The organism is Bradyrhizobium guangxiense, from assembly GCF_004114915.1.
Classification (GTDB): domain Bacteria; phylum Pseudomonadota; class Alphaproteobacteria; order Rhizobiales; family Xanthobacteraceae; genus Bradyrhizobium; species Bradyrhizobium guangxiense.
This window is the reverse complement of record NZ_CP022219.1, coordinates 5179799-5233790: the sequence shown is the minus strand read 5'-3', so window position 1 is coordinate 5233790 and position 53992 is coordinate 5179799. Positions and strand designations below refer to the sequence as shown.

The window sequence follows — 53992 nt, the reverse complement described above, 5'->3', positions numbered from 1 at the left end:
CGGCGCGGTGCTGATGCGGCTCCTCGATGCGGTGCTGTGCTTTCCGACCATCTTCCTGCTGCTGGCGCTGGCCGCGCTCACCGAGCCCGGTCTCCTCACCACCACCGTGCTGATCGCGGCAACGGCCTGGATGTGGGTCGCCCGCGTCGTCGAGGCCCAGGTGCGCTCGCTGCGGGAACGCGAGTTTGCAGTTGCCGCGCTCGCCTTCGGCTCGTCGAATCTGCGGATCATGTTCCGCGAGCTGGTGCCAAATGCGATCGCGCCGATCGTGGTGGCGGCGACCCTGAACGTCGCCAAGGCGATCCTGCTCGAATCCTATCTCAGCTATCTCGGCTACGGCGTCCAGCCGCCCGCCGCGAGCTTGGGCAACATGCTCAACAACGCACAGATCTATCTCACCAGCGCGCCGTGGCTCGCGATCGCGCCGGGCCTCGCCATCACGCTCGCGGTGACCAGCTTCAACTTTCTCGGCGACGGCCTGCGCGATGCGCTCGATCCGCGCATGAACATCCCATGACGAGCAAGAACTCGACCGAACTGAATGCCAGGAGTGTCCCATGCCCCCGCCGCTGAACCGAATCAATAGCGATGAACGCCTGCCGGCGCAGGCGGACGTCGTCGTCATCGGCGGTGGCGTGATCGGCGTGTCCGCGGCCTATCATCTCGCGAAGAAGGGCCTGTCCGTCGCGCTGGTCGAGAAGGGCCATGTCGGCGGCGAGCAGTGGAGCCGCAATTGGGGCTGGTGCCGCCAGCAGGGCCGCGCGCGTGAGGAGATCCCGCTCGCCCGCGAGGCGCTACGGTTGTGGGAGGACATGCAGAACGACGCCGGCGTCGATGCCGGCTTCCGTCGCACCGGCGTGCTGTTCCTGACCAAGAGCAAGGACGAGCTTGCCAGCTGGGAGCGCTGGGCCGCGGTCGCACGCGAGATGCAGGTTCACTCCACCGTCCTGACGCCGGCTGAGGTCGCCGAGCGGATGCCCGGCAATACCGACACATGGGTCGGCGGTCTGCACACGCCGAGCGACGGCCGCGCCGAGCCGTCGATGGCCGTGCCGGCGCTGGCGACGGCCGCGCGCAAACATGGCGTCACCATCCATCAGGGCTGTGCGGCGCGCGGGCTGGAGACGACGGGCGGCCGCGTCAGCGCCGTCGTCACCGAGAAGGGCATCATCCGCACCCAAGCCGTGCTGCTGTCCGGCGGCGCGTGGTCGTCGCTGTTCTGCCGCCGCCACGGCATCGAGCTGCCGATCGGACTCGTCAACGCCACCGCATGCCGGACCACGCCGGGACCGGAGATCACCTCGGGTGCGCTCGGCACCGACTTCTATTGCATCCGTCGCCGCCTCGACGGCGGCTTCACGCTGGCGCTGCGCAACCGCGGCACGGTCGAGCTGTCGCCCGACCTGTTCCGCTACGCGCGTACCTTCTGGCCGACCTATCTGCATCGCAAGAACGGGCTGAAGCTCTCGTTCGGCAAGTCGTTCTTCGAGCAGATCGCGCGCGGCACCAGCTGGAGCTTCGACAAGCCGTCGCCGTTCGAGGCCGAGCGCGTGCGTGATCCCGCGCCCGACATGTCGCTGGTCAATGCCGCGCTGGCCTCCTTGATCAAGGCGAATCCGGAATTGAAGGATATCGAGATCGCGGAAGCCTGGGGCGGCACCATCGATTGCACGCCGGATACCATTCCGGTGATCTCGCCGGTCGATGCGCTGCCGGGCTTCTTCCTCGCGACCGGCTTCTCCGGCCACGGCTTTGGCATCGGCCCCGCCGCCGGCAAGCTCGCCGCCGACATCGTGACCGGCGCGACGCCGCTGGTCGATCCCGCCGCCTACAGCCACAAGCGCATGATCGACGGCCGGCGCCTGGCGCCGGTCAGCCCGTTCTGAGGGCCGCATGACGGTTCTCTACAAGGCCAACATGGTGCGTGGCGCCGAGTGGGCGACATTCTTCGCCGAGCGCGCGCCTGATGTGCCGTTCCGGCTCTGGCCGGATATCGGCGAACCCGCCGATATCCGCTATCTCGTGGCCTGGGTGCCGCCGGAGGATATTGCGACGACGTTCCCCAATCTCGAGCTGGTCTTCTCGGTGGGCGCAGGCGTCGACCAGTTCGATACCACGAAAGTGCCGGCGCACATCCCTCTGGTACGGATGCTGGAGCCCGGCATTGCCGAGACCATGGTGGAATATGTCACCATGGCCGTGCTGGCCCTGCATCGCGACCTCCTGCACTTGATCAATCAGCAGAAGGAGCAGGTCTGGCGCGAGATCAGGATCACGCCGGCCAAGCGGCGGCGTGTCGGCGTGATGGGGCTGGGCCAGCTCGGCCAGGCCGTGCTCGATCGCCTCAAGGCATTCGGCTTTCCGCTGCTCGGCTGGAATCGCTCGCCGCGCGAGATCGACGGTGTGACCTGTTACGCCGGCGCCGACGCCTTGCCGGAGTTTCTCGCGCAGGCCGACATCCTCGTCTGCCTGCTGCCGCTGACCGATGAGACCCGCGGCATCCTCAACGCCGATCTGTTCGCGCGCCTGCCGCGCGGTGCGGGGCTCGTCAATGTCGGTCGTGGCCCGCATCTGGTCGAGGCTGATTTCCTCGCAGCCCTCGCCAATGGCGCGCTGTCCGGTGCGGTGCTCGACGTCACCGATCCCGAACCGCTGCCTTCTGGCCATCCGTTCTGGAGCCACCCGCGAATCCTGCTGACGCCGCACAATGCCAGCATGACCACGCCGGACACGGCCGTCGACTTCGTGCTCGACGTCATCGCACGCCACCGCCGCGGCGAGGAGTTGCCGGGGCTGGTTGATCGCACGCGCGGCTATTAGGGCAATCGCATGAGCATGGACGTGAGCAGGGCTGACCAGATCATCGCACAAGCACCGTCCTCCGTGCTGTCGGTCTCCGGCCTCACCACCTCCTTCATGCTCGAGCGGCGATGGATTCCCGTCGTGCGCAACGTGTCCTTCGACGTCGCAGCCCGCGAGACCGTGGCGATCGTCGGCGAGTCCGGTTCGGGCAAGAGCGTGACCGCGCTGTCGATCATGCGGCTCATCCCGAAGGAGATCGGCCGCATCGAGGGGCGAGTCACGCTTGCCGGTCGCGATCTGCTGGCGCTGCCGGAAGCAGGCATGAAGGATATCCGCGGCAATGACGTCGCCATGATCTTCCAGGAGCCGATGACGAGCCTCAATCCGGTGCTCACCGTCGGCTTCCAGATCGCGGAGGCGCTGATCCAGCATCGCGGCCTGTCGCGCGCGGCCGCGGAGGCCGAGACCATCCGTCTGCTCGACCGCGTCCGCATCCCGGCGGCGACATCGCGCATCCACGAGCATCCGCACCGCTTCTCCGGCGGCATGCGCCAGCGCGTGATGATCGCGATGGCGCTGGCCTGCAAGCCGAAGCTGTTGATCGCGGACGAGCCGACGACCGCGCTCGACGTCACCATCCAGGCGCAGATCCTCGAGCTCTTGAAGGAGCTGCAGCGGGAGGAGGGGATGTCGATCCTCTTCATCACCCACGACATGGGCGTGGTCGCCGAGATCGCGGACCGCACCGTGGTGATGTATGGCGGGCAGGCGGTGGAGCTCGACGCGACCTCGCGCATCTTCGCGGCACCGTCGCATCCCTATACGCGCGCGCTGCTCGCGGCCGTGCCGCGTCTTGGCTCGATGGATGGACGCGCGCGGCCGATGCGCTTTCCGATCGTCGACAAGGTGACGGGGACCTCGGACGACCCGGTGGAGACGCCCGACACGGTCTCGACGGCCGAGCGCCCGCTGCTCGAAGTCTCCGGCCTCACCACGCGCTTTCCGATCCGCTCGGGCTTGTTCGGCAAGGTCTCGGGCCGCGTCCATGCCGTCGAGAACGTCTCCTTCACCTTGCGCGCCGGCGAGACGCTGGCGCTGGTCGGCGAATCCGGCTGCGGCAAGTCGACCACGGGCCGCTCCATCCTCAAGCTGACCGAGCCGGACAGCGGCACGGTGCTGATCGACGGCCAGGATGTGCTGGCCATGAACGGCCGAGCGTTGCGCGACTTCCGCAAGCACATGCAGATCATCTTTCAGGATCCGTTTGCGAGCCTCAATCCGCGCATGTCGGTGGGAGCGGCGATCGCGGCGCCCCTGCTTGCCAACGGGCTCGCGTCGGCGTCGCAGGCGCGCGACATGGTCGCGGACCTGCTCGTGCGCGTCGGCCTTGTCGCCGACATGGCCGCGCGCTTCCCGCACGAGTTCTCCGGCGGCCAGCGCCAGCGCATCTGCATCGCCCGCGCGCTCGCGCTCGGGCCAAAGCTGATCGTTGCGGACGAGGCGGTCTCAGCGCTCGACGTCTCGGTCAAGGCGCAGGTCGTGAACCTGATGCTCGACCTGCAGGCCAGCATGGGGCTGGCCTATCTCTTCATCTCCCATGACATCGCGGTGGTCGAGCGCATGAGCCACCGCGTCGCCGTGATGTATCTCGGCGAGATCGTCGAGATCGGCCCGCGCGCATCCGTGTTCGGCAATCCGCAGCATCCCTATACGAAGAGGTTGATGGCCGCCGTGCCGGTGCCGGATCCGTCACGCCGCGGCACCAGGCGCGAAGCCGCCAACGACGAGGTCAGAAGTCCGGTGCGCGCGCCGGATTATCAGCCGCCGATGCGACACTATCGCGACGTCTCGCCTGGCCACGTCGTCCAGATCTGGGGCGAGGAGTGGTCGGGCTGAGGTTGCCGTTCGCCTCACGAATTGACGTGCACGAAATCCCGTAAGAGCGGATAGATCTCGTTGTTCCAGCGCCGGCCTGAGAACACGCCGTAATGGCCGACGCCGGCCTGCATGTGGTGGACGCGGCGATAGGCGCGCACGCCGGTGCAGAGGTCTTGGGCGGCGAGCGTCTGGCCGATCGAGCAGATGTCGTCCTTCTCGCCCTCGACCGTCATCAGCCCCATGCGGCTGACGGCCTTGGTGTTCACGGTGCGGCCGCGATGCATCAGCTTGCCCTGCGGCAGCAAATGCTCCTGGAATACGTCGCGCACGGTCTCGATGTAGAACTCGGCGGGCAGGTCCATCACGGCGAAATATTCGTCGTAGAAGGTCTTGATGGTGGCGGCCTTCTCCTTCTCGCCCTTGGCGATGTGGTTGGCGAGGTCCATGTGCTGCTTGATGTGGCGCTCGAGATTCATCGAGACGAAGGCGGTGAGCTGCACGAAGCCGGGATAGACCTTGCGCAGCGCGCCGCGGCACTGCACCGGCACGTAGTTGATCAAATTGCGCTCGAACCATTCGATCGGCTTGCTCTTGGCGAAGTCATTGACCTTGGTCGGCTGGATGCGCGTGTCGATCGGGCCCGCCATCAGCGTCAGTGTGGCCGGGCGCGAGGGATGGTTGTCCTCGCACATGATCGCGGCGGCTGCGAGCGCCGACACCGACGGCTGGCAGATCGCGACCATGTGGGGGCGCGGGCCGAGCTGCGCGAGGAAGTCGATGAGATGCTCGGTGTAGTCGTCGAGGCCGAAGCGGCCCTCGCTGCGCGGAATGTCGCGCGGATTATGCCAGTCGGTGATGTAGACGTCGTGGTCCTGCAGCAGCGTCTTCACGGTGCCGCGCAGGAGCGTCGCGAAATGGCCGGACATCGGCGCCACCAGCAGCATGCGCGGCTGCTCGCCCACGCCGTCCTTCCTGAAGTGCAGCAGCGAGCCGAACGGCGTCGCGTAGGCGATCTCCTCGGTGACGGCCACTTCGCGGTTTCCCACCGTCACGCTGTCGATGCCGTAGGCCGGCCGGTGATAGGTGAGGGTGGAGCGCGAGATCAGCTCCAGCGCGGCCGACAGCCGGCCGACCACCTGATCCGACGTGCCCTGCGGCACCAGATTGAGGAATTTGAGCGCGGACGAGGCTCCCGCGCGCCACGGCGCCGTCAGGTCCATGTGGTTCTGAAACGCCTGATAATACATCGACATCATACTGGAATGCCCACCCGTTCCGCGGTGCTATGCAATTACGACGCCAAACGGCGGCCGGACGGCCCCGCAAAATTGGCACGTCGCTTGCTGCTCATGTCACGGCAAGCACGGAGTACGGCGCGCATTCGCGAGCCGGCGGAGAGGCGGGATCAGGGAAGGGCCATATGGCGAAGGCGACACTCACCATCAGCAGCAAGAACTATTCGTCCTGGTCTCTGCGCGGCTGGCTGCTGGCGAAATTCGCCGGGCTCGATTTCGAGGAGATCGTCACCGCGCCGGACGATCCGTCGGCGCGCGCGGAGATCCTCTTGCTGTCGTCGTCGATCCTGGTGCCGTGCTTGCGGCACGAGGGCGCGGTGGTCTGGGACACGCTGGCGATCGCCGAATATCTCAACGAGGTGATGCCGGCCGCCGGCCTGCTGCCTGATGACCGCGTGCAGCGCGCCCATTGCCGCTCGATTTGCGGCGAAATCCATTCCGGCTTCACCACGCTGCGCGCTTCGTTGCCGGTGAATCTGAAGGGCCACTTCCCCGGCTTCAAGATCTGGTCGCGGGCGCAGGCCGACATCGACCGCGTCTGGTTCATCTGGCGCGACTGTCTCGAGAAGTCGGGCGGTCCGTTCCTGTTCGGTACGCAGCGCACCATGGCGGATGCGATGTACGCACCCGTGGTGACGCGCTTTGCGACCTATGACGTCAAGCTGGAGCCGCTGCTGAAGGCCTATGCCGACACCATCATGGCGATGCCCGAGATGCAGGAATGGATCGCCGCGGCTCGGGAGGAGCCGGCCGAGATCGAAGAGCTCGAGGTCGAATATTAGGCAGCCATTGTGCGGCCGTGCCTGTTTCGGTGGCGGCAACCGCTCAGCGCCAGCCTGCTAGCTATGCCCTTGTCCTGATTAACCTTTGGCGCGCGGGACGGGTCGATGCCGTCCGCCACGCCGCACAGATATTGTACGCGCCCACACAGCGGCGTCGACATCTAGCCGTGAACAGGTGCGTACACGGCCATTCCTCTGATTCGGACGTGATTCGTTCGGGCCGCGTTCCGAAGGTTAAGACGGAGCGCGGCCCCGTTGCATTTTGGAACAGAGGCTGCTGGTCAGGCCGCGCCCGAGTGCTTCACGCGCGGCAGGCGCCAGCCGATCACGGTGGCTTCGACCGCGATTCCTGCCTCGTGGTTTCGCCAGCGTCCTTCGACATAGCGGCAGGCGAACGGCAACTGATACGTTCCGCTGTGGTCCTCGCACAGCACCTCGACCGGCAGGCCCGGCGGTGGTTCTCCGGCGCCATCGAATTCCGCCAAACGTCTATCGCGCGTTGCCATTCCAAAAATCTCCCCTAAACAAAGCCGCGGAAGGAGCGCCCACTTCCTCCGCGCGCGGATCATCATTCCCCGTCCGAGGGAACAGACGCAAGCTCAACGCGAGAATGCGGTGCGAGTGTGGTAGCGTCAGGCGGCTGCGCGCAAACAGCGCACATTGCCGTGATCGACCGGACGAGGAACCGTTTATGCTGCTTCGAAATGCCGGCATCTGTTTCGCGATATTGCTGCTCGCAACGCTGGCGCATGCGCCGGTGCACGCGCAGGACGTGCCCGGCATCGAGATCTGCACGGTCGAGAAGACCATGGAGCGGCGCACTTCGTGCCTGCAGAGCAATGTCGACTTCCTGCAGAAGACCATCATCAAGCTCGGCCTCGATCACCAGCAGAAGCTGGATGCGGCGGGGCGTCAGATCGACGCGTTGAAGGCGAACCTCGCCGGCTTGCAGAAGACGATCGGTGATCTCCAGGCCGCGCAGACCAAGCTCGTCGAGGATCTGAAGAAGAAGCAGGACGCGCCGCCGCCGAAGGACACCGCGAAATAACCGCGCCGGTCACGTCACGCGATATCGCTCCATCACGCCACGATCAGGCTCGTAGCCGAGCCCGGGTCCTGAGGGCACCGCGACGTGGCCGGTGGCATCGCTATCGGCGCGGCCGCCCCAGAGGCAGGCCTCGCGCTTGAGATGGAACATCTCGGCCAGCCCGTCGTCGCGCGTCGCCAAGAGATGCAGCGTCGCGAGCAGACCGGGCCCGAAATAGGGCGAGTGCGGAACGATCTTGACGCCGAGCCGATCGGCGAGTGCGGCGACCTTCAGGAATTCCGTGATGCCGCCGACCTTGGTGACCGACGGCTGGGCGTGGCTCACTGCGCCCGCCGCCATCATCTGGCGGAATTGATATTCCGTGCAGGCATTCTCGCCGGCGGCGACGCCGAGCCCGCCCTTGCTGCGGACCTCGGCGAGCGCGGCAAAGTCTTCCGGCGGCCAGACCGGCTCCTCCAGGAACATCGGCCGCGCGTCCCGGCACGTCGTTGCGAATGCGATCGCCTGCTCGGCCGTCAGCGGGCAGTTCATGTCGACCATCAGCGGAATGCTGGGGCCGATCGCCTCCCGCGCGGCGAATACCCCAGGCGTCGTGGTCTCGTGCAGCTTGATCGCGCCGTAGCCGAGCGCGAGCGCTTTCCTGCATTCGGCCGCTATGCTGTCGGGCGCGCCGATCCGCAACAGGCTCGCGTAAGCCGGAATCGCCGTGCGCCTGGTCGCGCCGAGCAGGCGATGCACGGGCACGCCCTCGATCTTGGCGGCAAGGTCCCAGAGCGCGATATCGAGCCCCGAGATCGCGAACATGGTGATGCCGTAGCGGCCGAACAGATGCAGATTGCGTTGGATCTGCTCCATGACAGCGGGAATGCCGGCCGCATCGGGCACCTTCAGCCCACGGGCCTGCGGCGCGATCATCTCCTCGACGGCGCTGCGCGTGGTGCGCGGGCAGACATAGGCGAAGGCATCCCCCCAGCCGGTCAGCCCGGCATCGGTTAAGACCTCGACCAGCACCATGTCGAGAGCCGTGATTGCCGACGCGCCCTGGCGGAAGCTCGCGACACCGGCATCATAGGGAATGCGGATATGGTGCGCCCGCACATCTGTAATTTCCATGACGCGGTTCCTCCGTGCTTTCTCGCGAGCGGTTCTCGCGGAGTGTAGCTGCGAATGCCGGGGCGTCGCCAGAGGCTGTTCGAGCACTGTCTCATTGCGGCTGACGAAGGAATGCAGCGCAACGCTGGCATACCATCCGTTTGCTTGGCAAGCGGAGGCGACTTTGTCATAACCGCAGGCAAATCTTGCGTGTGGGGCCCGTGCCGGACATCCCGTGCAAGCCATAACAAGCAGCCGGGAGAGTCTCCACATGTCCAACGTCCGCGTTCTCGCCACCGACCTCGAATTTCCCGAAGGGCCGGTCGTGATGCCGGACGGCTCGGTGCTGCTGGTGGAGATCCGCGGCCAGCGCTTGACGCGCGTCTACCCGGATGGCCGCAAGGAGATCGTGGCGAAAATTCCGGGCGGGCCGAACGGCGCCGCGCTCGGGCCCGACGGCAAGATCTACATCTGCAACAATGGCGGCTTCTCCTGGATCCCGACCCGCAACATGATCATGCCGGGCCCGCAGCCGGACGATTATCTCGGCGGCTCGATCCAGCGCGTCGATCTGCAATCCGGCAAGGTCGAGACCGTCGTGACCAAATGCGGCGCGCACGATCTGCGCGGACCGAACGATCTGGTGTTCGACAAGCAGGGTGGTCTCTGGTTCTCCGATCTCGGCAAGCGCCGCGCGCGCGAGATGGACGTCGGCGGCATGTATTATCTCAAGCCCGGCATGACCGAGCTGGTCGAGATCGTGCACGGCATCTTGCCGGCGAACGGCATCGGCCTGTCGCCGGATGAGAATACCGTATACATCGCGGAGACGCCGACGGGCCGGCTCTGGGCCTACGAGCTCTCCGCGCCAGGCACGCTCAAGCCGCGCGACGTGATCTATCGCGGCGAGCGCGGCAAGCCGATCTGCGGCCTCGGTGGCTACCAGATGTTCGACTCGCTCGCGGTGGAGGCTGGCGGCAATGTCTGCGTCGCCACCCTCGTCTCCGGCTGCATCTCGGTGATCGCGCCCGACGGCGCGCTGGTCGAGCAGGTCCCGACCGGCGATCGCGTCACCACCAACATCGCCTTCGGCGGTCCCGAGCTGAAGACCGCCTATATCACGCTGTCGGGCAAGGGCGAGCTGGTCGCGATGGACTGGCCGCGCGGCGGTTTGCCGTTGAACTTTTTGAACAAGTGACTGTATCTGTGTCGATACGTCCGTCGTCATTCCAGGATGCGTGCGCCAGCACGCTGGCCCGGAATCCATTAGGCCCCAGAGTTGGTCGTTGAATGGATTCCCGGGCTCGCGACTTCGTCGCGCCCCGGAATGACGGCAGTCATTATGGAGTGAGAAATGCCCTGGCCCGATCCCATCACCCTGCGTGGACAGCACGCCCGTCTCGAGCCGCTGTCGCACCAGCATCGCGAGGCGCTGGTCGAGGCTGTCAAGGACGGCGAGCTTTCGAAGCTCTGGTACACCGCGATTCCGCTGCCGGAGAACATGGGCAAGGAGATCGACCGCCGTCTCGGCCTGCAGGCCGCGGGCTCGATGTTGCCGTTCACCGTGTTCGATGCCGGCGGCCGGATTGTCGGCATGACGACCTACATGAACATCGATGCCGCCAACCGCCGCGTCGAGATCGGCTCCACCTGGTACGGCAAGAGCGCGCAGCGCGGCCCCCTCAACACCCAGTGCAAGCTGCTGTTGCTGCGGCACGCCTTCGAGACGCTGAACTGCATCGCGGTGGAATTCCGCACGCACTTCTTCAATCACCAGAGCCGCCGCGCCATCGAGCGTCTCGGCGCCAAGCAGGACGGCATTTTGCGCAGCCACCAGATCGCGCCGAACGGCACGCTGCGCGATACGGTCGTGTACAGCATCACCGCGGCCGAATGGCCGACGGTGCAGGCGCATCTGGAATTTCAACTCAACGACAAGCCGCGCTAGGGCGGCCGAGGGACCATGGACAGATTTGATTATGTGATCGTCGGTGCGGGCTCCGCCGGTTGCGTGCTCACCAGCCGGCTCAGCGAAGATCCGAACGTCAGCGTCTGCGTGCTTGAAGCGGGCCCTTCCGACTGGCATCCCTACATCCATCTGCCGGCGGGGTTCATCAAGACCTTTCACATGAAGAGCATCAACTGGGCCTACCAGCAGGAGCCCGGGCCGTACACGAATGGCCGCAGCATCTACGCGCCGCGCGGCAAGACGCTCGGCGGCTCGTCCTCGATCAATGGCCACATCTACAATCGCGGCCAGCGCATGGATTTCGACACCTGGGCGCAGATGGGCAATCGCGGCTGGGGCTATGCCGACGTGCTGCCCTATTTCCGGCGATTGGAGAAGCGGGTCGGCGAGGGCGAGGACACCTATCGCGGCCGCGAGGGCAGCCTCACGGTGACGACGATGGACTGGCGCGATCCGCTTTGCGAGGCCTTCATGGAAGGCGCGGTGTCGCTCGGCATCCCCCGCAACCCCGATTACAACGGCAAGACCCAGGAAGGCGTCTCCTACTGCCAGCGCACCATCAACAACGGCCTGCGCGTCTCCGGTTCGACCGCGTTCCTCAAGCCTGCGATGAAGCGGCCCAACGTGCATGTGCACACCCACGCGCACGCCACCGAGATCATCTTCGAGGGCAAGCGCGCCGTCGGCGTGCGCTACAGCAAGGGCGGCCGCGGCGGCACGCCGGTGGAGGTGCGCGCGAACAAGGAGGTGATCCTCTCCGGCGGCACCTATAATTCGCCGCAGCTCTTGCAGCTCTCCGGCGTCGGCTCGCCTGATTTGTTGCAGCAGCACGGCATCGCCGTGCGTCACGCGCTCCCCGTCGGCGAGGGCCTGCAGGACCATTACGCCCCGCGCACCGTTGCGCGCGTCAAAGACATCAAGACCATCAACGAGCTCCGCCGCGGTTTCTCGCTGTGGATCGAAGCGCTGAAATGGGCGACCGCGCGCCGCGGCCTGCTCTCGCTGTCGCCGACCATGGTCTATTGCTTCTGGCATTCCGGCGAGAGCGCCGACTCATCCGACCTGCAGCTCACCTTCACGCCGGCCTCCTACAAGGAAGGCGTGCAGGGCCAGCTCGAGGACGAGCCCGGCATGACGGTGGCCTCCTGGCAGCAGCGCCCGGAGAGCCGCGGCTATGTCCGCATCCGCTCGTCTGATCCGTTCGCGCCGCCGATCATCCAGACCAATTATCTCGACGCCGAGCTCGACCGCCGCGTCATCGTCGGCGGCATGAAGCTCGCGCGGCGGCTTTTGAAGTCAGCGCCCCTGTCGCCCTATTACGCCTACGAGGATTTCCCCGGTCCCAACGTCAACACCGACGACGAATTTTTGCACGCCGCCACCGAGCGCGGCACCACCACCTTCCATCCCGGCTGCACCTGCCGCATGGGCCCGGCGGACAGCACGTGGGCGGTGGTCGACGACCAGCTCCGCGTCCACGGCCTCGAAGGTCTCCGTGTCATCGACGCCTCCGTCATGCCGCGCATGATCTCGGCAAATTTGAATGCCTCCACCATGATGATCGCCGACCGCGCCTCGGACCTCATCCGCGGCAAGGCGCCGATGGAAGCGGCACGCATCCCGGACGCGGCGATGGCGTGAGGTGATTGAGCCCTGGCGTCAGATCATCGATGAACGAGAACGCCTTCTTCTCGAAGAGGAGTTGAGGAGGGAGATCGGTGATCGGCACCCGCTTGCCGGTTTGGAGATCAAGGTGGATGCCAGGCGAGATGACCGTGACGACGTTCTTGTCTCACTGGACGATGGAAGAGTGGCCGAAGTTCACTTGACGTGGTCCGGCAAGAAGGAGGCTCATCCAAGCTGGCCCGCAACAATCATTCTCGAATCGATGGAAGAATGGCGGACAAAAGCTGAAAGCGATTTAGCGTAGCCCGCGGACCAGCCAAGAAGCAAGGAGCCGTAGGGTGGGTTAGCGTCAGCGTAACCCACCACTTCTGTCGACGGGGAAACGAAAGAGGTGGATTATGCTGACGCTAACCCACCCTACGAACTTCGCTGTGCTCGCAATGACGACGGGAAGGCAGGCGCGTGCCACACTCTCGCTGTCATCGCCCGGCTTTGACCGGGCGATCCAGTATTCCAGAGGCAGTTGTGATTGAGCTTGGAAGCCGCGGCGTACTAGATTCCCCGCCTTCGCGGGGAAATGACACCAATGTTTGAAGCGACAGCGGGGCGCTATCGCGCGCGAACCCGAGGCTCACACTTCCCGTCGGCTCAAGAAAGCCAGCCGCTCGAACAGATGCACGTCCTGCTCGTTCTTGAGGAGCGCACCGTGCAGCGGCGGGATCAGTTTTCGCGGATCCCGTTCCCTCAATTGCTCGACGCTCATGTCCTCGTTGAGCAGCAGCTTGAGCCAGTCGAGCAGCTCCGAGGTCGAGGGTTTCTTCTTCAGGCCGGGGACCTCGCGCACCTCGAAGAAGATGCGCAGCGCCTCCTCGACCAGGCGCTTCTTGATGCCGGGGAAGTGGACGTCGACGATGCGGCCCATCGTGTCGGCGTCGGGGAACTTGATGTAGTGGAAGAAGCAGCGGCGGAGAAAAGCGTCCGGCAGCTCCTTCTCGTTGTTGGAGGTGATCATCATGATCGGGCGCTGCTTCGCCTTGATCGTCTCGCCGGTCTCGTAGACATGGAATTCCATGCGATCGAGCTCGAGCAGCAAATCGTTCGGGAATTCGATATCGGCCTTGTCGATCTCGTCGATCAAGAGCACCGGGCGCTGCTCGGCGGTGAAGGCCTCCCACAGCTTGCCGCGCTTGATGTAGTTCTTGATGTCGGAGACCCTGGCATCGCCGAGCTGGCTGTCGCGCAGGCGCGACACCGCGTCGTATTCGTAGAGGCCCTGCTGCGCCTTGGTGGTGGACTTGATGTGCCAGGTCAGAAGCGGCGCGTTCAGCGCCTTCGCCACTTCCTCCGCCAGCACCGTCTTGCCGGTGCCGGGCTCGCCCTTCACCAAGAGCGGGCGTTCCAGCACGATCGAGGCATTGACGGCGACCTTGAGATCGTCGGTCGCAACATAGTCCTTGGTGCCAGTAAATTTCATTGCGTGTCCTCAAATATCATCGGCGCGGCGCCGGCCCCGGTCGCGACTGGGAACGGCCGCGCAGGGCGGCCGTTCCTGGTTCGGTCAGGCTTTCAGACCCGTCTTATCAGCGAAAGGATGACGAGCACAATCACCGCGCCGATGGTGGCGTCCACGATGGCCCCTAACGTGCCGGTGGCGAGCGCAATATGCAGCTGCGGCAGCACCCAGCTCGCGACCAGCGCGCCGATGATGCCGACGACGATGTTGCCGATCAGTCCAAATCCCGCCCCGTGGACAATCTTGCCGGCAAGCCAGCCGGCGATCGCGCCGATGATGAGCGCTGCGAGAATTCCCATTGCAAACGTCCCCAAAACAGCCCCTTGAGGCCCCCAATTCTAGAGCAAAATGCTTGCCGGTCCAGCGTCCTGCGGCGGCCTCCGCCCCTTGACGTCGGCCACCTGACGGGCAATCTGTCACCCATGTTCCTGCAATTCTTCACCTCTCTGCGCGACGCGCAGGTCCCCGTGACGCTGCGCGAATACCTCACGCTGATGGAGGCGCTCGACGCTGACCTTGCGGACTACACGGTCGAGAATTTCTACTATCTGTCGCGCGCCTCGCTGGTGAAGGACGAGCGCAATCTCGACAAGTTCGACCGCGTCTTTGGCACTGTCTTCAAGGGGCTGGAAAACCTGCTCGACGCCATGGAGAAGGCGGAGATCCCCGAGGAGTGGCTGAAGAAGCTCGCCGAAAAATACCTGACCGAGGAAGAGAAGAAGCAGATCGAGGCCATGGGCTGGGACAAGCTCATGGAGACCCTGAAGAAGCGCCTCGAGGAGCAGAAGGGCCGGCACCAGGGCGGCTCGAAATGGATCGGCACCGCCGGCACTTCGCCGTTCGGCGCCCACGGTTACAACCCCGAGGGCGTCCGCATCGGCCAGGAGAAGAACCGCAACAACCGCGCCGTGAAGGTGTGGGACAAGCGCGAGTTCAAAGACCTCGACGGCAATGTCGAGCTCGGTATCCGCAACATCAAGGTCGCGCTGCGACGCCTGCGCAAATTCGCGCGCACCGGCGCGCCCGACGAGCTCGATCTCGACACCACCATCCGCGAGACCGCCAACCACGGCTATCTCGACGTGCACATGCGCCCCGAGCGGCGCAATGCGGTGAAGCTGCTGGTGTTCTTCGACATCGGCGGCTCGATGGATGCGCATATCGAGCAGGTCGAGGAGCTGTTCTCGGCGGCCAAGAGCGAATTCAAGCACATGGAGTATTTCTACTTCCACAACTGCCTCTATGAGGGCGTGTGGAAGCAGAACAAGCGCCGCTTCACCGACCGCACCCCGACCTGGGACGTGCTGCACAAATACCCGCACGACTACAAGGTCGTGTTCGTCGGCGACGCCTCGATGTCGCCTTACGAGATCATGGTGCCCGGCGGCTCGGTCGAGCACGTCAACGAGGAGCCCGGCTCGGTCTGGCTCGACCGCATCATCCGCACCTATCCGCACGCGGTGTGGCTGAACCCGGTGCAGCAGAAGCATTGGGACTATTCGGAATCCACCACCATCATCAAACGCATCTTCGCCAATCGCATGTACCCGATCACGATCGAAGGGCTGGAAGGCGCGATGAAGGAATTGACGCACTAGCGCTATCCACCGTCATTCCGGACGGCCGCAAGGCGGCCGATCCGGAATCTCGAGATGGAGTGTGACGATCGAGGTTCCGGGTTCGATGCTTCGCATCGCCCCGGAACGACGGAAGAGAAGAAGGGAAGACCCATGCCCCAGACCATCACCCGCGGCATCAAGGCGCTGATCGACGAGGCCAATGCCGAGATCGAGACGCTCACCGCCAAGGACGCGATCGAGATCTCCAAGAACGGCGATGTCGTCATCGTCGACATCCGCGATCCCCGCGAGATCGAGCGGGACGGCCGCATCCCAGGCGCCTTCGCCTGCACCCGCGGCATGCTGGAGTTCTGGATCGATCCGCAGAGCCCCTACGCCAAGCCGATCTTCCAGGAGGACAAGAAGTTCGTCTTTCACTGCGCCGGCGGCCTGCGCTCCGCGCTCGCTGCCAAGACCGCGCAGGACATGGGTCTCAAGCCGGTCGCCCACATCGCCGGCGGCTACGCCGCCTGGCGCGACGCCGGTGGTCCGACGGAGCAGTGGGAGCCGAAGAAGAAGGGGTGAGAAGTCTCGCTCTCTCATCCGTCATTCCGGGGCGCGACGAAGTTGCGAGCCCGGAATCCATTCATCCACCAATTCAGCCGCTCGATGGATTCCGGGTTCGCCCGCCGGGCGCCCCGGAATGACCACCAGGAAAAGACTAATGGCCGCCACCGACCCCCTCGTTTCCACCGAATGGCTCGCCGCCCATATGGGTGATGCCAACGTCAGGATCCTCGATGCAAGCTTCAAGCTGCCGGGCGTGCTGCCGCTGCCGAAGGACGATTATCTCGCCGCGCATCTGCCGGGTGCTGTGTTCTTCGACGTCGATGCGGTGTCGGACCATTCCAACCCGCTGCCGCACATGTATCCGAGCGCCGAGCAGTTCGGCCGCGACGTCGGCAATCTCGGCATCGGTAACAACGACACCGTGGTGCTCTACGATGCCGGCGGCTGGGTCGCCGCGCCGCGTGCGTGGTGGATGTTCCTGGCCTTCGGCCATGGCAATGTGCGCATCCTCAACGGCGGCCTGAAGAAGTGGCGTGCCGAGGGGCGCCCCGTGGAGAGCGGCGAGGTGACGCCGAAGCCGGCGACGTTCAAGGCGAGCTACGATTCAAAACGCGTACGCAGCATGCAGCAGCTCATCACCAACGTCGAAAGCCGCAAGGAGCAGGTGATCGACGCCCGCGCCGCCGATCGCTTCGAGGGCCGTGCGCCCGAGCCGCGCGCGGGCATCCGCTCCGGCCACATCCCCGGCGCCCGCAACGTGCCCTACAATCTGCTGTTCGATGCCGCGACCGGCGAGATGAAGCCGCTCGATGATCTGCGCGCCGCCTTCAGCAATGCCGGCGTCAAGCTAGATGCGCCGATCGTGACCAGCTGCGGCTCCGGCGTCTCCGCTGGCGTGCTGACGCTCGCGCTCTACCGCCTGGGGATCACCGACACCGCGCTCTATGACGGCTCGTGGTCGGAATGGGGCCAGGAGGGCGGCCCGGCTATTGCGACCGGACCGGCGTAAGATCACAGCCCCGATGACCGTCCACTCCCTCGCCCCGCAAGCGGGGAGAGGGAGGAAGGTCACCGCGTGCGCGTCGTCGTCGCGAAAGTCTGCTGCGGCTGCCCGAACGGATCGAGCTGCTGCTGCAACTGCTGAGGCGGCGGACGCCGCACCACGCGGTGCCGTTTCTTGGCCTGCGCCTTGCGCGCCTTGTCGTCCGCCTTGCTGCTGTCCGGCTTGCGATCGGCCTTGGCCTTCACAGGCGCATCCTTCACGGCCGTGGTCGCCGGATCGTTCAGGGCAGCCAGCCTGGCTGCGGCGACATCGAGCGCCGAGGAGGCGAGGGCGGCGGTGGACGCCGGCTCGCCGGCGCTCGCGACAGGGGCAGGCTTCAAGTCAGGCTTGGGGTCGGGAATCGATGCGGTGGTGTCGGCCGGAGTGAGCGTATCGGCGGGTGCCGGGGCAGCCGCTTCCGCCGTGGTCTCGGCCGTGGCGGGCTCGACCGCCGCCACTTCAGCCGGAGGCGGAGCGATGACCTGCGGCTGGACCTCGGCCTCGGTCGTCAGGGCGGCGAGCTGCTCAGGCCCGCTTGCCGGCAAGCCGATGGTCGGTATCTGGTCGCGTACCGACGGCTCGGGCTCGGCGGTCACCTCCGGCTCGGCACGGAGCACCGCGAGCACCGGCTGGGCCGGCTCGGGGGCTTGTGCGAACATCTGCTCCTGCGGGCCGTTCCGCCAGGAGGGGTTGCTGACATACTGCTCATGGCTCGCCCGCAGCAGCGCGGCGGCGCCCAGGCCGAACACCAGGATGGAGGTTGACAGCAAGATCGCGGCAAACAGGAAGCGAAAGCCGGGAAGCATTGACGGATTACGAATTTCCGCCCCGGCGGTGCCAGGGCCCATGAGCCATCTGAACGCGGTGACGGTACTGTTTGCCGCGTTCGCCGCGCGGAGCTCAAAGTGGAGGCGAATCAGGCTGATTCGAACATACCGCAACGATTCTGCCCCGTTCCGTTAAATTCGGAGGCGATGCGTCCGGCAATCCACGGCGCAATGCGATTTCGGCCCCGTGATGCAACGGGGCAACGGTAGTCTTGCGGATCACAAATCGGCAAATCCGGCGCAAATAGGCCGGATATGTCTTGAATGTGCCGCTATCTTCGGCCATCTGGCCGTTAACGGTCCTTATGGGGCCCCGGGGCTATACAAGAGCGATGATGATCAAACATTTTCTGACGATATGCGCTGCCGCAACAGTCGCTGCGGCGGGAACCTCGCTCGTGCAGGCTCAGAGCTATCCGGTCCAGCAGGCCCCCAGCTACGGCGCCCCGGCCGAATATCGGCCCGGCGACCGCACGCCGAATTTCGACGCGCTGGACGATGACGAGGACGCGATGCCGCACGCATCGCTGCCGCCGCCCGGCCCGGCCGACGATCCGCGTTATGGCCGCCCGGCGGGCGCTCCTCCAGTCTATTCGGCCGCTCCGCAGGGTCCGGTGATGTCGCCGGACGATCCGCGCTATGGCCGTCCGGCCGGTGCTCCGCCGGTCTATTCGGCCGCGCCGCCCCAGGGCCCGGTGATGTCGCCCGACGATCCCCGCTATGGCCGCCCCGCCGGTCCGCCGCCGGTGATCTATGCCAACCGTCCGGGCCAGCAGGGACAGGCCGATGACGGCATGCGTCCGCCTGAGGCGGTTGGTGGTCCGGCCGCGACCGGAACGGTCCAGGCTGGGCAGCCGCCGGTCGGAGCCGATGGCCGGCCGATGACGATCGCCTCGCTGCCGCCCGAGGAGCAGCCGGACGCCGCGCCGGCGCAGCTGCCGCCGAACCTGCGCCGCCAGGAGGTCTCGTTCCAGACCAAGGAGCCCGCCGGCACCCTCGTGGTCGATACGCCCAACACCTATCTCTACTACGTGCTCGGAGGCGGCCGTGCGATCCGCTACGGCGTCCGCGTCGGCCGCGACGGCTTCACCTGGACCGGCGTGCAGAAGATCACCCGCAAGGCCGAGTGGCCGGATTGGCATCCGCCGACGGAAATGATCGAGCGCCAGCCCTATCTGCCGCGCTTCATGGCCGGCGGTCCCGGCAATCCGCTCGGTGCCCGCGCGATGTATCTCGGCTCGACCGTCTACCGCATCCACGGCACCAACCAGCCCTCGACCATCGGCAAGTTCGTGTCGTCGGGCTGTATCGGCATGCTGAACGAGGACGTCTCCGACCTGTTCGATCGCGTCAAGGTCGGCACCCGCGTGGTCGTGATGCCCGGCGGCCCACCGCCGGGAACGGCGACCGCGTCCGCTGCGCCCGCAGCCGGTGCTGCTCCCGGTCCAGCTCCAATGTCCGCTCAGGCCGGCCCGGTCCCCGGCACGCAGCCGACCGTGGTGCCGCCGCTGCCCGCACCGGTCACCGTGCGCTAGGCGTCCAAACCCAATTCAGATTGCGTAGGGCGTGCCGAGGGCACGCCCTTTTCGTTTCAGGCCAGCTTGCGCGGCAGCTCGACGCCTTTGGTGAAGGCGTCGATCGCCTCGACCATCTGGCCGTAGTGGATGCGCAGGCCGTCCTGGGTGGCGTAGCCGAGATGCGGCGTCAGCACGAGATTGTCGAGCTTGCGGAAGGGATGCTCGACCGGCAGCGGCTCGACCGAGAACACGTCCAAGCCGGCGCCTGCGATCTTCTTCTGCTGCAACGCCTCGAGCAGCGCCTGCTCGTCCACGATCGGCCCGCGCGCGGTGTTGACGAGGAAAGCCGTCGGCTTCATCCGCGCCAGATCGGCAGCACCGACGAGGCCGCGCGAGCGATCGCTCAGCACCACATGGATGGTGACGATGTCGGACTTGGCGAACAATTCCTCCTTGGTGGCGTAGCCGACGCCGGCAGCCGCGCACTTCTCCGGCGTGAGGTTGGGGCTCCAGGCGATCACGTTCATGCCGAACGCCTTGGCGATCCCGGCCATCTTGCTGCCGAGCTTGCCGAGTCCGACGATGCCGAGCGTCATTCCCTCGATCTCGACGCCGGCAAAGGTCTGCCAGGGCTCGCCGGCATGCATGCGCGCGTTCTCGCGGCCGATGCCGCGGGTCAGCTCCAGGATCAGGCCCATGGTCAGCGGTGCGGTGGGGTCGCGAGAATATTGCGTGCCGCCGAGCGCGACGCCGCGCGCCTTGGCGGCCTCGATGTCGATCGCGGCATTGCGCATGCCTGACGTCAGCAGCAGCTTCAGCTTGGGCAAGCTCTCGAACAGGCTCTTGGGGAATGCGGTGCGCTCGCGCATCGCGCAGATGATCTCGAAGTCGGCCAGCGCGCTCGCTGCGGCCTGTTCGGAGGCGAAGGGATGGCTGAACACGGTGACGTCGACGCGGTCGGACAGTTTCTGCCAGTCGGCGACGTCGAGCGCGAGGTTGAAATAGTCGTCGAGAATTGCACAGCGCAGCCGGCTCATCAGCGTTCATCCATGGCGAGAGGTGGGCGCTGGGCGAAGCGCCGTCGTCGGAACCTAAGCCATGGTTGCGCGCAATCGCGTCAGCGCGCAAGCCGCTTGCGTCTTCAAAAATCCGACAGGTGAGAGGCGCTTTAGAGGTCGCGGGGCTTCAGTCGGAACGGCGCATCCATGCCGTGCTTGGCGCGCCAGGCCGGGCCGGGACCGCGCATGTAGTGCAGTTCGGGCCGATAGGGATTGAAGGCGGTTGCGAAGAAGCGCTTCCAGAAGCCCTTGACCTCCGAGACGAACCCGGAGACGCGGCCGGCTTCTGCCGGAACAGGAAGAGAATGGGTCTCGGTCAGAGCCATGATGCGGCCTCGCTGTGCTCCCGTTCGTTCTGAGCGGGTGGCGCTGTTTCCGCGCGAAACCGAGCTTTCGGCCTGATTTATTAAAAGATGGTTTCAATTGTCCGGATCGGTGGCCGGATGGTGTCCATCCCGTATTCATCCGTGGTGAACGGACGGAAAACGTTGCCCTTTGGGGGCGGGATCGCTACATCGCAGGCGAAGCAAATTTCCTCAAATCGAAGGTTTTCGGGACCGATGGCGCGCCAGTTCATCTATTTCATGCAGGGCCTGACCAAGAGCTACCCGACCCGGAAGGTGCTCGATAACATCCATCTGTCGTTCTATCCGGATGCCAAGATCGGCGTGCTCGGCGTCAACGGCTCGGGCAAGTCGACGCTGCTCAAGATCATGGCCGGCCTCGACAAGGAATATACCGGCGAGGCGTGGGTCGCCGAGGGCGCCCGCGTCGGCTATCTCGAGCAGGAGCCGCAGCTCGATCCGAAGCTCTCGGTACGCGAGAACGTGATGCAGGGCGTGGCCAAGCAGAAGGCGATCCTCGACCGCTACAACGAACTCGCGGTCAATTACTCGGACGAGACCGCCGACGAAATGACCAAGCTGCAGGACGAGATCGAGGCCCAGGGCCTCTGGGATCTCGACAGCAAGGTCGACCAGGCCATGGACGCGCTGCGCTGTCCGCCTGACGATGCCGACGTGACCAAGCTCTCGGGCGGTGAGCGCCGCCGCGTCGCGCTGTGCCGGCTGCTGCTGGACCAGCCCGAGCTGCTGCTGCTGGACGAGCCGACCAACCATCTCGACGCCGAATCCGTGTCGTGGCTGGAAGGGCACCTGCGCAACTATCCCGGCGCGATCCTGATCGTCACCCACGACCGCTACTTCCTCGACAACGTCACCGGCTGGATCCTCGAGCTCGATCGCGGCCGCGGCATTCCCTACGAAGGCAATTATTCGTCCTGGCTGGTGCAGAAGCAGAAGCGCCTGGAGCAGGAGGGGCGCGAGGACGCCGCGCACCAGAAGACGCTCGCCCGCGAGCAGGAATGGGTCGCGTCCTCGCCGAAGGCGCGCCAAGCCAAGTCGAAGGCGCGCTACCAGCGCTATGAGGAGCTGCTCAAGCAGGCGAGCGAGAAGCAGACACAGACCGCGCAGATCATCATTCCCGTTGCCGAGCGGCTCGGCGCCAACGTCGTCGATTTCGACGGCCTCAGCAAAGGCTTTGGCGATCGCCTCTTGATCGACAATCTCACCTTCAAGCTGCCGCCCGGCGGCATCGTCGGCGTGATCGGCCCCAACGGCGCCGGCAAGACGACGTTGTTCAGGATGATCACGGGCCAGGAGAAGCCGGACTCAGGCACGATCACGGTCGGCGAGACCGTGCATCTCGGCTATGTCGACCAGTCGCGCGACGCGCTCGACGGCAAGAAGACCGTATGGGAGGAGATTTCCGGCGGCAACGAATTGATCCTGCTCGGCAAGAAAGAAGTCAATTCGCGCGGCTATTGCTCGGCCTTCAACTTCAAGGGCGCCGACCAGCAGAAGAAGGTCGGCGCGCTCTCCGGCGGTGAACGCAATCGCGTTCATCTCGCCAAGATGCTGAAGTCGGGCGCCAACGTGCTGCTGCTCGACGAGCCGACCAACGATCTCGACGTCGACACGCTGCGCGCGCTCGAAGAGGCGCTGGAGGATTTTGCCGGCTGCGCCGTCATCATCAGCCACGATCGCTGGTTCCTCGACCGTATCGCGACCCACATCCTGGCCTTCGAAGGCGACAGCCACGTCGAATGGTTCGAAGGCAACTTCCAGGACTACGAGAAGGACAAGATGCGCCGGCTCGGCCAGGACAGCATCATTCCGCACCGCGTGAAGTACAAGAAGCTGACGCGGTGATAGCGGCATGATGCGGCGGGCGCTCATCGCTGCGGTGATCGTAGTCACCTGCGGCTGGTCGTCCGCCCGCGCCGCCGACGCCGCCTTCACGCAGTTCATCGCCTCGCTCTGGCCGGAGGCGCAGGCCGAGGGCGTCTCGCGCGCGACGTTCGACGAGCAGACGCGCGGGCTCGAACCCGACTACAAGCTGCCCGACTTGATCCTGCCCGGAAGGCCCGCGACTGGTGCGCCATCGCAGGCCGAGTTCGTGCAGGTGCCGGCCGATTACGTCAAGGAAGCCTCGATCGCGCGGCTTGCGGGCGAGGGGCGGCGCCTGCTGCAGAAATATCGCGCCTCGCTGAGCGAGATCGAAAGGAAGTCGGGCGTGCCTGCGACCGTGATGCTCGCGATCTGGGGCCGCGAGACCGATTACGGCCGCTACGCGCTGCCTTATGATTTGGTTCGCGTGCTGGCGACGCAGGCCTATGTCGGGCGCCGCAAGGATCAGTACCGGACCGAGTTCATCCTCGCGCTGAAGATCCTCGGTGAGGGCGTGGTGACGCGCAAGGACATGCGTTCGTCCTGGGCGGGTGCCACCGGGCTCACGCAATTCCTGCCGTCCGAATATTACAAGCATGGCGTCGATTTCGACGGCGACGGTCGCATCGACATCTGGCATTCGGTGCCGGATGCGCTGGCCTCGGCCGCGCAGCAACTCGTCAACAAGGGTTGGCAGAGCGGCCTGCGCTGGGCCTATGAGGTGCAGGCGCCGGCCAAGGTCGATTGCAGCACCGGCGTGCCCGAGGTGACGAAGCCGATCGGCCAATGGCTGCGCGAAGGCTTTGTGCCGGTGCGTGGCCAGCGCCTGAGCGCGGCGGAGCAGGCGCAGCCGGCGTCGCTGCTCCAGCCGGAGGGCATCTATGGCCCGTCGTTCCTCACCACGAAGAACTACTTCGTCATCAAGGAATACAATTTCTCCGACCTCTACGTGCTGTTCGTCGGCCATCTCAGCGACCGCATGAACAGCCCGCTGCCGTTCGCAACGCCGTGGTCGGCCTCCAAGCAGCTGCGCACGAAAGACGTCGAGAGCATGCAGCGCGGGCTCACCCGCATCGGGCTCTACAAGGACAAGATCGACGGCAAGGCCGGCATGCAGACGCGTGCCGCGCTCGGCGCCTATCAGAAATCGGCAGGCCTCAAGGTTGATTGCTGGCCGAGCGAAGAGGTGCTGCGCTCAATCCAGGCGGCGCGATAGCGCCCGGCCAAAAGAAAAAGCCCGGCCGATGGTTTCGGCCGGGCTTCGATCGCGGCGCCCATGAGCGCCATGCGATCAGATCAGTAGCAAACGCGAACCGGGCGGCTGACCCAGCCGTAACCATCCCAATAGCGCTCACGCCGCCAGTAGCAGGGGGCGGGCGGCGGGGGCTCGGCGACGTAGACGGGACCGCCATAGGCGGGACGGCTCGACGCGATCGCGCCGCCGACGATGGCGCCGCCGATCAGGCCGGCCGCGATGCCGGCGCCGACGCCGTCATGGGCCTTCGCGGACGGAGTGGCGGTCACCAGCGAACCGGCGACTGTCGCAACCGTGAGGGCGGCAACTAAAGTCTTCTTCATGCTCAGGGCTCTCCTGGGAGATGGGTTCCTCTGGTTAGAGGCGCCCGGGTTTCAAAGGTTCACGCACACTCTGATGAAATTGGCCGTTGGGCTAGGAAGCGCGCAAATGGTCAATCCACGGTAAACGCACACGGAGCTGTGACGGGAAAAAGCGGTGTTTTTCGGGCCCCGAGATGAACGGCGCATCCGTAGTGAACCGGTCTAGCTGCAGCCATCACAGCGAGCCGGTTCGCGGCGTCTCAGCCGCAAACTCGGACGCGGCGGACCCGCCAGGCATAGCCGTCCCAGAAGCGCTGCCTCTGCCAGACGCAGCCGCCGCCGTAATAGCCGTCAGCGACATAGCCGGGAGCCGGCGCATAGTAGCGGGGCGGATAATACCCGGGTTCGTAATAATAGCCCGGGCTGGGTCCGTAATAATACGGAGAGGCCAGCGCGCCGCCGACGATGGCTCCGCCGATGATCCCGGCCGCCACGCCGGCCGCAACGCCGCGCTGGGCATGGGCCGGCGTTCCGGCCGCGACGGCCAGGGTGGCGACGGCGGTGACCGCCAGGAGCAACTTCTTCATTGGCTTGACCTTTCGTACCAACACGCAAAAACCCTTTGGGGCAGAGTTCCATACTTCGTTTGAATGATCAATGAACGGCGCCTTTGCCGGGCGCGACCAATTCATGTGGACCGCGGCTCTGCCAGGGAGGCGAGAATGGGTAACGCGATGATCAACGCATTGATCGCTGCCGGGATCGCTTCTGCGATCGGCTATGGCTGGTTCGCCCACCTCCAGAACCGGGGTCGACGATCACGCGCCGGGGCCGGTGGCGACGGTGGCAGCGGCGATACCTATACCGGGTCAAACGACGGCTTCTCGCTGGGAAGCTGGTTTTCCGGCGATAGTTCCGGGAACTCGACCGACGGCGGCAGCTGTTCCAGCGGCGACAGCGGCGGCGGTGGCGGAGATTGTGGTGGTGGAGGCGGCGGCGGCGACTAGATCCGCTCTAATCTTGATCCAGCGCAACGCTGGGTTTCGAAGCCGCCCTAGGCTGTTCGTGGGCCAGTTTGGAATAGCTTCAAATACCGGTTTTTCCTTTTGCATCCGGCCGGACTGTTAAATATCGATGATGGCGCATCACCGAAGGGCCTGCCGCTTCCATGATCGTTTGTTCCTGTAATGTGCTGAGCGATGACGATATCCGCGCCGCCGTCGCCGAGTCCGACGACGCCGTGCGCCATGCCAAGCAGGTCTATGGGTGCCTCGGCTGTAGCGCCGAATGCGGCCGTTGCGCGCGGACGATCAAGACCATCATCGACGAAGCCCTCGGCCCCTGCGCGCAGTCCTGCTGTGCCGGCTGCCCGCACAGCCACCCCGTCGCCGCCAATGACGAGACGGCCGAGCCGGCCCATTTTGCGCTCGCAGCCTGCTGAAATCTTCCGCTGGATCGCCTGAGCTTTTCCCCGGCTGCGCCTCCGCAGCCAGTTGCCCTCATTCGTAAACTGACTTAGAAACATTCTAAATTTGGTTGAGGCCGATTTGGACTGCAAGAGCTGGAGTGAATCATGCAGGGCGACGCAAAAGTCATCGACTATCTGAACAAGGCGCTGCGTCACGAGCTGACTGCGATCAACCAATACTGGCTGCACTACCGATTCCTCGACAATTGGGGCCTCCTCGACATGGCCAAGGTCTGGCGCAAGGAGTCCATCGAGGAGATGGAGCATGCCGACAAGCTCACCGCGCGCATCCTATTCTTTGACGGTTTCCCGAACATGCAAGTGCTCGATCCCCTGCGCATCGGCCAGAACGTCAAGGAAATCATCGAATGCGACCTCGCCGCCGAGATGAGCGCGCGGGCGCTCTATCAGGAAGCGGCCACCTACTGCCATGGCGTCAAGGACTACGTCACGCGTGATCTGTTCGAGAAGCTGATGAGCGACGAGGAGCACCACATCGACTTCCTCGAAACCCAGCTCGACCTGATCGGCCGCATCGGCCTCGAACTCTACACCCAGAAGCATGTCGGCGGGCTCGAGGGCGAGGGCCACTAAGCTCCGGCTGTTACCGCATACTCCCTGTCATCCCCGCGAACGCGGGGATCCATAACCACAGGGAGGAGTGTGGGACGAGCGAGTGACTGCGAGTCTTCGGCAAACCGCTCCCTGTGACTATGGGTCCCGGATCTGCGCTGCGCTTGTCCGGGACGACAGGGTGATTGCCGCGGCGGCTACAGTCCCAGGCCCAATTACAACTGCGTCTTGTAGAGCTCTTCCACGCTCTCCTGGCTGGCCGGCTCGCCGAGGCCGGTCTGGTCGTGGATGACCGTGACGATGCTCGGCATCACCGAGCGCTGCACCTTCTCCGACGACCACAGCTTCGAGCGCATCAACGCCTTGCCGCAGTGAAAATAGACTTCGTTGACGGCAACGTTCAGCACCGCGCGCGGCGGCTTGCCGAATTCCACCATGGATGCGAGCAGATCCGGATCGGCCGACAGCGTGCCGCGTCCGCCGACGCGCAGCGTCTCGTCGATGCCGGGGACGAAGAACAGCAGATGCACGAAGCCGGAGCCTTCGACGACGTTGCGGAAACTGTCGATCCGGTTGTTGCCGGAGCGGTCGGGCATCAATAGCTGGTTGGGACCGGCGACGCGGACGAAGCCGATGCCGCCGCCGCGCGGCGAGGCGTCGACGCTGCCGTCCGCGCCCGATGTCGCGAGCACGCAGAACGGCGACATCTCGATGAACTTCTTCGCATGCGCATCGATCGCGGGACGCGCTTTCGCGATCACGCGCGGGCTCGGCTTGGCATAGATGGTGGCGAGGTCTTCGGCGCAAAGATCGGTCAATGGCGTGCCTCCGCATCGGATTTGCGGCAACCTCCCCGATCGGGCCGCCGCCAGCCAATGGAATCGGTAAAGACACGTTACACGGCGTCCGCCGGCACGAAGCAGCTGATGATGATGGCCCCGCGGTGGTGGACGTACCACACGACCGCCTGGCCGACCGGATTGCCGCGATCACGGATGATGGCGCGCTCGGGCACCTCCATCCATTGCCCTTCGATCGGCACCCAATAGACGCCTGCGCGCACGTCGTAGTCGGTGCGATGGCCGTCGGATATGTCGCAGCAGGGCACGCCGTTCGGCGCGATCACGCTCTTGAACCAGGCGCGGATGTCGGGCGGCACGTGATCATATTGTCCGTTGTCGAACGCGAATGCAGCGCTCGTCAGCGCCGTCATCGCGATCAGCCAAACGCACAGTGCGAGCCTGCGCATGCGATCCTCCGTCGCATTTTCGATTCGTATCGTTGATGCGATTAAGCCCGAGCTGTCAGCGCATTGCATGCTCAAATAATATGCGGCGCGAGAGGCGCCGCATATGATGCATTGCAAAATCAGCGGCGCGCCGATTCAATCATTGACTGGGCATGCTCTCCAGCAATTGCCGCACCTGCTCGCTGTAGAACTTCGCGTTGCCCGTGGTGCCGTGGCCGCGCGTCTCGGTGCTCGCGGGGATCAAATACAGCTTGCCGTTCTTGACCCGCTTCATGGCGGCGTCCGTGATGCCGGTCTCGGGCGGGTTGCGCTCGTCGTCGGCGGAATTGATCAGCAGCAGCGGCGCCTCGATTGCCTCCAGCCTGTCGCTGGCATTGTAGTCGTGCGAGGACTCCCACTGATAGACGAAGTCGTTGGCATCTGCCGTGATCGGCGTCGCCAGCCGGTCGTCGACGATCTTGTCGGCCTTGGCCGCGGTCGGCGCCTGCGATTGATAGGCCAGCGTTCCGCCAATGCTGGCGATGCCGTAGGCGGTGACGGCGTATTTCATCATGCGCGGCTGGCTGGTGTAGTTGCCGCCGTTGTAGTCGGGATCGTTGCGGATGGTGTCGAGCATGATCCGCCGCAGCATCCAGTTGCGCGACGCCATTTCGGTCGGCTGCGAGGCCATCGGGATCAGCGCGTCCATCGCCTTCGGATATTTCTCGCCCCACAGCCAAGTGTGCATGCCGCCCATCGAGTTGCCGATGACGAGCCGCAGATGCCTGACGCCGAGGCCTTCCGTCACCAGGCGATACTGCGCCTCGACCATGTCGTCGTAATTGTATTTCGGGAAGCTCGTCTTCATGCCGTCGGACGGCTTCGACGATTTGCCATGGCCGATATTGTCGGGAATGATGATGTAATATTTGGACGCATCGAGCGGCTGCCCCGCGCCGAACAGTTCGCCGGCAAAGGACGGCCCCAGCATGCTGGCGCCCGAGCCGCCCGTTCCATGCAGCACCAGCACTGGTTGACCTGATGGCTCGCCGAGTGTGGTGTAGTGCAATTTCAATTCCGGCATGGTTTCGCCGGTGTGGAACTTGAAGTCTTTGGCGATCCAGTCGCCTTGCTTGGGAGTGGGGTAGTCGGCAGCCATCGCCGATATCGAAAACGACAGCATGACGGCCGACAGCGCCGTGCAAAGCAGCTTCATGTTTGCCTCCCCATTGCGGCTCGTCGTCAGCGGCCGCGTTGGGGCGGAACTTAGCAGAAGTAGGGGGAAGGTTGTAGGATTTCACCTCGGCCGATCGTCGTTATGAAAACTCGGGAGAGACCGCATGTGCCGCAGCATCAAGACGCTGTTCAACTTCGAGCCGCCGGCGACGGAGGACGAGATCCACGCCAGCGCGCTCCAGTTCGTGCGAAAGCTGTCCGGCTTCAACAAGCCGTCCCAGGCCAATGAGGCCGCCTTCGATCGCGCGGTTGCGGAGGTCTCGGACGCTGCGCGAAAACTCTTGACCTCGCTACACACCCACGCGCCGGCGCGCGATCGCGAGGTCGAGGCGGAAAGGGCCAGGGAGCGCTCGCGGCTGCGCTTCGGTTAGTGGGCTCTGGCAGCTCGTTCCGTGACCTGGCTCACGGTATGGAGCGCCTCACCCTGCAATGATGTCTGCCGGGGTTTTGATAGCCCGGAGCACGACCATGAGCCGCCCCCTTCTTCCTCTCAAAGCAGGTGCCATCGTGTTCACCCTGCTATGGACTGCGTGGATGATGTGGTGGAGCGGCTCGTTCTCGAGCGCAAACGTAATCATCCTGGCCCTGTGCGGCGCGGTGGTCGGCTATCTCTGGTATCGCGCCATGCGCTGGCAGTTCGAGCGCATGGGCATGCTGCGGGGCAAAGACGATTCATCGGCGACGTCCTGAACCGGGACTCAGGAATAGCGTGCTGAGATCTTGGTCAGATGAGCCGGGGCACGAGCAGGCTGCTAATCCCGGTGCTTCTTCTTTTTCTTCTTCTTCCTGTGCTCGTCGCCTTCGCCGGCGTCGATGTCGTCGTCGACCTCATCGGGCTCCTGCACGGCGGCCTCCAGCGCTTCGCGCTCGGCGGCTTCGCGCTCGCGTTGGCGGCGGCGCTCGTCCCAGGCGTCGAACAATTGCTCGAGCCACGGCAGCACCTGCTCGATCGAGGGCAATTGGCCGGCGGGTCCCGGCTCGCCGCGCGGGCCTTGCGGCCCCGCAGGCCCCTGCGGCCCGGCAGCACCCTGCGCGCCGGCTGGCCCTCGCGGGCCCGCTTCGCCCTGTTTGCCTTGCGGACCGGGTTTGCCCTGAGGTCCCGCCTTTCCGATCGGCCCCGGCTTGCCCTGCGGGCCGGGCTTGCCGCGCGCGCCGTCCGGGCCGCGACGGCCCGGGTGTCCCTGCGGACCCGGTCTCCCCGGTTCGCCCTGCCGTCCGCGCGGTCCTTGAGGTCCCTGCCGTCGTCCCTGATCGTCTGCCACGCCGTCGCTCCCTTGACCCGAAGCAAGCTACTTAGCGGCGTTTGACGACAGCAGCAATTCTGCCCCGCATCGTGCCAGGCTTGATCAACATCAATCCGCGGCGCGAGACGCCGTGTCACCGATCGCACGCGGCCACACCCCTTGCGAGGAGCGACCGATGCGCGCGGCGTGGAAAGTCTTTTGCCTGTTCACCGCGGTCCTGGTGGCAGCAATCGGCCTCGCTCACCTGCTGGTGCCGCACATCGTGCCGGTCGCATTCGCCGAGGAGCCGCAACCGTCATGGGCTGTCATGACGGCCTTCTTCCTCCGTGCGATCGAATTGATCGCCGGCTCGGTCGCGATGATCGCGCTCGCGGTCATCGCCGGCGGACTGATCCGCCGGCGCGTGCTGACGCGCTAATCCTGATAGGCGGGCACGTCGATGCCGGAGGCGGCGTAGAGCTTGATCTTGTTGCGCAGCGTGCGCACCGACAGGCCGAGCACGCGCGAGGCGCGGGTGCGGTTGCCGTCGCAGCGCGCGAGCGTCTGGAGCACGAGCTCGCGCTCGACCTCGTCGACAGTGGCGCCAATCAGAAGCGGAACGATCTGGTGAGGGGCAAGAAATTGTGCGTCCGGCCCGGACGCAGCGACATGAACAGTGGTCATCAACACACTCCCCGATCAACGCCCGCTTCCATCGTTGGAAGCGGATCGAGAACAAACGACCCCCAAGCCGTAGATCTACGGTGGGCGGGTTTGGTTAATGAAGGGTTAATTGCGGGGCGCCGCACCAGATGACCTCAGGAATGCCGCGAAGCCGCCGCGTTTGGCGCGAGATGCATCGTGATGCGGGACTATCTCGCTCCCTCACACAGTCCGATAGCCGCCGTCCACCATCACGATCGTTCCCGTGACATAGGCCGATAGATCCGACGCGAGGAAGATCGCGGGTCCGACGATGTCCTCGGGCTTGCCGGTGCGCGCCAGCGGCGTGTGGTCGACGAAGGCCTGCACCAGCGCCGGATTGGTCGCGCGCACATTGGCGTTGATGTTGGTCTCGATGAAGCCCGGCCCGATCGCGTTGACGCGCACGCCTTCCTTGCCGAGCTCCACTGCGAGCGCCTTGGTGAAACCGAGCACGCCGTGCTTCGAGGTCGTATAGGCCGCCGAGCTCGGCGTGCGCAGATGCACGAAGGACTGGATCGAGCCGATATTGACGATGCGGCCTTTGCTCGCGCGCAAGGGAGCGAGGAAGGCCTGCGTCATGTTGAAGACGCCGTTGAGGTTGAGCGAGATGATGTCGTTCCAATCCTTCGCCACCGTCTCGGTCTCCGCGGTGAAGGCGTTGCGGCGGGGGATGCCGGCATTGTTGACGAGGATCGAGACCTGCCCAACCTTGTCTTCGACCTGCTTTGCGAGCGCGAAGCAATCCTCGCGCCGGGTCACGTCGAGCGCAAAGCTCTCGGCCCCGCCGCCCGATGCCCGGATCTCGCGGGCGGCCTCCGCGGCGGTCTCGGCGTTGACGTCGAGCAGCACGACCTGCGCGCCTTCCCGCGCATAGCCGGCGGCGATCGCGCGGCCGATGCCGGAACCGGCCCCGGTGATGACGGCGATGTGGTTTGCGAGCAATGCCATGAGATTTTCCTCCCGATTTTTTTTCGAAGTTTCACGAAACGCTAACTCGAAATTAAGGGGTCGGAAACGGCAGGCTTGGCATACTGATCTTGATTGCTAAACGTTACGCGCATGATGGAACGGCTCGACTCCTGGAAACCAGCCCTTGAACGCCTGCGGTCGGCGCAATCGGCCGATTGGGCCGAGGCGGGCCGGCTCGTGGCCGAGATCGCGCGGATGAGCCCGGATGTCACGCTGCGCCAGGCTGCCGAGCAGGCGCTTCCGGTGCTGCGACAGGCGGTCGACAATGACGATCGCGGCGTCGCGCTGGCGGCGCAGCGCCGTCTCGGCGTGGTGCTCGATGTGGTCCACGACCTGACCGCGCCGCGCTTCGGTCGCCGCAACGCCATGCCGAAACAGTTGTCCAGCGAGGATCGCGCCCGCAAGATGCTCGGCCTGCCGCTTGCGGTGCAGCTCACCTGCGAGGACATCAACCAGGCCTATCGCCGCGCGGCCAAGGGCATGCATCCCGACCAGGGCGGCAGCGCCCAAGCCTTCATCGACCTCGCCGCCGCGCGCGACGTCCTGATCCATCCCGGCGCGCACAAGGACGCGTGAGAGTTTCAGGCCCCCGAAAAGCAGCCGGGCAAGGATGCGGGATCCTTGCCCGGTTGTTCGCCCGCCGATCGAAATCCTACCAGCTGCAGTGACCGTTCTTCAGTGCGGCATCCTTCATCGCGAGTGCGTCGATGAAGGTCGGCACGGTGGCGCTGGCGCGATGATAGCCGGCCGGCCACGGCGTCGTCGGGATGCTCTCGTCCCAGATCTGGCAGAAGCCGGTGTCCTGCCAGCGGATCAGGTGATAGCTGGCCTCCGCAGGGCTCGCGGCGACGAACGCGGTGACGGCAAGACCGGCGGCAGCGCACAGCACGGAAATACGACGCATGATCGGCTCCTCAAATTGAATGATGTGATGCGCCTCCCGGCAATGACGGGGAGGACTGGTGCCGGACGCTTTTCGCGATACGCCGCGGACAAGATGTGAGTAGTTCCGTGCGCTGCCGAGGTTCAAACAGCGCGCGGGCAGTGGCCGGATTTCAGCCGCACAAGGTGGGGCCTGCAAAAAAGAAGAGGGCGGACCGCTCGCGCGATCCGCCCTCGAAATCCGCTTCTGTCGCGAAAAGCCTACAGCGTGCAGCGGCGCTCGGCGCGCATCTTGATCTGCAGGTCGGACGCCTCTTGGAAGGTCGGGACCGGCTTGCTGACCACCTTGTAGGTCGACACCCCGATCTGGAACGGCTTTTACTGCAGGTTCTCGTTCCAGACCTGGCAGATGCCGGTGTTGTCCCAGCGGATCACGTAATAGCCGACCTTGGCCAAGGCCGGCACGGCGAAGACGGAGGTGGCGATGCCGGCAACGGCACAAAGCGCGAGAACGCGACGCATGTCATATCTCCTGATGGGACGAAAGGAATGGAAAAATTCGTGCGGGAAAAGCAGGTCCTTGGCAAGTCCTTGGCAAGCCGGGGAGCCGCCTTTCACGGACATGTCAGCTGTTCCCCATGCATTTGGTTTGGCCGCGTGCCCGACAAGCCACAGCCGCGGCGGCTCACCTCGCCAGCGACGCCACCGCCTCGATCTCGATCAGCATTTTCGGATCGGGCAGGGCCTGCACCACGCAAGTGGTGCGCGCAGGATAAGGCGGCGGGCCGAAGGCGCCGGCATAGAGCGCATTCATGGCGGCGACATCGGAGGCGCGGGTCAGCAGCACGTTGACCTTGGCGAGGTCACTGATACCGGCGCCGGCCTCGCCCAGCACGCGCTTGATGTTGACGACGACATTGGCGAACTGCGCCTCGAAGCCATCGGGCAGCGCGCCATTGGCATCGAAGCCGGGAATGCCGGAGACGAACAGGAGATCACCGACGCGCGTCGCAAAGGACAGCGGCGGCGCCTTGACGTGCGGTGGGGGCGCGAAGTGCTGGATCGGCATGGGATCACCTCGAGGGCGGTGGCTGACGCTGGAGCGTAGCGGCAGGGGCGGCACGCTCAAAACGAAAAATGCGAAAACAACCCCATGCACAGTAGGCATCAGGCGGAAATCGTTGGATTTTTCTGAAATTCGGGAACAGCGAAATGAAGGTTTGCATCGTCGGGCAAATCAAGGGCAGAATGGCATGATGGAAGTTGGTCCGTCCTGCCGCCCCAAACCCCGCTGTCATGCCCGGCGTGACCGGGGCATCCAGTACACCGTGGCTTCTCGGCTCAATCACAAACGTCTCGGCGTACTGGATCGCCCGGTTGAACCGGGCGATGACAGTTGAGTGCGTGGCCGCAGACCGCGTCCCTCCTACGCCCATCATGTTGCCGCCCCGATCGATCAGGTAGATTCGCTGCGCCTGATTCGATTCCACCTTTGAAAAATAGCCCTTCGGAGACCCCCATGAAGCTTGCATCCACCTTTCGCGCCGCGCTGGTCGCCATCGCCGCTCTGGCCGGACTCTCGACCGCGGCGCAGGCCGACAGCGGCTTCGTGACGCTGACGATCTACAAGGCGGGCTGGATCATCGGCGGCTCCGGTGGGAGCGGCGTGCTCAACTTCCGCGGCCGCACTTACGGGCTCTCCACCGGCGGCCTCGACTACGGCCTCGTGTTCGGCGGCTCCAAGACCGTGCTGCGCGGCCGCGTCAGCAACATCAACCGCCCCTCCGACGTCGCCGGGGTCTACGGCGCCGCAGGTGCAGGCCTTGCCGTCGGCGCCGGCGCCCGCGCCATCGTGCTGACCAACCAGAAGGGCGCGGTCCTGGAGCTGACCGGCACGCAGGTCGGCCTGATGGCGAACGCGGACTTGAGCGGGCTTGCGATCACGATGCGGTAAAAGACGGTGCCGTAGGGAGGGCAAAGGCGCGGAAAGCGCCGTGCCCACCGTTCGTCAGTGATAGAGACAGGTCGTGGGCACGCTTCGCTTTGCCCACCCCTACGAACGGGACGCCGCGGTAAACACCGCAAGCTGCGCCTCGAACGCCCGCCGGAACGCCGGCCGCGCATCGCCGCGCGAGAGATACGCGGCAATTTCAGGATATTCGTCGAGCAGGCCTGACGTGTTCAGCCGCCGCAGCACCGTCATCATCATCAGATCGCCGGCGCTGAACGCACCATCGAGCCAGTCGGCTTTGCCGAGGCGGCGGGACAATTCGCCGAGCCTGGTCCGGACGCGGTCCTGCAGCATCGGCAGGCGCTCCGCGTACCAGCTCCTGTCGCGCTCGAACAGCATCGCCATGGTGAGCTCGACGATCGGTGGCTCGACCGTGCTCAGCGCGGCGAACATCCACGCGATGGCGCGGCTTCGCGCATCGGCATGCTTCGGCAGCAGGCCGTCGTGGCGTTCGGCGATATGGAACACGATAGCGCCGGACTCGAACAGCACGAGATCGCCATCCTCATAGGTCGGGATCTGCCCGAACGGATGCAGCGCAACATGCGCCGGCTCTTTCATCGCGGCGAACGAGACGAGTCGAACGTCGTAAGGCTGGCCGACCTCCTCCAGCGCCCAGCGCACGCGCATGTCGCGCGCGTGGCCCTTGCCGCGGTCGGGCGAGGTTTCGAAGGCGGTGATGGTGGGAGGCATGTCGGGCTCCGGGTTGATCGTGCTTTGTAGCCCGAGGACGAAGGACGAGTGCGGATTCCGACAGCCTATTTGCTTTGCCAGTAGGATGGGTGGAGCGTAGCGAAGCCCATCGCTCGGCATCCGCGGCGGAGCTACCCAATCCTCATGGTGAGGAGGCGCGAAGCGCCGTCTCGAACCATGAAAGGCCCGCACCTCGCTCGCAGCCATCCTTCGAGACGACCGCTTCGCGGTCTCCTCAGGATGAGGTCCGTGGTTGTTGAACCTCCAGCGCGGCGATCCACGCCGCCAGCTCGCGCCACGGCTCCAGCGTCCAATGCCCGGAGGCCGCACCCGACGGTGACGGCAGCACGAAAATCTCCGGCAGGCTTTGATCCCGCGCCTGCCGCCCCAGCGCAATCGCAGCTGACGGCCCGCCGTAAAACAAGCTCGCCGCCTTCTTGCTCGTGAACGCAATCGTCCGCGGCCGGTACTTGTCGATCTTCGCCCTGAACCCCGCCACGTCGATCGCCTCCGCCGCGATCTGGTGATCCATCCCGGCGCCCGTCTTGCAGAGATCGGTGAAGCCGATCCCGAGATCGATCAGCGCTGCAAACTCGCTTGGCTGATAGCGCCGCGGCGTGATCCCGGCCTCATGGATCGCACGCCAGAAGCGATTGCCGGGATGGGCGTAGTAGTGGCCGAGCTCGGCCGAGCGCGTCGAGGCGGCGGTGCCGACGAAGACGAGGCGGAGGTCGGGACGGAGCTGGTCGGGGAGGCGGGGGGGGAGGATGTCGGGCAAGTCAATTATCCGCGGCTGTAGCCCGCATGAGCGGAGCGATATCCATCTACGATAATCCGGAGTTCAGGTCCTGGTGGTTCCTCGGCGGTCGCCAAAATGATCCTGTCATCCAGAGAACGAGCTGGTCACTTGCAATCGGAGATCGAGATCCGGAGGACCTCACAGGGCAAGAGTACCAAGATCGGCGTAGCCAATGCTGATCACTGGCCGCATGTTGCTAGCATCTTGTTTGATCGATGCCGTGCCAAATTGAAAGAGGCCAGACTTTCGCCCGGCCTCTTACATCGTCTCACGATGCGGCTATGGAAGCGCGAGGTCGCCCCTCACAACACTCGGTTGCTCTCCTTCACCTTCTCCGCATCCAGATACAAGCTCTCGCCCATCTCCTTGAACTTCGCGCTCATCCTGGCCATGCCGTCTTCAGCGGTACCGGCCATCGACATGCCGACGCTGTTCGGATCGTTCAGCGTCGCCGCGTAATCCCGCACGTCCTGCGTGATCTTCATCGAGCAGAATTTCGGGCCGCACATCGAGCAGAAATGGGCGACCTTGTGGGCTTCCTTCGGCAGGGTCTCGTCGTGGAAGCTCTTTGCGGTGTCCGGATCGAGGCCGAGATTGAACTGGTCGGTCCAGCGGAATTCGAACCGGGCGCGGGAGAGGGCGTCGTCGCGCAGTTGCGCGGCGGGGTGGCCCTTGGCGAGGTCGGCGGCGTGGGCGGCGATCTTGTAGGTGACGACGCCGGTCTTGACGTCGTTGCGATCGGGCAGGCCGAGATGCTCCTTCGGCGTGACGTAGCAGAGCATGGCGCAGCCGAACCAGCCGATCATGGCAGCGCCAATGCCTGAGGTGATGTGGTCATAGCCCGGCGCGATGTCGGTGGTCAGCGGTCCAAGCGTATAGAACGGCGCCTCGCCGCATTCCTTGAGCTGCTTGTCCATGTTGATCTTGATCTTGTGCATCGGCACGTGGCCGGGGCCCTCGATCATGACCTGGCAGCCCTTGTCCCACGCGATTTTTGTCAGTTCGCCAAGCGTTTCGAGCTCGGCAAACTGCGCGCGATCGTTGGCGTCGGCGATCGAGCCGGGACGCAGGCCGTCGCCGAGCGAGAACGAGACGTCATACTTGCGCATGAGGTCGCAGATCTCGTCGAAATGCGTATAGAGGAAGCTCTCCTTGTGATGCGCCAGGCACCACTTCGCCATGATCGAGCCGCCTCTGGAGACGATGCCGGTGACGCGGTTGGCGGTGAGGTGGATGTATTGCAGGCGCACGCCGGCGTGGATGGTGAAATAGTCGACGCCCTGCTCGCACTGCTCGATCAGCGTGTCCTTGTAGAGCTCCCAGGTGAGCGCCACCGGATCGCCGTTGCACTTCTCGAGCGCCTGGTAGATCGGCACGGTGCCGATCGGCACCGGCGAGTTGCGAAGGATCCACTCACGCGTGGTGTGGATGTTGCGCCCCGTCGAGAGGTCCATCACGGTGTCGGCGCCCCAACGGATCGCCCACACCATCTTCTCGACCTCTTCCTCGACCGAGGAAGTCACCGCCGAGTTGCCGATGTTGGCGTTGATCTTGGTCAGGAAGTTGCGGCCGATGATCATCGGCTCGAGTTCGCTGTGGTTGATGTTGGAGGGGATGATGGCGCGGCCGCGCGCGATCTCGTCGCGAACGAATTCCGGCGTGATGAAGGCTGGCACCGAGGCGCCGAAGCTTTCGCCGTCGGCGAGGGCGGCCTCGGCGCGCTCGAGCTGCTGCTTGCGACCAAGATTCTCGCGGGCGGCGACATAGATCATCTCCTTGGTGATGATGCCGGCGCGGGCGAATTCGAGCTGCGTGATCTTGTGGCCGTCGAGGCCGCGCAGCGGCTTGTGATAGGCGCTGAAGGCGCGCGCGGCCTTGTCGGTGGAGACGCTGCCATTGTCCTCCGGCTTGATCTGGCGGCCCTCATATTCCTCGACGCCGCCGCGCTCCAGCACCCATTGCTTGCGATTGCGGGCCAGGCCGGCGTTGACGTCGATGGTGACGGACGGGTCGGTGTAGGGGCCCGAGGTGTCGTAGACCGGCAGGTTAGGCTCGCCGGCGCCTTCGGACAGGATGATCTCGCGCAGGGGCACGCGGATGTCGGGCGCAGCATCGGGGGTCGCGAAGATCTTGCGCGAGGAGGGCAGCGGACCGGTGGTGACGGCGGGAACGGTCTTATCGGGGTTGGAGCGGATGTTCATGGGATCCTCCGGTTTAATTCTGGTTGGCGGTGTTCGATCTCGTCATCCTGAGGTGCTCGCGGAGCGAGCCTCGAAGGATGAACGAGCCGGGCCGTCGCCCTTCGAGGGCCGCTGAAGAAGCGGCCACCTCAGGGTGACGGGATGAACAGGGTGTCATGTGCATCACGCCGCCTCCTTCGACTGGCCGAGCCATTGCCGCACGCGGGCGTCGGGGTCGGCGTTTTGTGTCACATCGGACACCACCGCGATGGAATCCGCGCCCGCGGCAAAGATCTCCGCGGCGTGCTCGAACTTGATGCCGCCGATGGCGACCAGCGGGATGGTGCCCACGCGCTGCTTCCATTCCGTGATCTTCGGAATGCCCTGCGGCTCGAAGCGCATCGATTTCAGCGTGGTGAAGAAGATCGGGCCGAGCGCGACGTAGTCGGGTTTGGCGGCGAGCGCAGTTTCAAGCTCCGCGTCGTCATGGGTGGAGATGCCGAGCTTGAGGCCGGCCTCGCGGATCGCCTGGAGGTCGGCTTCGGCCAAATCCTCCTGGCCGAGATGCAGATATTTTGCACCGGCAACGATCGCGGCACGCCAATAGTCGTTCACGACCAGCTTGGCCTGCGTGTCCTTGGTGATCGCCAGCGCGTCGCTGACGATCTGCAGCGCGTCAGCGTCGTTGAGCTCTTTCGCGCGCAGCTGGATGGTGCCGACGCCGAGCTTGGTCAGGCGCTCGACCCAGTTCAGGCTGTCGACGACGGGATAGAAGCGATCAGGATACGGCATGCCAGAACGGGGTCCCAACGACAGGGGTGGAGGGGGAAGCGAAGTCGCGGGCGTTCATCAGCCCGGCTTCATAAGCGGTGCGGCCGGCCTCGCAGCCGAGGCGGAAGGCCTTGGCCATCGCGACGGGATCGGCGGCTTTTGCGATTGCGGTGTTGAGCAGCACGGCATCAAAGCCGAGCTCCAGCGCCTGCGCCGCGTGGCTGGGTGCGCCGAGGCCGGCGTCGACCACCAGCGTGATGTCGGGCAGCCGATCGCGCAGCAGCTTCAGCGCATCGCGATTGGTGATGCCTTTTGCGCTGCCGATGGGCGCCGCCCACGGCATCACCACCTTGCACCCCGTTTCGACCAGGCGGCTCGCGACCGAGAGATCCTCGGTGCAATAGGGGAACACTTCAAAGCCGTCCTTGATCAGGATGGTGGCGGCTTCGACCAGGCCGACGACGTCGGGCTGCAGCGTGTCGTTGTCGGCGATGACCTCGAGCTTGATCCAGCTGGTGCCGAACAATTCCCGCGCGAGCTTGGCGGTGGTGACCGCCTCGCGCACGGTGCGGCAGCCGGCGGGGTTCGGCAGCACGGTGACGTCGAGCTCGCGGATCAGCTTCCAGAACGCATCGCCGGTCTTGCCGCCGGCGGATTCGCGCCGCAGCGACACCGTGACGATGCTCGCGCCGGAGGCGCGGATCGCTTCCTGCATGATCGCAGGCGAGGGATAGAGCGCGCTGCCGATCAGCAGCCGCGAGGCGAAGGATTTGCCGTAGAAGCTCACCATGTTGGATTCCCCGTCATTCCCGACGGGCCGCGGAACGCGGACCGATCCGGAATCTCGAAGTTGTGGCGCGAGATTCCGGGTTCACGCTTCGCGTGCCCCGGAATGACGGGCCAATAGAGCCGTCGTCGCGAAGAGAGGGTCGCATTCCATTCACCCTCCCTGCCGCGGCGTGATGATCTCGATCTCGTCGCCGGCCTTCAGGCTCGTCTCGGCCCAGCGGCTTTTCGGCACGACGTCGTAGTTGAGCGCGATCGCGAAATGGGTGCCCTCGTAGTCGAGCTCGGCGAGCAGCGCATCGACGCTGGCCGCGTTCACCTCGCGCTGCTCGCCGTTGATGATCAGAAGCATTGGACGATCACCCGCATTGCATCACCTCGTTGTCGATCTGGCCGCGCTCGACATAGGCGAGCGTCAGCTCGGCGAGTGCGGGGGCGATCAGGAAGCCGTGCCGGTAGAGCCCGTTGACGGTGATCCTGCGGCCGCGAATGCCGATGCGGGGCAGATTGTCGGGAAAAGCGGGACGAAGCCCGGAGCCGAACTCGACGATGCGGGCTTCACCGAAAGCGGGATGCACGGTGTAGGCGGTGCCCAGCAGCTCCAGCGCCGAGCGGACGCTGACGCCGGTGTCCTCGGCTTCGATCGAGGTCGCGCCCAGCATGAACAGATTGTTCTCGCGCGGGATCACGTAGAGCGGCCAGCGCGGATGCATCAGCCGCACCGGGCGCGCCAGTTGCACCTCGGCCGTCTCGATCAGGATCATCTCGCCCTTGACGCCGCGAAGCTCGGGCTGCTCGTCACGGGCACTGATGCCGCGGCAGTCGATCACGATGCCATCAGGATCCTTTGCGAGATCCCCTACGGTGACGTCGCTGCTGAACTTGATGGTGCCGCCGGCGGCGCGGATGCGCTCGTGCAGCTGCGGCAGCACGCGGCGCGGCTCGACATGGCCCTCGGCCGGGAAGAACAGCGCATCGCGGAAGCGGCCCTCCAGCGACGGCTCGAGCGCAGCAAGGCCGGCGGCGTCGAGCCGGCGGTGGTCTTCGGTCATGCGGGCAAAGCGCTCGAAATCGTTGCGCTCGCGCGGATGGGCGACGACGAGGGAGCCGTTGAACGGCGTGTCGGGCAGCTCGCGCCGCCAGATGTCGAGGGAGCGCAGCCCGAGCCTGGAGATGATGGGTTCGGCGACCTCGGCCTCGCAATAGGGCGCGAGCATGCCGCCGGCCCAATGGCTGGTGGCGTCCGTCATCGCCTCGTCACCGCGCTCGTGCAAGGTCACGGCATGACCGGCCTGTGCGAACAGCAGAGCCTGCCAGGCGCCCGCAATGCCTGCGCCGATGATGGATACCGGAGAATCCGGTCGCTTCGTGGTTTGCAACATCCCTGTCCCTTCGCCGGCATGACCCGGATCAGGTTCAAAGGGTCACCGCGGTCTTGAGCAGCCGGTGTTGGCCGAATTGCCCATTTAGCGGTATCTCAGCTCCTCCTCGGAGCACCCCTCGGAACGCGTCCAATGTATGCCAGTGGGGCGGGATGGTCAACGCGTGTTGCCACAGGGCTGTCATTCCGGGGCGATGCGAAGCATCGAGCCCGGAATCTCGAGATTCCGGGCTCGACGCTGACGCGTCGACCCGGAATGACGGTGGTTAGTGCGGAACCTGCGCCCGTGCGTTGCGCACGCCTTGCGCCATCTTCCTGTGCGTCGAGGCGCCGAACATCGGCTGCGGATTGCCGTTCGGCTCCAGCCAGGGCTGGCCCATATTGGACTCGCCCATGCTGGCGAGCTGCACGGCCTCCTGCCGCTGGCGCTTTGCGGCGTAGTAATAGCCGCCCGCGAAATAACGCACGGCTTTGGCGTGGTCGCCATTGGCGGCGCGATAGGCGCCGGCAAGGTATTTCACGGCATAGGTGAGATTGGTGTTGGGATCGCGTAATCCCGCGGCATCGCCGGTGTAGCCGACGCCGCGGGCGGTCGCGAGCTTGATCTGCATCAGCCCGATGGTGCCGCCACGGCCGACGAGATGCGGCTGATAACGGCTCTCGCGCATGATGACGCGGTGCACCAGCGCTTCCGGCACGCCGTTGGCGCGGGCATGGGCGGCAACCATCTCGGCATAGTCGGCTTCGCCGGCCATGGCGGCTTGGGGCAATGTCAATCCGGCCGCGAGCAACGCGGCAATGCGTAAAATCTTCATCAGATGTCCCGTCAGTAGCCTGCGCCCAGCCGCCTTAAGCAGCCCGAACACGGCGATGATGTGGCCAAACGCCGCCGCTGACGTTTTTGCGGTGCCGTGCCGCCGTTACGACGCAAAGCCGGCGTAATTGGGCTGTCGAGGCGGATGACCTCCGCTCGCGACAGCACGCCTGTCTATTCGCGCCGGCGCGCGAAAGCGAGTATGCAAGCGCTGCAAATCGGGAGAGGTGCCATGACAAAAGCCAGCCTGGTCACTGCACACACCGGCGACATCCCCAGAGACAACCCATGTGCCCAATGCGGCACGCCGATCCCGCAGCCCGACTGGATCGAGCCGGGCGAGGGGCGCGTCTCCTATCTCTGGCCCTGCCACGCCTGCAACTACCGCTTCGAGGCGGTGGCCATCTTCGACGAGCACGCGATCGAGCATCCGCCGCTCGCGGCCTGAGGCGCCGAGCCAAAAGAAATCTAGGCCGCCAGGCGCGGCTGCTGCCCGAGCGGCAATAGCATCCGCACGATCAGTCCATGCGGCTCGCGGGCGTGCAGCGACAGCCGGCCGCCAGCCTTCGGAAACGTGCGGGCGATGTCGGCGAGCATCCGTGGTCGCTCGGGCGCATCATCGTCGGCGGGGAACCGTGCGTTGCAAAATGTTCCTAGGTGACACAGGAACAGTCCCTGCAGTTCGCGCATCGCGCGACGAAATTGCGGCGCGCTCGGAACTGCGTGTGATCAGCGCTGTTTTCTCAACACGAGTTTCTTGTGAAGGAGAGGACAACATGCTGACGAAATCGATCGCCGCCGGCCTCGCCGGCACGGCACTTCTTGCAACGGTTGCGTTCGCGCAATCGCCGAGCGCCACCACCGACAAGGCGGCACCTTCGGCAACCACCGCGGCAACGACGACCACGACCGCGTCCGGCCAGTGGCGCGCCTCGAAGATGTCCGGCGTGAAGGTCTACAACGAGGCTAACGAGAACATCGGTTCGATCAACGACCTGCTGATGGACAAGAGCGGCGCCGTCAAGATTGCCGTGATCGGCGTCGGCGGCTTCCTCGGCATGGGCGAGCATCTGGTCGCCGTGCCCTATGAGAAGTTGAAGTTCGTCAACGAGGCCGTGGCCTACACCGGCACCGGCACGAATCCGGGCGCCAAGCCCGCCGCTAGCACCACGACTGGCGCTGCGACCGGAACCGACAACAGGCCTGCTGCGACCACGACGTCGTCCACCTCGAAATGGTATCCGGACCACGCCGTGTTCAATGCGAGCAAGGATGAGCTCAAGAACATGCCCGAGTTCAAGTACTCGGAGTAATGCGGCTCGACTGACGGCCTAAACGAAGCGCGCCCGGTTTTCACTGGGCGCGCTGTCGTGTCTTCGTCCACCTCGCTTCGCTTGCGGGAGAGGGCGAAGTCCTTCAGTGCGTCACCAGCGGGCAGCCGCCCTTGTCGAGCGGACGGAAGGCCTCGTCGCCGGCCACGGTGGCGATCAGCTTGTAGAGGTCCCACTCGCCCTTGGACTCCTCGGGCTTCTTGACCTCGAACAGATACATGTCGTGGACCATGCGGCCGTCGATGCGGATCTTGCCGTTCTTGGCGAAGAAGTCGTTGACCGGCGTCGCGCGCATCTGCGCCATCACCTTCGGCGCCTCGTCGGTCTTGATGGCGTCGATCGCCTTCAGATAGTGCATGGTCGCCGAATAGAGGCCGGCCTGGATCATGGTCGGCATGTGCCCGACCTTCTCGTTGAAACGCTTGGAGAAGGCGCGGGTCTCCTCGTTCATGTCCCAGTAGAAGGCGTCGGTGACGATCAGGCCTTGCGTCGCCTTGATGCCGAGCGAATGCGTGTCGGTGATCTCCTGCAGCAGCGCGATCATCTTCTGGCCGCCCTGGGTCAGACCGAACTCGGCCGCCTGCTTCAGCGCGTTGGTGGTGTCGCCGCCGGCATTCGCCAATGCGACCACCTTGGCCTTCGAAGCCTGGGCCTGCAGCAGGAAGGAGGAGAAGTCCGACGAGTTGAGGGGATGGCGGACCTCGCCGAGCACCTTGCCGCCGCTCTCCTTGACCACGTTGGCGGCGTCGCGCTGCAGCGCCATGCCGAAGGCGTAGTCGGCGGTGACGAAGAACCAGGAATCCTCGCCGCGCTTCACCATTGCCTTGCCGGCGACGTTCGACAGCGCGTAGGTGTCGTAGGTCCAGTGCACCGTGTTCGGCGAACATTGTGCCCCGGTGATGTCGGAGGAGCCGCCGCCCGAATTGATGTTGATCTTGTTCTTCTCGCGCGTCAGCGCCGAGACCGGCAGGGCCACCGACGATGTCGGCACGTCGAAGATCGCGTCGACCTTGTCGTTGTCGTACCAGTTGCGGGCGATGTTGACGCCGACGTCGGGCTTGTTCTGATGGTCGGCGGCGACCACCTGCACGGGCTTGCCCGCGACCTTGGCGCCGTAATCGGCAACCGCCATCTCGACGGCGGCGAGCGAGCCCTTGCCGGTCGCGTCCGCATAGAGGCTCGACATGTCCGTCAGCACGCCGATCTTGACGACGTCGTCGGAGATCTGCGCCTGCGCCGCGGCTGTCGTGGCGGCGAAAGCGAGGCCGGCCGCGACGGCGGCGATGAGTTTTTGCATGGTTGTTGCTCCCTGTGTGTTGTTGTTTGGGCGTTGTTGCAGGGACGTTCTAACGGTTATCGGCGGCCGCAGCTAAGCAATCCGCGCCGTAGTAGAATGCAAAAACAGAAGGGACGGGCGGTGTTCCTTCTTCCTTCTCCCACAAGGGGAGTAGGAAGAGAAAGAGCGCCGCTCAGCCACCGCCCTTGAGCCGTTCGTTGCGCCGGCGCAGGCCTTCCATGGTGGCGAGGAGGATGACCGACACCGTCGTCAGGATCACCGCTGCGGCCGTGATGGTCGGGCTGATGTTCTCGCGGATGCCGCTGAACATTTCGCGCGGCAGGGTGCGCTGCTCGGGACCTGCCATGAACAGCACGATGACCACCTCGTCGAAGCTGGTGGCGAAGGCGAACAGCGCGCCCGAGGCGAGCCCAGGCAGGATCAGCGGCAGGATCACGCGGCGGAATGCCTCAAGCGGCGAGGCGCCGAGCGAGGCGGCGGCGCGCGCCAGATTGGTGTCGAAGCTTTGCAGCGTCGCGCCGACCGTGATCACCACGAAGGGCGTCGCCAGCGCGGTGTGAGCCAGGATCAGGCCGAGATAGCTGCCGGTGAGGCCAATCGGCGCGAAGAAGAAATAGAGGCCGACCGCGGTGATGACGCCGGGCACGACCACCGGCGACAAGACGAAAGCAAGAACGAGCGGCTTGAACCGGCTCTTCCACTGCGCAAGGCCCAGCGCGGCCAGCGTGCCGAGCACCATGGACAGCGCGGTCGAGGCGACACCAATGATCACGCTGTTCCTCAGCGAATTCATCCAGCGCGGTGAAGTGATGAAGTCGTCGTACCAGCGCAGCGACAGGCCGGGCAGCGGATAGGTCAAATAGGAGCCCGCGCTGAAGGACAGCGGCATGATCGCCAGGATCGGCGCGATCAGGAAGATGAACACCAGCGTCGAGATGACGATGGTCGCAGCCCACGCGATGCGCTGGCTGGGCGTGCGAAGTGAGGAATTGTCGCTCAATTCTTCATGCCTCCCGTCACCTGCTGGCCCTGCACCAGTCTGCCGTAGACGAGCGCCAACAGAATGGTGGCAAGCAGCAGCACCGCGCCGAGCGCGGAAGCAAGGCCCCAATTGGCGGTCTCGGTGGTGTAGAGCGCGATGAAATAGCTGATCATCTGATCGGCGGCGCCGCCGACGAGGGCCGGCGTGATGTAGTAGCCGAGCGCCAGGATAAAGACGAGCAGGCTTCCCGCACCGACGCCGGGCAGGGTCTGCGGCAGGTAGATCCGCAGGAAGGCGGTGAGGGGTGGCGCGCCGAGCGAGGCGGCGGCCCGCATGTAAGCGGGCGAGATTGCCCTCATGCTGCTGTACAGCGGCAGGATCATGAAGGGCAGGAGAACGTGGGTCATCGCCACGCAGACGCCGAAGCGGTTGTAGATCAGGCGCAGCGGCTCGTCGATGATGCCGAGCCAGTGCAGGCTGTCGTTGACGACGCCTTTGCTCTGCAACAGCACGATCCAGGCACAGGTGCGGACCAGCAGCGACGTCCAGAACGGCAGCAGGACGAAGATCATCAAGAGGTTCGACCGGCCGGGCGGCAGCGTCGCCAGGAGGTAAGCGACCGGGAAGCCGAGGATCAGGCAGAGGGCGGTGACGCTGAGGCTGATGATGAAGGTGCGGGCGAACAGGCCGCGATAGATGGCCTGGTCCGGCGGCGCCGCGACGATCGCGCCATCGACGTTTCGCGTCAGGTCGAGCGCCGCCAGAAGGTAGAAGCTCGTGATGGGGCCGCCGGCATCCTTGATCGTGGTCCAGGTGACGCGTTCGCGCCAGGCCGGATTGATCTTGCCCAGCGTCTCCTTGGCGGTGCCGGGCTCCGGAGCCGCCTTCAGATTGCGGGCCGTGCTGGTCAGGATGGTGCGGAACCCGTTCAGCGCGTAGTTCAGCCGCTTGGCCGCAATCGCGATGGTGCCGGAGGCACGCGCCGCCAGCACGTCGCCCGCCAGCGCCGCATAAGCCTTCTCGTCCGGCAGGTCCCTGCCATCCCAGCTGGCGAGAGCGGCGATGGTTTGCGGCAGGACTTGGCGCACCTCCCTGTCATCGACCGCGCGCCACAGCATGCCGGCGATCGGCCCGGCAAAGGTGAAGAGCAGGAAGACGAGAAGCGGCAGAACCAGCGCCAATGCCTTGACCTGGCGCGTCCGCTCTGCACGCCTCAATCGGCGCTTGAGCGGCACCTCGGTTTGGGCATCGGCGCCGATCGCGGGCGCTGCTGTCATGGAGAAAGCCTGTTGGAACGGCCTGAGCAAGCGCCTCGTCCTTCGAGACGACCGCTTCGCGGTCTCCTCAGGATGAGGCTTATCGCCATCGTTGCCTGTAAAGTCGCTGCCACAGACTCAGACCTCATCCTGAGGGCCCGCCGTAGGCGGGCGTCTCGAAGGATGCGCCGCGGGCGAGTTGTCCGCCATGCATCCTTCCCGTAAGTCGGCGCTATTTCGCGGCCCATTTGTTGAAGCGTTCGGTCAGGCGGTCGATGTTCTCGAGCCAGAAGCCGACATTGATCTCGACTGCATTCTTGATGTTGTCAGGCGCGGTCGGCAGGTCCTTCAGCACGGCGGGCTGCAGCTTGCCGGCTGCATCCTTGTTGGAAGTGCCATAGGCGATGTTCTCCGACAGTTTCGACTGGTTCTCCGCCTTGCCGACGAAGTCCAGGAACTTGTAGGCGGCGTCCTTGTTCGGGCTGCCCTTCAGGATGACCCAGCTGTCGAGGGTGAAGAGCGCGCCGTCCCACACCATGCCGAAGTTCTTCTTCTCGTTCTTGTTCGCGGTGTCGATGCGGCCATTGTAGACCGAGGTCATCGCCACCTCGCCGGAGGCGAGCAGTTGCGGCGGCTGGGCGCCGGCCTTCCACCAGACGATGTCGCCCTTGATGGTGTCGAGCTTCTTGAACGCGCGATCGACGCCCTCGTCGGTCGCAAGCACCTTGTAGACGTCCTTGGGGGCGACGCCGTCTGCCATCAGCGCGATCTCCAGCGTGGTCTTCGGGCCCTGACGCAGGGCGCGCTTGCCGGGAATCTTCTTGGTGTCGAAGAAGTCGGCCCAGCCCTTGGGCGCCTCCTTCAGCTTGTCCTTGTCGTAGCCGAGAACGAAGTCATAGAGGATCGCGCCGACGCCGCAGGGGTTGACCGACGGCGGAATGTAGGCGGCCTCGCCGCCGATCTTGGTATAGTCCAGCTTCTCGAACAGGCCTTCCTCGCAGCCGACCGCGAGCTCGTCGCTCTCGACCTGAACGACGTCCCAGGTGGCTGCGCCGCCCTGCACCTTGGCCCGCAGCACGCCGACGCCGCCGTCCCAGGACTCGTCGTTCATGGCAACTCCGGATGCCTTCTTGAAGGGCTCGAAATAGACCTTCTTCTGGGCATCCTGGTACGCGCCGCCCCACGATACGATTGTGAGGTCGCGCGCCTCTGCGACCGTCGCCAGCGCGGCGCTGGCACTGAACGCTGCGGCGAAACCCAGAGCAATCTTGCGATTCAGCATGGTCTTCGTTCCTTCTTCGTGAGTTACGTGAGTTGATTGTCTCGGGACCGCTTGCGTTGGATCAGACGGGATCGAGGGCGAGGCAATCCTCGGGGCGGAAAGTGATGAAGACGCTTTCGCCAGGTCTTAGGGCGCCAGGTCTTAGGGCGCCAGGTCTTAGGCTGCCAGGTCTTAGGTTGCCATGGCTCAGGCTGTCATGAGCGCCCGGCTGAAGCTTGACCATGAACTCTCCGTTGCCGGCGACGTCGAGCACGGCCAGCGCATGGTCGCCGAGATAGATGGTGTTCTGCACCTTCGCCGGCAGGCGGTTCGTCCCGTCGCTGGAGCTGCCGTCCGGGACGATGGCGATCCGCTCCGGCCGCACCGACAGCGACGTCGATGCGCCCGCGCCCGATATGTTGACCGCCCGGGCGGTCACGGTGCCGCCGCCGGCCAGCGCAACCCGGCAATAGTCCTTGTCGACCGTCTCGACGGTGCCGGCCAGCACGTTGTTCTCGCCGATGAAATGGGCAACGAAGCTGTTCACCGGATGCTCGTACAGCGCATCGGGCCTGTCGATCTGCTGCACGATGCCGTCGTTGAACACGGCGATGCGGTCCGACATGGTGAGCGCTTCGCTCTGATCGTGGGTGACGTAGACGATGGTGATGCCCATCGTCTCGTGCAGCTGCTTGATCTCCAGCTGCATCTGCTCGCGCAGACGCTTGTCGAGGGCGCCGAGCGGCTCGTCCATCAGCACGAGCTGCGGATTGAAGACCAGCGCGCGGGCTAGCGCCACGCGCTGCTGCTGCCCGCCGGACAGCTGCCCGGGCCGCCGGTGCGCCAGGTTTTCCATCTTGATCATGCGCAACGCCGCAGCGACGCGCTCCTGCACGTCCGCCTTGCTGGTCTTGCGAACCGATAGCGGGAAGGCGATATTCTCGGCGATCGTCAGGTGCGGAAACAGGGCATAGTTCTGGAACACCATGCCGATGTCGCGCTTGTGCGGTGGCATGTTCTTGATCGGCCGCTCCGCGAGATAGATCTCGCCGTGGGTCGGAACCTCGAAGCCGGCCAGCATCATCAGCGTGGTGGTCTTGCCCGAGCCCGACGGACCGAGCAGGGTGATGAACTCGCCCTTCCTGATGTCGAGATCGAGGTTCTTCACCACGAGGTGCTCGCCATCATAGGTCTTCTGAATGCCGGAAAAGCGCACCAATGCCGGCGCGGGCGTGACCATGCCGGCTTCCATGTTGTCCTCGCGTTGTCCCCTACGTGCCGTTTGAGACTAGCATCCTGCGGCGAGAATGCCAGCGGCGAAAGCCATGATGAGGCGCGCGAGTATAGGCTATTGCATGCGCTCGCGGCGGTAGCTTGCGCACGCCTCGTCCTTCGAGACGGCGCTTACGCGCGTCCTCAGGATGAGGCTAATCGGCGTGAACGCCAGTTCAAAGTGTTGCCGCGCACTCCTGTCCTCATCCTGAGGAGCCCGCCTCGGGCGGGCGTCTCGAAGGATGGCCGGAGGGAAAAGCTCTCGGCGATAGGCTTGCGGTGAGCGCGCACTACATCCCCGAGAGCTTGCTTACATACACGTTCAGCGAGCCGCCGGCTTCCGCGACCACGCGGAGCGTCTTCGAGTCGAACGCGATATCGGCGAGCGTCAGGCTCTCGATCCTGGCGTCGACCTTGAGGCCGTCCTCGCTCTTCTGGTAATCGGCGATCGCGGCGGCGATCTTCTCGCGCGCGTTGGCGGCGATCGGCTTCAGGTCGAGCGTCGCCTTCTGAAGCAGCGCCTGCTGCATCTGCGGCACTACGGCGCGCGCCGCGGCGCCCAAGAGGCCGAACGCCGCCTCGGATTCCACCGCGAGCTGGATGTCGGTGAGCCGCAGCGTCTGTTGCGCCTGATCGAGCACCGGCCGGCCCCAGATATGCACGGTCGCCTCGGCGCCGAGGCCGAACCAGCTCTTCTTCTCCTTGGCGCGGACCAGCAGCGAGATCAGCAGTCGGTCGCCCGACGGGATCACGTTGGCGCTCTTCACGGTGACGTCGACCGGGCCGGAGCCGTCCTCGGGATAGGTGCGGCCGACCATCTGCGCGGCGATCAGCCTGTTGATCTCGGTGAACGGCACGTCAATCGGCACGCCGATGTTCACGCCGGTGCCGGTCGGTGGCACGATCGAGATCTTGTCGGGGAACGGGCAGTCCGGCTTGGTCTGCGTCGAGGTGACGCGCGTCTCCGCTTCCAGGCCCAGCAACAGGGTTACGGCCTGCGCGTCGACACGCGGCTGCGCGGCGATGGCGCGGATGGGCTTCATCTCGAGCCAGAGCGGCGGAAGCGCCGCCGAGGCGCCGGAGCCCTGCAACGGGATCGAGCGGCAGGCCTTGGCCCATTGCAGCTTCGCATTCTCGCGCAGCGAGGGATCGTTGCGAATGCGCTCGGAGACGATGTTGATCTGCTCGCCGACATTCTTGTCGATCAGCGGCTTGACCTGCGCCGGCACGTTGATCTTGGCGCCGGAGACGTTGAGATTGGTGTCGCCGAGATTGACCTGGGCGCCGAGATTGGGCTCCAAATGCCAGTTGGCCGCAAGCTTCGGGCGCGAGGTGACGATCACGTTGCCCTTGATCTCTGCGCTGGCGTTCAAATTCTTGATGTTGACCGCGCCGATCCGTTTCGCTGCGTCACCGCCGAGCACGCTGCCGAGCGCGTCGCCGAGCGCGCCGGTGGCTTTCGCGGACAGCGAGCCCGTCACGTTCAGCTTGCCGGTGAGCGGCGTCGAGATCGTCAGCACGTCCTTGTCGCCGCTCGCTGCCATCGGCCCGCGCGCCGCGGTCCAGCCGATGTCGGCGTTCTCCAGGATCTGCGAGATCGGGTTGTCGGCCTTGCCCGCGAAATTGCGCGGCGCAGCCTTCTCGGCCTGCTCGCGGATCGCCGAGATCGCGATGGCGACCGGGGCGATCACGATGGAGCTCTTCGACACCGGCGGCAGCGGCGGCAATTGCGCGACCGGCGGGGCCGAATTCGTCGCGCGCGGCGACAGGAGGTCCATCGCCTTCAGGCTGATGAAGAACGACGCTGCGAGCACCGCGAGGCCGATCAGGATCGTCTTCAGATTCAACGTCAGTCGCATCAATCCCCCAAGCCGCCCCGGCCGGGATTTTACAGGGCAGGCGACCAGGGCGCTAGAGCGCACCGATGGGGTGGAATTGGGGCGAATGGGTTAACGGCAGCGATCACGTCGCCGCGAAGACCCTCTAGCTGCGCCGGGGACGGCGGATCGCTCTCACATTGCCGTTGGCGCCTCCGCCGCAGAAGAAGCGGTCGCCGCCATCGGACTCCAGCCCGGATACGCCGGTCCCGGCCGGCAGGTCGAGCTGCTCGAGCACCTTGCCTGTCTCCGGGTCGATCCGCCGCACGTCGCTCTCCTCGTTCTCCCAGGTGCCGTGCCAGAGTTCGCCGTCGACCCAGGTCACACCGGTCACGAAGCGCTTGCTCTCGATGGTGCGGAGCACCTTGCCGGATTCCGGATCGACCTGATGGATCTTGCGCTCGCGATATTGTCCGACCCACAGCGAGCCCTCGGCCCAGGCCAGACCGGAATCACCGCCGCCGCCCGGCGCCGGAATGGTGCTGAGCACCTTCCCCGAGGCCGCATCGATCTTCTGGATGCGGTCCTCGGCGATCTGGAACAGGTGCCTGCCATCGAACGCCGTTCCGGCATGCGCGGCGACGTCGATGGAGCGCGCGACCTTGCCGCTATCAGGATCGACCGCATTCAATTTGTCGCCGGAGGCGAACCAGACATGGCTGCCGTCATAGGTGACGCCATGCACGGCATCGACGCCTGCAAAGGGCCCGTATTCCCTGATGATCTCGGCGGCTGAACGCTTCATCTGCTCGCTCCCTGTGATGGGGTCCAATTTACGCCTTCAGGAGCGGCATGGGGAGTAACAAGCCTGTCGGGAAACCCGGGACGGGCGGCGTCATCCAGCGCCGGGCCCGGCCATGTCCGAAGGACTGCACCTTGCCCGATCGCGCCAGCTCGTCGAGCGCTCGCTGCACCGTGCGCGCGCTGGTGCCAAGCGCCAGCGCGAGCGCCGAGCTCGACCAGGGCTCACCGTCGGAGAGGAGGGCGAGGGCGGCGGCATGTTTTTCCTCGACGGGCCGCGCCAGTACGAGGACATCGCGGGTTTTGCGCGGTGTCAGCACGAACCCTTGCTTCGTCGCGTTGATGTCGGCCAGCGGCTCGAGCTGGGTGCGGAGCCGCCCGATTTCGACGCGCAACCGCGCGCGATGCGATTCATCCAGATGCCTGGCGTGAAACGCACCCGCGATCAGCGTCTGCCGCGAGACGTCCGCGGGCCAGGCCTGCGCCAGGATGCGGACGAGGGCGAACAGCACCGGCCGGGTGCCGAGCGGCACGATGGTGCCGCGCCTGCGCACCGCATGATGGAACGTGTCGACGACGAGCGCCTCGGATGTGGCGAGATCTTCGACCTGTTCGAGCAGCAGCGGCCGCTCCTCGCCGCGCGTGATCAGGCGCGCCGCCGGCGCATCGAGCACGAGGCTCGCGCTTTCGACCTCGGCCGCGAGTGCGGGAATGTCGGCCTGCCGCACCGCACGGGCCGCGCGCGCCAGCGCCGCGCGCGCGTCTTTCGTCCTGAGTTGCCTGATGGCGATGCCGGCGACGACGAGCTCGCGCATGACTTGCGATGCAGGCGGCAGCGGAAGGCTGGCGAGTTCGGCCAGCGTGCGTCCGGCCTGGTCCAGGCTGCCGAGGAGAAGAAGGCGGCGGGCCTCGATGTGGCCCGCATGGGCGGCATTGACGACATCGCCGTGCTTCTCGAGCGTTGCACGCGCCGCCGCGAGCGTTTTCGCGGGCCAGCTCAGGTCGCGCGAGACCAGTGCGATCTCGGCTTCGGCGACCACGCATCTGGCGCGCGCGACCGCCTCGCGCGGACCGAATGCGCGCGCGGCGCTGCGCAGCAGCGACTTGGCCTTGGCGAGATCGCCAAGCTGCGCCATCGCAATGCCGCGCAGCGCCAGCGACGGCGCATCGTTGCGGAGCGCGACGCGGTTCAGTGCGCCGAGCGGATCGCCCGCTTCCAGCGCTCGGGCGGCGGCCGTGATCAGCGACTCCATTCAAATCCCGCCACACTTGTTACTCCCACCGCGCAACTGTGCGGTGCCAGAAATCGTTGACGGCCGACGATGTGCGGTGAGGGGCGAGCGGTTCCGCCACGCAGGCCGATCGCCCAAGCGAGCGATTTGGAGAGTCATGATGACATTAGCCCAGAACGAACGGAATAACGCACAGACCGCCATGCAGACACCGCCGGTGGTGTCGCCGCAGGACTGGGAGGCAGCCCGTCAGCAACTGCTCGTCAAGGAAAAGGCGCATACCCGCGCCCGCGACGCCCTGGCCGCCGAGCGCCGGCGCATGCCGTGGATGGAAGTGACCAAAACCTATGCGTTCGAGGGGCCCGGCGGCAAGCTCAGTCTCGTCGACCTGTTCCAGGGGCGGCGGCAGCTGATCGTCTACCGCGCCTTCTTCGAGCCCGGCGTGTTCGGCTGGCCCGATCACGCCTGCCGCGGCTGCTCCATGGTGGCCGACCAGGTCGCCCATGTCGCGCATTTGAACGCCCGCGACACCACGCTGGTGTTCGCCTCGCGCGCGCCGCAGCCCGATATCGCCCGGCTGAAACGGCGGATGGGCTGGATCATGCCGTGGGTCACCGTCACCGACAGCTTCGACGCCGATTTCGGCGTCGACGAATGGCAC

The 53992-nt window shown here is 65.3% G+C and carries 63 protein-coding genes, 1 pseudogene and 1 riboswitch (2 of these 65 cut by a window edge); of the genes and pseudogenes, 27 read left to right on the top strand and 37 right to left on the bottom strand.

Translation table 11 applies throughout. The features are described from left to right. The 4 genes in view from X268_RS25060 to X268_RS25045 are tightly spaced (at most 40 nt apart) and all read left to right on the top strand, a layout consistent with a single transcriptional unit that may run on beyond the window. Positions 1-517, top strand: the 3' portion of a protein-coding gene (locus X268_RS25060; RefSeq protein WP_128927403.1) for an ABC transporter permease. 359 nt of this gene lie to the left of the window's left edge; only the last 517 of its 876 coding nucleotides appear in the window; its start codon lies beyond the left edge, outside the window; the stop codon is at positions 515-517. Between the two features lie 40 nt (positions 518-557). Further along, positions 558-1886, top strand: a complete 1329-nt coding sequence (locus X268_RS25055; protein ID WP_128927402.1) for an NAD(P)/FAD-dependent oxidoreductase — start codon at positions 558-560, stop codon at positions 1884-1886. Between the two features lie 7 nt (positions 1887-1893). Continuing rightward, complete coding sequence (locus X268_RS25050; protein WP_128927401.1) at positions 1894-2820, top strand: 2-hydroxyacid dehydrogenase; 927 nt, start codon at positions 1894-1896, stop codon at positions 2818-2820. A gap of 9 nt (positions 2821-2829) precedes the next feature. Further along, positions 2830-4698, top strand: coding sequence for an ABC transporter ATP-binding protein (locus tag X268_RS25045; RefSeq protein WP_128927400.1), 1869 nt, complete (start codon positions 2830-2832; stop codon positions 4696-4698). A gap of 14 nt (positions 4699-4712) precedes the next feature. Here X268_RS25045 and X268_RS25040 read toward each other — a convergent pair whose 3' ends face one another. Further along, entirely contained in the window at positions 4713-5936 is a 1224-nt protein-coding gene (locus tag X268_RS25040) for a polyhydroxyalkanoate depolymerase (RefSeq protein ID WP_128927399.1), read from the bottom strand. Positions 5937-6100: 164 nt separating this feature from the next. Here X268_RS25040 and X268_RS25035 point away from each other — a divergent pair, with 164 nt between their 5' ends. After that, positions 6101-6757: a glutathione S-transferase family protein gene (locus X268_RS25035; protein WP_128927398.1), complete on the top strand. Its 657-nt coding sequence runs from the start codon at positions 6101-6103 to the stop codon at positions 6755-6757. Positions 6758-7038: 281 nt separating this feature from the next. Here X268_RS25035 and X268_RS25030 read toward each other — a convergent pair whose 3' ends face one another. Continuing rightward, entirely contained in the window at positions 7039-7263 is a 225-nt protein-coding gene (locus X268_RS25030) for a hypothetical protein (protein ID WP_128927397.1), read from the bottom strand. Between the two features lie 185 nt (positions 7264-7448). On the opposite strand from X268_RS25030, the gene X268_RS25025 reads away from it, so the two are divergent. After that, complete coding sequence (locus tag X268_RS25025; protein ID WP_128927396.1) at positions 7449-7805, top strand: coiled-coil domain-containing protein; 357 nt, start codon at positions 7449-7451, stop codon at positions 7803-7805. Positions 7806-7814: 9 nt separating this feature from the next. Here the strand turns inward: X268_RS25025 and X268_RS25020 are convergent, their stop codons facing one another. Then, positions 7815-8918 carry a mandelate racemase/muconate lactonizing enzyme family protein gene (locus X268_RS25020; protein ID WP_128927395.1) on the bottom strand — a complete coding sequence of 368 codons (1104 nt, stop codon included), beginning with the start codon at positions 8916-8918 and terminating at the stop codon, positions 7815-7817. A gap of 250 nt (positions 8919-9168) precedes the next feature. Here X268_RS25020 and X268_RS25015 point away from each other — a divergent pair, with 250 nt between their 5' ends. The 4 genes from X268_RS25015 (at position 9169) to X268_RS25000 (ending at position 12796) form a co-directional block, all read left to right on the top strand. Beyond that, positions 9169-10095: an SMP-30/gluconolactonase/LRE family protein gene (locus X268_RS25015; protein WP_128927394.1), complete on the top strand. Its 927-nt coding sequence runs from the start codon at positions 9169-9171 to the stop codon at positions 10093-10095. Positions 10096-10251: 156 nt separating this feature from the next. Then, positions 10252-10845, top strand: a complete 594-nt coding sequence (locus X268_RS25010; RefSeq protein ID WP_128927393.1) for a GNAT family N-acetyltransferase — start codon at positions 10252-10254, stop codon at positions 10843-10845. Between the two features lie 15 nt (positions 10846-10860). Then, positions 10861-12507 carry a GMC family oxidoreductase gene (locus X268_RS25005; protein ID WP_128927392.1) on the top strand — a complete coding sequence of 549 codons (1647 nt, stop codon included), beginning with the start codon at positions 10861-10863 and terminating at the stop codon, positions 12505-12507. A 1-nt stretch (position 12508) separates the two neighbouring features. Then, entirely contained in the window at positions 12509-12796 is a 288-nt protein-coding gene (locus X268_RS25000; protein ID WP_128927391.1) for a hypothetical protein, read from the top strand. Positions 12797-13123: 327 nt separating this feature from the next. Here X268_RS25000 and X268_RS24995 read toward each other — a convergent pair whose 3' ends face one another. Continuing rightward, the gene (locus X268_RS24995; protein ID WP_018641030.1) at positions 13124-13966 is read right to left on the bottom strand and encodes an AAA family ATPase; all 843 of its coding nucleotides are present in this window, start codon (positions 13964-13966) and stop codon (positions 13124-13126) included. A gap of 92 nt (positions 13967-14058) precedes the next feature. Next, complete coding sequence (locus tag X268_RS24990; RefSeq protein ID WP_128927390.1) at positions 14059-14304, bottom strand: GlsB/YeaQ/YmgE family stress response membrane protein; 246 nt, start codon at positions 14302-14304, stop codon at positions 14059-14061. 123 nt (positions 14305-14427) lie between these two features. Here X268_RS24990 and X268_RS24985 point away from each other — a divergent pair, with 123 nt between their 5' ends. The 3 genes from X268_RS24985 (at position 14428) to sseA (ending at position 17143) form a co-directional block, all read left to right on the top strand. After that, positions 14428-15603, top strand: a complete 1176-nt coding sequence (locus tag X268_RS24985; protein ID WP_128927389.1) for a vWA domain-containing protein — start codon at positions 14428-14430, stop codon at positions 15601-15603. Positions 15604-15735: 132 nt separating this feature from the next. Then, positions 15736-16149, top strand: coding sequence for a rhodanese-like domain-containing protein (locus X268_RS24980; RefSeq protein WP_018641027.1), 414 nt, complete (start codon positions 15736-15738; stop codon positions 16147-16149). Positions 16150-16288: 139 nt separating this feature from the next. Continuing rightward, positions 16289-17143, top strand: a complete 855-nt coding sequence (gene sseA / locus X268_RS24975; protein ID WP_128927388.1) for a 3-mercaptopyruvate sulfurtransferase — start codon at positions 16289-16291, stop codon at positions 17141-17143. Between the two features lie 59 nt (positions 17144-17202). Here the strand turns inward: sseA and X268_RS24970 are convergent, their stop codons facing one another. Then, positions 17203-17982 (bottom strand): hypothetical protein, encoded by a 780-nt coding sequence (locus X268_RS24970; RefSeq protein ID WP_245477643.1) that lies wholly within the window; start codon positions 17980-17982, stop codon positions 17203-17205. A gap of 356 nt (positions 17983-18338) precedes the next feature. On the opposite strand from X268_RS24970, the gene X268_RS24965 reads away from it, so the two are divergent. Continuing rightward, entirely contained in the window at positions 18339-19538 is a 1200-nt protein-coding gene (locus tag X268_RS24965; RefSeq protein ID WP_164937926.1) for a L,D-transpeptidase family protein, read from the top strand. Between the two features lie 56 nt (positions 19539-19594). On the opposite strand, the gene X268_RS24960 is transcribed toward X268_RS24965, so the two are convergent. Next, on the bottom strand, positions 19595-20557 hold the full coding sequence (locus tag X268_RS24960; protein WP_128927385.1) for a D-2-hydroxyacid dehydrogenase family protein: 963 nt from the start codon (positions 20555-20557) through the stop codon (positions 19595-19597). Positions 20558-20688: 131 nt separating this feature from the next. Continuing rightward, positions 20689-20904 carry a hypothetical protein gene (locus tag X268_RS24955; protein ID WP_128927384.1) on the bottom strand — a complete coding sequence of 72 codons (216 nt, stop codon included), beginning with the start codon at positions 20902-20904 and terminating at the stop codon, positions 20689-20691. A gap of 234 nt (positions 20905-21138) precedes the next feature. Between X268_RS24955 and ettA the strand changes: the two genes are divergently transcribed. Both ettA and X268_RS24945 read left to right on the top strand, forming a co-directional pair. Next, positions 21139-22788: an energy-dependent translational throttle protein EttA gene (ettA, locus tag X268_RS24950; RefSeq protein ID WP_128927383.1), complete on the top strand. Its 1650-nt coding sequence runs from the start codon at positions 21139-21141 to the stop codon at positions 22786-22788. A gap of 7 nt (positions 22789-22795) precedes the next feature. Then, positions 22796-24022 (top strand): lytic murein transglycosylase, encoded by a 1227-nt coding sequence (locus X268_RS24945; RefSeq protein WP_128927382.1) that lies wholly within the window; start codon positions 22796-22798, stop codon positions 24020-24022. 80 nt (positions 24023-24102) lie between these two features. Here X268_RS24945 and X268_RS24940 read toward each other — a convergent pair whose 3' ends face one another. Together X268_RS24940 and X268_RS24935 are read right to left on the bottom strand one after the other, a co-directional pair. Continuing rightward, a complete protein-coding gene (locus X268_RS24940; protein ID WP_128927381.1) occupies positions 24103-24384 on the bottom strand; it encodes a hypothetical protein in 282 nt (93 codons plus the stop codon). Positions 24385-24623: 239 nt separating this feature from the next. Continuing rightward, the gene (locus X268_RS24935) at positions 24624-24950 is read right to left on the bottom strand and encodes a hypothetical protein (protein ID WP_128927380.1); all 327 of its coding nucleotides are present in this window, start codon (positions 24948-24950) and stop codon (positions 24624-24626) included. A gap of 135 nt (positions 24951-25085) precedes the next feature. Between X268_RS24935 and X268_RS24930 the strand changes: the two genes are divergently transcribed. From X268_RS24930 to bfr, 3 genes are all read left to right on the top strand, one after another. Beyond that, the gene (locus X268_RS24930) at positions 25086-25370 is read left to right on the top strand and encodes a hypothetical protein (RefSeq protein WP_128927379.1); all 285 of its coding nucleotides are present in this window, start codon (positions 25086-25088) and stop codon (positions 25368-25370) included. 161 nt (positions 25371-25531) lie between these two features. Continuing rightward, entirely contained in the window at positions 25532-25804 is a 273-nt protein-coding gene (locus X268_RS24925; protein ID WP_128927378.1) for a (2Fe-2S)-binding protein, read from the top strand. Between the two features lie 132 nt (positions 25805-25936). After that, the gene (gene bfr / locus X268_RS24920) at positions 25937-26425 is read left to right on the top strand and encodes a bacterioferritin (protein WP_011089420.1); all 489 of its coding nucleotides are present in this window, start codon (positions 25937-25939) and stop codon (positions 26423-26425) included. A gap of 194 nt (positions 26426-26619) precedes the next feature. Here bfr and X268_RS24915 read toward each other — a convergent pair whose 3' ends face one another. The 3 genes from X268_RS24915 to X268_RS24905 form a co-directional block, all read right to left on the bottom strand. Next, positions 26620-27222 (bottom strand): MSMEG_1061 family FMN-dependent PPOX-type flavoprotein, encoded by a 603-nt coding sequence (locus tag X268_RS24915; protein WP_128927377.1) that lies wholly within the window; start codon positions 27220-27222, stop codon positions 26620-26622. Between the two features lie 77 nt (positions 27223-27299). Continuing rightward, positions 27300-27653, bottom strand: a complete 354-nt coding sequence (locus X268_RS24910) for a hypothetical protein (protein ID WP_128927376.1) — start codon at positions 27651-27653, stop codon at positions 27300-27302. 139 nt (positions 27654-27792) lie between these two features. Next, entirely contained in the window at positions 27793-28848 is a 1056-nt protein-coding gene (locus tag X268_RS24905; protein ID WP_128927375.1) for an alpha/beta fold hydrolase, read from the bottom strand. Positions 28849-28972: 124 nt separating this feature from the next. Here X268_RS24905 and X268_RS24900 point away from each other — a divergent pair, with 124 nt between their 5' ends. Together X268_RS24900 and X268_RS24895 are read left to right on the top strand one after the other, a co-directional pair. Continuing rightward, positions 28973-29239, top strand: a complete 267-nt coding sequence (locus X268_RS24900) for a DUF2277 domain-containing protein (RefSeq protein WP_128927374.1) — start codon at positions 28973-28975, stop codon at positions 29237-29239. 97 nt (positions 29240-29336) lie between these two features. After that, entirely contained in the window at positions 29337-29558 is a 222-nt protein-coding gene (locus tag X268_RS24895) for a hypothetical protein (protein WP_128927373.1), read from the top strand. 62 nt (positions 29559-29620) lie between these two features. Here the strand turns inward: X268_RS24895 and X268_RS24890 are convergent, their stop codons facing one another. Continuing rightward, positions 29621-30130, bottom strand: a complete 510-nt coding sequence (locus tag X268_RS24890; protein ID WP_128927372.1) for a collagen-like domain-containing protein — start codon at positions 30128-30130, stop codon at positions 29621-29623. Positions 30131-30287: 157 nt separating this feature from the next. Between X268_RS24890 and X268_RS24885 the strand changes: the two genes are divergently transcribed. Next, the gene (locus X268_RS24885; RefSeq protein ID WP_128927371.1) at positions 30288-30530 is read left to right on the top strand and encodes a hypothetical protein; all 243 of its coding nucleotides are present in this window, start codon (positions 30288-30290) and stop codon (positions 30528-30530) included. Here the strand turns inward: X268_RS24885 and X268_RS24880 are convergent. Both X268_RS24880 and X268_RS24875 read right to left on the bottom strand, forming a co-directional pair. Beyond that, positions 30527-30775: a helix-turn-helix domain-containing protein gene (locus X268_RS24880; protein WP_128927370.1), complete on the bottom strand. Its 249-nt coding sequence runs from the start codon at positions 30773-30775 to the stop codon at positions 30527-30529. The genes X268_RS24885 and X268_RS24880 overlap by 4 nt on opposite strands. Before the next feature lie 201 nt (positions 30776-30976). After that, complete coding sequence (locus X268_RS24875) at positions 30977-31744, bottom strand: SDR family NAD(P)-dependent oxidoreductase (protein ID WP_128927369.1); 768 nt, start codon at positions 31742-31744, stop codon at positions 30977-30979. Positions 31745-31855: 111 nt separating this feature from the next. Here X268_RS24875 and X268_RS24870 point away from each other — a divergent pair, with 111 nt between their 5' ends. Beyond that, the gene (locus tag X268_RS24870) at positions 31856-32341 is read left to right on the top strand and encodes a J domain-containing protein (RefSeq protein WP_128927368.1); all 486 of its coding nucleotides are present in this window, start codon (positions 31856-31858) and stop codon (positions 32339-32341) included. A 76-nt stretch (positions 32342-32417) separates the two neighbouring features. Here the strand turns inward: X268_RS24870 and X268_RS24865 are convergent, their stop codons facing one another. From X268_RS24865 to X268_RS39645, 4 genes and pseudogenes are all read right to left on the bottom strand, one after another. Further along, a complete protein-coding gene (locus X268_RS24865) occupies positions 32418-32669 on the bottom strand; it encodes a hypothetical protein (RefSeq protein ID WP_128927367.1) in 252 nt (83 codons plus the stop codon). A 239-nt stretch (positions 32670-32908) separates the two neighbouring features. Then, positions 32909-33169: pseudogene (locus tag X268_RS24860) on the bottom strand (hypothetical protein). 163 nt (positions 33170-33332) lie between these two features. Beyond that, entirely contained in the window at positions 33333-33716 is a 384-nt protein-coding gene (locus X268_RS24855; RefSeq protein WP_128927366.1) for a RidA family protein, read from the bottom strand. A gap of 4 nt (positions 33717-33720) precedes the next feature. Beyond that, positions 33721-34179, bottom strand: coding sequence for a hypothetical protein (locus X268_RS39645; protein ID WP_164937925.1), 459 nt, complete (start codon positions 34177-34179; stop codon positions 33721-33723). Here X268_RS39645 and X268_RS24845 point away from each other — a divergent pair. Continuing rightward, positions 34167-34601: a hypothetical protein gene (locus X268_RS24845; protein ID WP_128927364.1), complete on the top strand. Its 435-nt coding sequence runs from the start codon at positions 34167-34169 to the stop codon at positions 34599-34601. The genes X268_RS39645 and X268_RS24845 overlap by 13 nt on opposite strands. A 99-nt stretch (positions 34602-34700) precedes the next feature. Here X268_RS24845 and X268_RS24840 read toward each other — a convergent pair whose 3' ends face one another. From X268_RS24840 to X268_RS24805, 8 genes are all read right to left on the bottom strand, one after another. Beyond that, on the bottom strand, positions 34701-35351 hold the full coding sequence (locus tag X268_RS24840; protein WP_164937924.1) for a glutathione S-transferase family protein: 651 nt from the start codon (positions 35349-35351) through the stop codon (positions 34701-34703). Between the two features lie 235 nt (positions 35352-35586). After that, positions 35587-36129, bottom strand: coding sequence for a mismatch-specific DNA-glycosylase (locus X268_RS24835; RefSeq protein WP_164937923.1), 543 nt, complete (start codon positions 36127-36129; stop codon positions 35587-35589). 323 nt (positions 36130-36452) lie between these two features. Further along, positions 36453-38351 (bottom strand): phosphomethylpyrimidine synthase ThiC, encoded by a 1899-nt coding sequence (gene thiC, locus X268_RS24830; protein WP_128927362.1) that lies wholly within the window; start codon positions 38349-38351, stop codon positions 36453-36455. 162 nt (positions 38352-38513) lie between these two features. Continuing rightward, on the bottom strand, positions 38514-39122 hold the full coding sequence (locus X268_RS24825; protein WP_128927361.1) for a thiamine phosphate synthase: 609 nt from the start codon (positions 39120-39122) through the stop codon (positions 38514-38516). Beyond that, on the bottom strand, positions 39109-39891 hold the full coding sequence (locus X268_RS24820) for a thiazole synthase (RefSeq protein ID WP_128927360.1): 783 nt from the start codon (positions 39889-39891) through the stop codon (positions 39109-39111). Before X268_RS24820 ends, X268_RS24825 begins: the two co-directional genes overlap by 14 nt. Before the next feature lie 150 nt (positions 39892-40041). Then, positions 40042-40239, bottom strand: coding sequence for a sulfur carrier protein ThiS (gene thiS / locus X268_RS24815; RefSeq protein ID WP_128927359.1), 198 nt, complete (start codon positions 40237-40239; stop codon positions 40042-40044). Positions 40240-40246: 7 nt separating this feature from the next. Continuing rightward, positions 40247-41269, bottom strand: a complete 1023-nt coding sequence (locus X268_RS24810) for an FAD-dependent oxidoreductase (RefSeq protein WP_128927358.1) — start codon at positions 41267-41269, stop codon at positions 40247-40249. Continuing rightward, positions 41257-41398: riboswitch (TPP riboswitch) on the bottom strand. (Overlaps the previous gene by 13 nt.) A 136-nt stretch (positions 41399-41534) precedes the next feature. Next, positions 41535-42083, bottom strand: coding sequence for a lytic transglycosylase domain-containing protein (locus X268_RS24805; protein WP_164937922.1), 549 nt, complete (start codon positions 42081-42083; stop codon positions 41535-41537). A 231-nt stretch (positions 42084-42314) separates the two neighbouring features. Here X268_RS24805 and X268_RS24800 point away from each other — a divergent pair, with 231 nt between their 5' ends. After that, positions 42315-42530 (top strand): hypothetical protein, encoded by a 216-nt coding sequence (locus X268_RS24800; RefSeq protein WP_164937921.1) that lies wholly within the window; start codon positions 42315-42317, stop codon positions 42528-42530. A gap of 20 nt (positions 42531-42550) precedes the next feature. Here the strand turns inward: X268_RS24800 and X268_RS40575 are convergent, their stop codons facing one another. Continuing rightward, a complete protein-coding gene (locus X268_RS40575) occupies positions 42551-42679 on the bottom strand; it encodes a hypothetical protein (protein WP_283818275.1) in 129 nt (42 codons plus the stop codon). Between the two features lie 179 nt (positions 42680-42858). Here X268_RS40575 and X268_RS24795 point away from each other — a divergent pair, with 179 nt between their 5' ends. Further along, positions 42859-43395, top strand: a complete 537-nt coding sequence (locus X268_RS24795; protein WP_128927355.1) for a PRC-barrel domain-containing protein — start codon at positions 42859-42861, stop codon at positions 43393-43395. A gap of 103 nt (positions 43396-43498) precedes the next feature. Here X268_RS24795 and X268_RS24790 read toward each other — a convergent pair whose 3' ends face one another. From X268_RS24790 to X268_RS24755, 8 genes are all read right to left on the bottom strand, one after another. Then, the gene (locus X268_RS24790; protein ID WP_128927354.1) at positions 43499-44710 is read right to left on the bottom strand and encodes an ABC transporter substrate-binding protein; all 1212 of its coding nucleotides are present in this window, start codon (positions 44708-44710) and stop codon (positions 43499-43501) included. 172 nt (positions 44711-44882) lie between these two features. Continuing rightward, positions 44883-45710: an ABC transporter permease gene (locus X268_RS24785; RefSeq protein ID WP_164937920.1), complete on the bottom strand. Its 828-nt coding sequence runs from the start codon at positions 45708-45710 to the stop codon at positions 44883-44885. Beyond that, positions 45707-46969, bottom strand: a complete 1263-nt coding sequence (locus tag X268_RS24780; RefSeq protein ID WP_128927353.1) for an ABC transporter permease — start codon at positions 46967-46969, stop codon at positions 45707-45709. Before X268_RS24780 ends, X268_RS24785 begins: the two co-directional genes overlap by 4 nt. 211 nt (positions 46970-47180) lie before the next feature. Continuing rightward, positions 47181-48230 carry an ABC transporter substrate-binding protein gene (locus X268_RS24775; protein ID WP_128927352.1) on the bottom strand — a complete coding sequence of 350 codons (1050 nt, stop codon included), beginning with the start codon at positions 48228-48230 and terminating at the stop codon, positions 47181-47183. Positions 48231-48291: 61 nt separating this feature from the next. After that, a complete protein-coding gene (locus tag X268_RS24770; protein WP_128927351.1) occupies positions 48292-49461 on the bottom strand; it encodes an ABC transporter ATP-binding protein in 1170 nt (389 codons plus the stop codon). Positions 49462-49771: 310 nt separating this feature from the next. Next, positions 49772-51340: a DUF4403 family protein gene (locus X268_RS24765; protein WP_128927350.1), complete on the bottom strand. Its 1569-nt coding sequence runs from the start codon at positions 51338-51340 to the stop codon at positions 49772-49774. Positions 51341-51464: 124 nt separating this feature from the next. Then, complete coding sequence (locus X268_RS24760; protein WP_164937919.1) at positions 51465-52103, bottom strand: Vgb family protein; 639 nt, start codon at positions 52101-52103, stop codon at positions 51465-51467. 28 nt (positions 52104-52131) lie between these two features. Beyond that, positions 52132-53352 carry a helix-turn-helix domain-containing protein gene (locus X268_RS24755; RefSeq protein WP_128927348.1) on the bottom strand — a complete coding sequence of 407 codons (1221 nt, stop codon included), beginning with the start codon at positions 53350-53352 and terminating at the stop codon, positions 52132-52134. A 139-nt stretch (positions 53353-53491) separates the two neighbouring features. Between X268_RS24755 and X268_RS24750 the strand changes: the two genes are divergently transcribed. Then, positions 53492-53992, top strand: the 5' portion of a protein-coding gene (locus X268_RS24750) for a DUF899 domain-containing protein (protein WP_430648428.1). The gene runs 291 nt beyond the window's last position; only the first 501 of its 792 coding nucleotides appear in the window; the start codon lies at positions 53492-53494; its stop codon lies off the right edge, out of view.

Coding starts and splice junctions, on each gene's coding strand:
- X268_RS25055 (WP_128927402.1), top strand. CDS start 558: ATGCCCCCGCCGCTGAACCGAATCAATAGCGATGAACGCCTGCCGGCG.
- X268_RS25050 (WP_128927401.1), top strand. CDS start 1,894: ATGACGGTTCTCTACAAGGCCAACATGGTGCGTGGCGCCGAGTGGGCG.
- X268_RS25045 (WP_128927400.1), top strand. CDS start 2,830: ATGAGCATGGACGTGAGCAGGGCTGACCAGATCATCGCACAAGCACCG.
- X268_RS25040 (WP_128927399.1), bottom strand. CDS start 5,936: ATGATGTCGATGTATTATCAGGCGTTTCAGAACCACATGGACCTGACG.
- X268_RS25035 (WP_128927398.1), top strand. CDS start 6,101: ATGGCGAAGGCGACACTCACCATCAGCAGCAAGAACTATTCGTCCTGG.
- X268_RS25030 (WP_128927397.1), bottom strand. CDS start 7,263: ATGGCAACGCGCGATAGACGTTTGGCGGAATTCGATGGCGCCGGAGAA.
- X268_RS25025 (WP_128927396.1), top strand. CDS start 7,449: ATGCTGCTTCGAAATGCCGGCATCTGTTTCGCGATATTGCTGCTCGCA.
- X268_RS25020 (WP_128927395.1), bottom strand. CDS start 8,918: ATGGAAATTACAGATGTGCGGGCGCACCATATCCGCATTCCCTATGAT.
- X268_RS25015 (WP_128927394.1), top strand. CDS start 9,169: ATGTCCAACGTCCGCGTTCTCGCCACCGACCTCGAATTTCCCGAAGGG.
- X268_RS25010 (WP_128927393.1), top strand. CDS start 10,252: ATGCCCTGGCCCGATCCCATCACCCTGCGTGGACAGCACGCCCGTCTC.
- X268_RS25005 (WP_128927392.1), top strand. CDS start 10,861: ATGGACAGATTTGATTATGTGATCGTCGGTGCGGGCTCCGCCGGTTGC.
- X268_RS24995 (WP_018641030.1), bottom strand. CDS start 13,966: ATGAAATTTACTGGCACCAAGGACTATGTTGCGACCGACGATCTCAAG.
- X268_RS24990 (WP_128927390.1), bottom strand. CDS start 14,304: ATGGGAATTCTCGCAGCGCTCATCATCGGCGCGATCGCCGGCTGGCTT.
- X268_RS24985 (WP_128927389.1), top strand. CDS start 14,428: ATGTTCCTGCAATTCTTCACCTCTCTGCGCGACGCGCAGGTCCCCGTG.
- X268_RS24980 (WP_018641027.1), top strand. CDS start 15,736: ATGCCCCAGACCATCACCCGCGGCATCAAGGCGCTGATCGACGAGGCC.
- sseA (WP_128927388.1), top strand. CDS start 16,289: ATGGCCGCCACCGACCCCCTCGTTTCCACCGAATGGCTCGCCGCCCAT.
- X268_RS24970 (WP_245477643.1), bottom strand. CDS start 17,982: ATGCTTCCCGGCTTTCGCTTCCTGTTTGCCGCGATCTTGCTGTCAACC.
- X268_RS24965 (WP_164937926.1), top strand. CDS start 18,339: ATGATCAAACATTTTCTGACGATATGCGCTGCCGCAACAGTCGCTGCG.
- X268_RS24960 (WP_128927385.1), bottom strand. CDS start 20,557: ATGAGCCGGCTGCGCTGTGCAATTCTCGACGACTATTTCAACCTCGCG.
- X268_RS24955 (WP_128927384.1), bottom strand. CDS start 20,904: ATGGCTCTGACCGAGACCCATTCTCTTCCTGTTCCGGCAGAAGCCGGC.
- ettA (WP_128927383.1), top strand. CDS start 21,139: ATGGCGCGCCAGTTCATCTATTTCATGCAGGGCCTGACCAAGAGCTAC.
- X268_RS24945 (WP_128927382.1), top strand. CDS start 22,796: ATGATGCGGCGGGCGCTCATCGCTGCGGTGATCGTAGTCACCTGCGGC.
- X268_RS24940 (WP_128927381.1), bottom strand. CDS start 24,384: ATGAAGAAGACTTTAGTTGCCGCCCTCACGGTTGCGACAGTCGCCGGT.
- X268_RS24935 (WP_128927380.1), bottom strand. CDS start 24,950: ATGAAGAAGTTGCTCCTGGCGGTCACCGCCGTCGCCACCCTGGCCGTC.
- X268_RS24930 (WP_128927379.1), top strand. CDS start 25,086: ATGGGTAACGCGATGATCAACGCATTGATCGCTGCCGGGATCGCTTCT.
- X268_RS24925 (WP_128927378.1), top strand. CDS start 25,532: ATGATCGTTTGTTCCTGTAATGTGCTGAGCGATGACGATATCCGCGCC.
- bfr (WP_011089420.1), top strand. CDS start 25,937: ATGCAGGGCGACGCAAAAGTCATCGACTATCTGAACAAGGCGCTGCGT.
- X268_RS24910 (WP_128927376.1), bottom strand. CDS start 27,653: ATGCGCAGGCTCGCACTGTGCGTTTGGCTGATCGCGATGACGGCGCTG.
- X268_RS24905 (WP_128927375.1), bottom strand. CDS start 28,848: ATGAAGCTGCTTTGCACGGCGCTGTCGGCCGTCATGCTGTCGTTTTCG.
- X268_RS24900 (WP_128927374.1), top strand. CDS start 28,973: ATGTGCCGCAGCATCAAGACGCTGTTCAACTTCGAGCCGCCGGCGACG.
- X268_RS24895 (WP_128927373.1), top strand. CDS start 29,337: ATGAGCCGCCCCCTTCTTCCTCTCAAAGCAGGTGCCATCGTGTTCACC.
- X268_RS24885 (WP_128927371.1), top strand. CDS start 30,288: ATGCGCGCGGCGTGGAAAGTCTTTTGCCTGTTCACCGCGGTCCTGGTG.
- X268_RS24880 (WP_128927370.1), bottom strand. CDS start 30,775: ATGACCACTGTTCATGTCGCTGCGTCCGGGCCGGACGCACAATTTCTT.
- X268_RS24875 (WP_128927369.1), bottom strand. CDS start 31,744: ATGGCATTGCTCGCAAACCACATCGCCGTCATCACCGGGGCCGGTTCC.
- X268_RS24870 (WP_128927368.1), top strand. CDS start 31,856: ATGATGGAACGGCTCGACTCCTGGAAACCAGCCCTTGAACGCCTGCGG.
- X268_RS24865 (WP_128927367.1), bottom strand. CDS start 32,669: ATGCGTCGTATTTCCGTGCTGTGCGCTGCCGCCGGTCTTGCCGTCACC.
- X268_RS24855 (WP_128927366.1), bottom strand. CDS start 33,716: ATGCCGATCCAGCACTTCGCGCCCCCACCGCACGTCAAGGCGCCGCCG.
- X268_RS24845 (WP_128927364.1), top strand. CDS start 34,167: ATGAAGCTTGCATCCACCTTTCGCGCCGCGCTGGTCGCCATCGCCGCT.
- X268_RS39645 (WP_164937925.1), bottom strand. CDS start 34,179: ATGCAAGCTTCATGGGGGTCTCCGAAGGGCTATTTTTCAAAGGTGGAA.
- X268_RS24840 (WP_164937924.1), bottom strand. CDS start 35,351: ATGCCTCCCACCATCACCGCCTTCGAAACCTCGCCCGACCGCGGCAAG.
- thiC (WP_128927362.1), bottom strand. CDS start 38,351: ATGAACATCCGCTCCAACCCCGATAAGACCGTTCCCGCCGTCACCACC.
- X268_RS24825 (WP_128927361.1), bottom strand. CDS start 39,122: ATGCCGTATCCTGATCGCTTCTATCCCGTCGTCGACAGCCTGAACTGG.
- X268_RS24820 (WP_128927360.1), bottom strand. CDS start 39,891: ATGGTGAGCTTCTACGGCAAATCCTTCGCCTCGCGGCTGCTGATCGGC.
- thiS (WP_128927359.1), bottom strand. CDS start 40,239: ATGCTTCTGATCATCAACGGCGAGCAGCGCGAGGTGAACGCGGCCAGC.
- X268_RS24810 (WP_128927358.1), bottom strand. CDS start 41,269: ATGTTGCAAACCACGAAGCGACCGGATTCTCCGGTATCCATCATCGGC.
- X268_RS24805 (WP_164937922.1), bottom strand. CDS start 42,083: ATGAAGATTTTACGCATTGCCGCGTTGCTCGCGGCCGGATTGACATTG.
- X268_RS24800 (WP_164937921.1), top strand. CDS start 42,315: ATGACAAAAGCCAGCCTGGTCACTGCACACACCGGCGACATCCCCAGA.
- X268_RS40575 (WP_283818275.1), bottom strand. CDS start 42,679: ATGCTCGCCGACATCGCCCGCACGTTTCCGAAGGCTGGCGGCCGGCTG.
- X268_RS24795 (WP_128927355.1), top strand. CDS start 42,859: ATGCTGACGAAATCGATCGCCGCCGGCCTCGCCGGCACGGCACTTCTT.
- X268_RS24790 (WP_128927354.1), bottom strand. CDS start 44,710: ATGCAAAAACTCATCGCCGCCGTCGCGGCCGGCCTCGCTTTCGCCGCC.
- X268_RS24780 (WP_128927353.1), bottom strand. CDS start 46,969: ATGACAGCAGCGCCCGCGATCGGCGCCGATGCCCAAACCGAGGTGCCG.
- X268_RS24775 (WP_128927352.1), bottom strand. CDS start 48,230: ATGCTGAATCGCAAGATTGCTCTGGGTTTCGCCGCAGCGTTCAGTGCC.
- X268_RS24770 (WP_128927351.1), bottom strand. CDS start 49,461: ATGGAAGCCGGCATGGTCACGCCCGCGCCGGCATTGGTGCGCTTTTCC.
- X268_RS24765 (WP_128927350.1), bottom strand. CDS start 51,340: ATGCGACTGACGTTGAATCTGAAGACGATCCTGATCGGCCTCGCGGTG.
- X268_RS24760 (WP_164937919.1), bottom strand. CDS start 52,103: ATGAAGCGTTCAGCCGCCGAGATCATCAGGGAATACGGGCCCTTTGCA.
- X268_RS24755 (WP_128927348.1), bottom strand. CDS start 53,352: ATGGAGTCGCTGATCACGGCCGCCGCCCGAGCGCTGGAAGCGGGCGAT.